We start from the raw sequence: 41,667 nt of genomic DNA on the forward strand, positions 1-41,667 counted from the left end.
GAGAGCACTTTCTTTCCCTCTTTATGATTGTTCGATACAAACTGCGGCCGATATACGTTACTTGAAACAACCGATCCGTCTATATATGCTGTTTCAAATCCTAAGCGCACTTCATCTAATTTACTCATCTGTTCTTACTCCGTTTTCTGTATGTGTTTAGATTATCTTATTTCATTATCGAAAGTCCGTTCAAGTATTATTAACAGGTAAATATCTAATATCATCTATTTCATAAGTTCGTCTCAGAAAAATATTTATTTCAGCTAAACATTGAGTCATTTTTATTGCTTCTATTCCTTCTTTAAAATAAAGCATTAATCCAAACTCTGTAATACCATATCCTTCAATACGGCTATTAAACATCTGTTTTTCCAAAATATTATTTAAACAACAACGATTCTTTACCTTTTCTACATCAAAGAACACTTGTATTATCATATTCTCATTAAGATTTATATCAGACATACAGTCTATTAAAAACAACTCTTTTTTTATATTTTCGATATCGTATTTCTTTTCTACTTTACTTCGAAGCATTACCCCGTATAGTAATACGGTTTCATTCATATATTCTGTACAATCTGTTAAATACCTATATGCAATATACTGGTATTCATCACCTGTCCAATCTCTTACATATTTATAATCACTCTCAAATTTCCAGTATTCATCACTTAATTTTTTTAGGATTTTTGCACATAACTCTATATTGAACGCATTGTTAAACATTTTCATTAAAAATGCATCCGGTGACTCTTTCAAAATTTTTTGAGCAGTAGAAATTTTTATCTGCGCTAGTCCAACTGAATAATCTTTTTTAGCAGCATATCTTGGCAAAAATTTACATACTAATTTTTCTGCTTTTCTTATAACCCATGCGCCCCTGTTCATCATTTCTAACTGAATTACTGTGGATAATAATTCCTCTGAAATATTATTTTCTCTACTAGCTTTTTGTATTTCATATTTGTAATATTTTATTATTCCGGAGTCCATCTCTAATTGCCTGTTCAAAACCAGTAGTTTTTCATTAAAACTATTTACATTTTCTTCTATCACTATAGCACTTCTTGAAAGGATATCCTCAATTCCTATCGGCATCAAATATCCCAAAAATGTTAATATGATACCATAAACCGGATTATTTAATACTTCATATACTTTTTGTTCAAACAACATTGGGCCTATGCATTGTATCGCAATTACTGAAAATAAAATTGAAAATCCAGTGTATAAAATGCATCCTATTAAGATTCTTATCCTTTCCTTATTTTTCCAGAATAATAACAAATGATATTGTACTATTACTGGCCAAAAAATCAGAAAGTATGATAAAAATAAGCCTATATAAATATTCTGTTCTTTAAATCCAACTATATGCCATAATACTATTGATACAAAACTAATATATATAATCCGTACAGACGTACTTAACAAGGTTTTACGTGAATCTCTATTATATCTGCTAATCAATACAGACATATACATTTGTGGAGTCAATAATCTATGTATTGATGTCAAAATAATAAAAAATATGCAAGAACACACTATCTCCCACAAGTCTTTACTTGATATTATCATACCTATATAGTTCCTTTCCAAAAAATCATTCCAATTTTTCTTTTAATTCCTGTATGTTTTCTTCTATCCGTTCCACATCCACAAACCACACACTCACGCTTGTCCCATCTCCACTGTCAAACTGTATCGGTTCATGCCCTCTCATTTCGTCATTTACCGGATACAGCAGCCATATCTCCGATGTATGATATTTCTTTGAATACGCATACATCTGATACATGTCAGCCTGTAAAATGCCATAATTGACTCTTTCATTATCCATCAGCCTTTTCCATTTTGTATCCATGATGACTATACGATTTTCTCTTTTCATCACTATATCTGGTCTTAACGCAAATTGTTTTCTTGGTTCTATAAAGAGATAATGTCCTTTGTCCTGCGTGGATACCTCCAAGCCCTCTGGCTCCATTATTTTTTCACTTGTTGTGCCACATAGCTCTCATATACGAATTCCATTGGGAAAAGCAGTGCTCTTGCTGTCGTAGTTCCTGAAAAAGTTGTAAAGCTCTTATTCATTAGAAATACTTTCGCCCATTGCAACAGCATTTCATATTCTTTATTATTTCTGTTGATCGCAATTTTGGAAAAGTCTTTTGCATAATTTACCGATGGCTCTACCAATTCAAATGATGTAAGCAGTTGTCTGATCTCTTTTGCATTTTCTGCACTGGCTGTGAGTTTTTGCAGTTTTATCAGTGTTGTTTTTACCAGTCTGTTCTCTGTGCTATTCGGATGAAATTCTTCATACGATACATAAAAACGTTCCTTATGAGCCGGATTATTTCTTACTTGTTGATTGATGAGAAGTTTCCCTTTGTAGTAATGCAAGTTTTCTTTTCTTTCTATGTAATTTGACTTTAGACCATGCTTTACCAAATATCGAACCTCCTGCAAATACATATTAATGAACAACTCATACAGATTCATCTGATCGACTTTCAAAGAAGCATCGTTAAATACTTTTCCCAGAAAATTTTTCATACTGCGAAGCATTTTCAAGAACACTTTCTTTGTCTTTACATTTCCTGCGTCTTCCGCTCCAAACGATATCTTGGGAAGTATCTGAATCTGAAAGCCATTTTTCATCTGAATCAGTCCAACATAATTTTTTATAGAAATTACCTCACCCACATTACGCCGATAACTTATTTTCATAAAATCCAGTGCATCTGCATGTTCTGTATCTCCTGCAAATTCATGAATAAACGTTACCAGATCATGAAATTCTTTCTGATCTAAATACTTGTATTTTTCATTTTCTCTATAGTCTACGTTGCATATGATCGAATCATATTCTTTTACTTCAAACATTTTACCCATGCCCGTACCATACTTTACAAAATTTCTTTATAGCTATTGATATTTCTGAAAGCATTTTTATTGATGACGTATCGCTTTTCTGGGAGATCCACCACATCCTCTACACTACCTTTGAAAATATTTTTTACAACAACTTTTTCATCCAATATGAATTTCAGATCATCGCTGCTTTTTGCATTATCTCCCAAGACAAGCTGTATTTTCTGATAGTCTTCATAAAAGTATTCCTGCAATAATGGAATGACAGACTTTTCAAATATAGACTGAAACTTTTTCAGTGACACATCGTCTTTCAAGCCAGTGAAAAAAGCATGTCCACTTGTGCGTTATGGTCAATTTCTATATTCTCCGGCATTGCCGCCACATCACAAAATCTTTTAAATACACCAGATTCTATCGTATAGGAAATATCGGATGCTTCCTCATCTACTACAGACTTAAGTCCTTCTATAAATTCTTCATATCCATAAGATTGATGAAATGTGGTAAATGCAATTCTGCCCTCTTCTTTTAGCTCATTATATCTTTTCATTACTGCATCATAGTCTGTGAGTTCTTCCACTGATTTTCCATCACAGATTGCCACTGCATAGGTAGCAGAATGATATGTTTTTCCTGTTCCGGGTGGCCCATATAAGATAAGATTTTATCAAATTCTTTTTTTATTTCTTTCATTGTTGGGAATTTCCCTTCTTCCTTTGTCCCATGAATAGCAACGCTCTCATTCGTATTCGTTTCTTTTTTTATAATAGCCGGGTACTGCTCTCTGATAAAATAGAACAACTCTTCCATTGTTATTCTTCTTCCATTCATCATAAGCTCATCCGTCATGTTCAAATTTTCAGGATATGTTTTATCTTGGAATTCATTTATCAGACTCAATCTTCGAAATGAATGATTTTCTTCAAAATCACCTCTGAGATAATTATTATAGGAATCCTCATGATCTGCACAGCACCATTGCGAGCAACGGGCATTTGACACACTTCCTTCTGCAAGCTCCTGCGCTTGTTTGATTATTATGTTTTGTTTGAAATACATATCGCTCTTATCACAGGTCGTATTGTTATCATATACTTCCGCTGCAAGCAATGCAGTTGTAATCCATACTGCCGTATTCACAGGATATTTCTTTGTTTCAGGCATTTCAAAACTCCCCATTTTTCAAAAATTAATACAAAATTATATAAAAAGTCAATTTTATTCTACCATATTTGTGCAAAATTTACATCAAAATTATATAAAATGAACCGGAACATTCCTGCTCCGGTCCATCACGCTATTAACCGTTTTCTGTTTCTATAATTCTTTTGATCTCCCCCAGGTTCTCCGCGAAATATATCCCCTCTTGTTTTTCTTCCGTTGACAGCCCCATCTTGATCATATGTACCAGCAGTTCTTTCAGGCTGTCATAATATCCATTGAGATTGTACAAGATACACGGCGCATCCAGATGTTTCAATGACAACTTTGACATGACCTCTGTGATTTCTTCCAGTGTGCCTGTTCCGCCTGGAAATGCGATGAATGCATCTCCCAGTTCAATCATTTTTGTTTTGCGTTCTGTCATGTCTTTGGTTACGATCAGCCTTGTAATTGCATCGTACTGGAATCCTGCATCAACGAAAAACTGCGGTTCTACGCCTGTGACTTCACCGCCAGCCTCTAATACGCTCTCTGCTAATTTTCCCATTAAGCCTGATTTCGAGCCGCCATATACCAGTGCATGGCCGTTTTCTCCGATCCATGTACCCAGTTCTCTGACTGCTTCTGTCAGTGTATGATCCTTTCCTTCCAATGCTCCAAGATATACTGTGATATTCATGCTATTCTCCTCCCGGAATGGCTGATTGCAAATCCCCCATTCCTCTGTACATTTTCATTCATATTTCTTTCACAACCACCTCTTCAAAAGCAGTCACTTAAAGTCCATTATTCACCATCCTGCATTCATAGCATAAAATAATGCCAGCACCTGCATGACCATCATCAGTGGCACTCCCACCGTGAAGTAATTCTTCTTTGTCTTATGTCGCAGTAGATAGATTCCAAGTAATGCTCCTACTGATCCACCGGCAAATGCCATTCCAAGTAAAGTTACAATCCGGATTCTGGATTTATTCTTAACAGCCCGGTACTTGTCAATAGCAAAAAATAGAAATGTAACGATATTGATGACTCCCAGATAAATTGTCAGTATTTTATGTGCGGTCAGGAAGGCATTCACATCCAGATTCCAGTTCTCTGCTTTCTGTCCCTTAAACAATAAAAGCAATATTACCTGTATCACCAGCATACAGATAATCCAGACTCTGTACATCATGTTTTCCTTTACAGCTTTCCGATCAAATAACAGGATCGCTGCCAGCATTCCTGCTGCCCCGCCTGCCAACGAAATCAGATAGATCAGAGCATTGATCTGTTTTCCTTTCGTATGAGTTCGCAGCATATAATTCAAAAAATATACCAGAAAGCCCAATACATTAACAATAATCAAATAATATACGAATGTTTCTGAGTTCATTTTCTACCTTCATCTAATACGTATTTGTTTTAGTTTACCATTCCTGCTATATATCGTCAAATGTAAACGCTCCATACTGAATTTACGAAAAAAAGCTAAGCCATAGGTTTTAACCCTTGGCTTAGCACCATATTTTACTGTTCAACTCTAAAAGTCGGTATGATATCACAGACAGCTACGTTTGTTACATAAAATTTTTCTTTCTGTTATTGTGTCCTTTTTTCGATACAATCTCCAGTTTATCTCTTCCGGCTTTATGTCTCTTATCTAAACATGTAAAATTAAAATTAGCCGAACTGATAAACCTCTTTTTTTGCAAGTAATGCCTCAATTTCCATCGGTTGTGGCATTACACGCAACGCACCTTTTCTTGTCGTGATGATGGACGCAGCCGCATTCGCATAGATCAGCATCTCTTTAAGGTTATTTTCTTCAAGCTGCATCAATCCATGTCCTAAAATATAATGCAAGATGCATGCACAGAAAGTATCTCCTGCACCGGTTGTCTCGATTGTGTTCTCTTGAATAAATGGCTTCACTTCCACAAACTTATCCTTATAATAAGCCCTGCTTCCATCTTTTCCCATTGACACAAGAACTAATGGAATGCGATATCTCTCATTAATCCAATGAACCCCTTCTGTAAAATCATTTTTTCCTGTAAGCCACTGTATCTCGTTATCTGAGATCTTCAGGATGTCGCACTGCTCCAACCCGTACATTACCTGTTCCTTCGCATCCTCCAGAGAATTCCAAAGAGGTTCCCGCAGATTGGGATCAAAAGAAATCAACTTGCCTGCTTCTTTTGCTATTCGGATTGCTTTTTTTGTTGCCTTACGCACGCCTTCATGTGTCATAGACAATGTTCCAAAATGAAAAATACGTGCTTCACGAATCAATGCTTCTGGAACTTCTTCCTCTGTCAACATCATATCTGCCCCCGGATTACGATAAAAAGAGAAATCTCTGTCTCCATCTAAAGAAGTATGAACCATCGCAAGTGTCGTATGTACTTCTTCGTCTTTCTGAAGCCCGGTTGCATCGATTCCCACTTCTGTGATTGCATCCTCCAGCTGCTTTCCAAAGAAATCCTTTCCCACTTTCCCGATAAAAGCTGTCTTATGCCCAAGTCTTGTCAGCATCGCAAGAACATTACATGGTGCACCTCCTGGATTTGCTTCAAATAGCGGATTTTCCTGATTACTGACTCCGTATTCTGTAAAATCAATCAGTAGTTCTCCCAGAGCTACTACATCCATTCTCGTTCCTCCTGCCTGTTGCGTTTATGATCATATATATTATTTCTTTACCGGAATGAAATCCAACAACTGATAATCATTATTACTTGCTACATATAGTTGTATGAGCCATCTCACATCTGATATCATATTTTTCAACATTAACCTGGATTTTACTGTCGCTGAAAAAATGAATTTCCTGTGCTTCTAATGGTGTACAGATGGCAGTGGTTGCCACTTGCTGACCATCGTTGATAAAAAGCTCGATTGACTGACGATCTAAAATAAATCGCATCTTCTTAAGTCCTGCCGGATCTGCAATCTTGATTTTTCGCACGCACACAATGTCTTTTGTTACACCACAGTATGTACGGTCAATCTCCAGCATCCTGTCAGTCTTATGATAAGTAAATTTTGTTTCATATTCCTTATTCGAAGCCAATTTCATGGAAAAAATCATAAAATCGTTATCTTTCAATTCAACCGTCAAATCAATCGTCCTGCCTTCGATGCCTGAAAGTGTTGTTTCTTTATCAATCTCTGCTTTCTCATATTTACACGGATTCTTACGATACTTTTCGATCTCTCGTACCGGCATTTGTCGGATCTTTCCATCCTCTAAACTCAGTTCACGCGGAAGAGTCATCATTCCCTGCCAATCCTGTGAATTTGGAATCACACATGCGTCCCAGGACTTCATCCATGCGATCATTATACGTCTGCCATCCGCAAGTTCGGTTGTCTGTGGTGCATAAAAATCCAGTCCATAGTCCAGTGCATGTGGCGCTTCTTTCTCAAATTTATGTGTTTCAGAATCATAATCACCAAGGAAATAGACACTGTTATGTCCGTTATGAAATTCATATTTCTGCGCCTTCATATCCTGTGGTGAACAAATCAGTACATGCTTATCTCCCAGTCTGAAGAAATCCGGACACTCCCACATCGTACCAATTTTTCCAGTTTCGTTTGCTGCAAGAACCGTCTCAAATTTCCAATCTTTTAAATCTTTGCTGGAACAAAGTACAACCTGACCTATCTGACGGTCATTTTTATTACCAACGATCAAATAGTACGTATCATCTTCCTTCCAAATCTTTGGATCACGGAAATCAATTCGACTACATCCTTCTGGAAGCATTTCTCCAGTTACAACCGGATTGTTCTCGTATTTTACATAATCTTTTCCGTCTCCGAATGCAATGCATTGATTCTGCCGCTCCTGCTCACTTCCATCGTCCAATTTGATCTTTGTGACACCGGTATAAACAAGCACATGCTTTCCTTCTGCTTCGATTGCACTTCCAGAAAAGCATCCGATCTTGTCATATTCCTGATCTGGTGCAAGTGCCACAGGAAGCTGCTCCCAACAGATCATATCTGTGGTCACACTATGTCCCCAGTGCATTGGTCCCCATACTTTGTCGTATGGATAATACTGATAGAACAAATGCACTTTTCCATCATATACTGAGAAACCATTTGGATCGTTGATCCAACCTGTCGGTGCAGAAATGTGAAATAATGGTTTTTTATCCAAATCCATATGAATTAATTTTTCGGTCTCGTAACTTCTTGCTTTTTCTAATAGATTACTCATTCATTTTCTCCTCTTTCTCTTCTGCTAATGACGCCTGATACTGGTCAAAATATTTTTGTTTGATTGCCAGATAATCCGCTAAACCATATTTCTCCATTTTATCTAAATAAGAATCCCATTCTTCTTCAATTCCACCGTTTAAGATCCAGTCGGCCTTCTTTTGTTCCCCATATTTCTTAATATCTGTATCGTACTGTGACACTTTGTTCGTATCGTCTATACTCATAAATACATTCGGATATACATATTTACTGTTCATGTCTTTCAAGTATGTTTCATGCATATGATCAAGACGCCATTTTGCATCCTCCGGCTGTGTTACATACACACCATAATACTCATTCAGTATGGCGAGCGGTCCATTGACTGACTGTGCCTCACGTACTTCTACCGGCGACTGTTCTCCAAGATCCATATGTTTTAACATTTGACCGCCGTCCTTATTCACTGACATCTCAAAAATATTGAAAGAATCTTCCTCTCCGTAGCTGCCCCAGTTATTCTGTGGAGACTGCAGCGGTGCATACATCTGATCAATCCATGCAGCTGCAAGTGCTGTATTTCTGCAGCTGGTTGTCAGTACACATCTGCCGCGGTCAAAACCACTCGTCTCACTGTTATTCTGTCTTGTAATATTTCTTACACCAGTCGGTCCTGTAAGTGCCGGAAGCATCACATAATCCACATTATTATCTATATTTGCAATATCCCATGTAAAACATAAACCATAGCGATGATTTTTTCCTTTTGCAACATAAGTTGACCACTCCTGTGTAAATGCCTCCGGATCAACAAGATCCTCTGTCACCAGCTTATGCAGCCACTCGATTCCTTCTTTGTATCCTTCCTGAACCATCGTATAAATCACTTCTCCATCATCCGTTACTGCGAAGTGATCACCTGTGTCCCCATATCCTTCACCAAATCCATTCATAAGAATTGCAGGATCCTGATCTCCATTGTTGATGATAAAGGACATTGGAATGATTTTTCCTTCAATATCAAATTCCTGTTGCAATTCGTCCGCATGGTCACGAAATGCTATCAGCACCTGCTCAAGCTCATCCGTGGTAGCAGGGATTTCGAGTCCAAGGTAATCCAACCATTTCTTATTGATGTATGCAATATCGCCAATAGCCTGTATCGCTTCTTTTCCGGATCCCAGCTGCTCGATCCATGGAAATGAGTAAATATGTCCGTCTGGTGCCGTACACATGGTACGGTATTCCGGATATTTCTCAAATACCGTCTGCAGATTTGGCATATATTTATCAATCAGATTTTCAAGTGGGATAATAATTCCCTGTTTTGCGTAACGGAGAAGATCATAGTCACTCATTCCTGCATTAAACAGCCCATCCGGAAGATTTCCAAACTGTGCTAATGCAAGATTTTTCTTATCGGAAAACTGATCAGCCACGAAACAAGTCCAGTCAATATGCACATTTGTCTGCTCCTCAAGTCTCTTGAAAATAATCCGTTCATTCGGCTCCTGTGTTGAAGTAGCCGGAGCACTCGTAATAAAGGATAATTCTGCCTTTTCTTTTAATGGAAACTGCACCTCGGAAATCGGTGTATCCGGATCAATCTCTGCCTGTAACGCTGCATCTCTGCCACAACCTGCTACACCGGTCATCACGGCAAACATTAATCCCAACATTACTATCTTTTTTATGCTTTTATTCCACATATCTATACTCATCCTTTCTGCTTAACCCTTCACAGATCCAATCATCATTCCCTTGTCAAAGTATTTCTGGAAGAAAGGATACATGATCACAAGCGGCAAGCTTGATACTACAATGGTTGCATATTTTAGCTGCTCTGCAACTTTGGCCATCTCTGCTGTACTCTGAATATCTGCAATCATACCTGGCTGTGGAGTGTTCTGTACAAGGATCGAACGTAATACAAGTTGAAGCGGTTGTAAGTTTGCATCATTTAAGTAAATCATAGCATCAAAATAGCTATTCCACATTCCTACGAAAGACCAGAGGGCCAGTACCGCAATAATTGGCTTACATACCGGAAGCATAATCTTAAAGAAATGCTGAATTTCATTTGCTCCATCGATGGAAGATGCCTCTCGCAATTCCTTGGGAACAGACTGATAATAGGTTCTTGCAAGAATCATGTTCCATACATTAAACGCACCTGGGATTAAAATTGCCCATATGGTGTTAACCATATGAAGTTGATTGATTAAGATAAAGGTAGGGATCATTCCACCACCAAAAAACATCGTAATCAGGAAAATAACATTAAAGAAATTTCTGCCGACAAATTCTTTCTTTGACATCGGATATGCTGCAAGCAATGTTACAAATACTGAAATTGCCGCAAACGCCAGCGAATAGAGAAAAGAATTAAAAAACCCTCTCCAGATCATTCCGTTTTCCAGTACACGACGATATGCATCCAAAGTCCAGTCTTTTACATTGAAACTCAATCCCTGATTGTTTAATACTGTTGGATCCATAAACGATGCTGCAATCACATATACCAACGGGATTACAATTGATAGAACAAACGCTCCGAGAAGTATATTTGCAACGCCCAGGATCAGACGGTCTCTTCTTGAATATTTTATTTTTCTTGATGCTTCCATCTCACGTTCCTCCTATAAACCTTCCCCATCATTTAATTTCTTTACGACCCAATTAACCAAAATAAGTAAAATGACATTAATAACCGAATTAAATAATCCGACTGCGGTAGAATATCCATAATCTCCATTTAAAAGACCAATTCGATACACATACGTTGATAAAATTTCGGAGGCTGGTAAGTTCATATCTGTCTGCAAAGCATAAGCCTTCTCAAATCCGATACTCATAATATTTCCAGCCTGTAAAATGAATTGAATCACAATGATATTTTTGATCGCCGGAAGTTCTACATACCAAATCTGCTGCAATAAATTTGCTCCATCCACAATGGCTGCCTCTTCCAATTCCTTGCTTGCATTAGATAAGGCTGCCGTATACATGATAGATGCCCAGCCTGCCCCCTGCCAGATTCCACTTGCAATATAAATTGTTCTAAATGCTGTCGGCATTGTCATCCAGTTACTACTGATTCCAAGAATACGATTCATTGGACCAACCGGTGATAAAAACATACGAACCATACCGCAAAGTACAATGACAGAAATAAAATTTGGCGCATAGATTAACAGCTGAATTTTCTTCTTGATTCCTTCCTTGCGAATTCTATTCAGAAGAAGTGCCAAAATGATTGGTATCGGGAATCCCCAAAGCAATCCGTAAATACTCAGCTTTAATGTGTTAAGCAAGTAATTCGTGAAGTCTGGTGATGATAAAAATCGCTTGAAATATTCCAGTCCTACCCATGGACTTCCGAATACACCCTTGATTACGTTATAGTCCTCGAATGCAATCAGCAACCCTCCCATAGGAAGATATTTAAAAATAATCGTCAACAATAACGCCGGCATTAGAAAAAAAACATACAACTGCCAGTTCCTTTTCACATAAGAAACTTTACTTGCAAATGTCCGCTTATCTGCAGACTTCATTTGTCTCTGCATCTTTTTCATGCATTTGTCCCTCCATTCTCTCTTCACGTCCATATGTAACCGGTAAAGTAACCGGTTACTTTATAATTGAATCTTACTACCATATTTTGCTTCTGTCAACACTTTTCTTTATTAAAGTTACCGATTACGTAACTGGTTATTTTTTGATTGCTATTTTTCCTTACGATTGTTATACTTATATTATTATATGGCAGAGGAGATTTACAGACATGGGTAAGAAACAGGTAACATTTGCAGATATTGCAGAATATACACATTTTTCCAAAACAACCATTTCGCGCTATTTTAATCACCCTGATTCACTGACACTTGAAAATCAGGAAAAAATTTCACAGGCACTTGAGGATCTGGGCTATAAGAAAAACAAACTTGCAAAGGTTCTGGCCAATGGCAAAAGCGAATTTATCGGAATCATTGTGCCAAATCTCTATCTGCACTATTATTCCGAGATGCTTACACAAATTCTCTCAAGTTATCGCGATTATCATTATAAATTTCTTGTCTTTGTCAGTGAATATGGACCAGAAGAGGAGCAGCAATACATTGATGAATTGATGGCTTATCAAATTGAAGGACTGATCGTATTAAGTCACACACTCTCATCCGAAAAACTTGCTTCTTATCAGATTCCTATAATCGCTATCGAACGCGAAGCAGATCACATCTGTAGTGTGACAACGGATAACTATATGGGTGCTTTACAGGCAACCTCGCTTTTGATTCGTGACAAATGCGATATTCTGATCCACATTAACGCTGATGTTCCAAAGGAAATTCCTGCTTACAATCGTATTTGTGCCTTCGAGGATACCTGCAAAGAACATGGTGTTCCATACGAACTGCACCTCGATGTCTCCGGTGATTCTTATCAGGATCTCTATGCACAGATGCGTAATATCTTTACCAATATTGATGAGCGCCATCCAAACAAAAAAAAGGGCGTCTTTCTTGCGAACGACACCTATGCGAATATGTTTCTTAATCTGATTTTTCAAAAATATGGCTGTCTGCCGGACACCTATGAATTAGTCGGATTTGATAATTCTCCTATTGCTAATGAAGCAATACTTCCGATCACAACCATCGGTCAGCAGATCAATGTCATAGCACATACAACAATGGATTTACTTGTACAGCAGATGGAAGAACGTAAAAAACGAAAACCTACTCCGTTAGCAAAGCCAATTCATAAACAGATTGCTCCTGTTCTGATTCGCAGGGAGACAACAAATTAATTTGTTGTCTCCCCGCGTTGCTGAATTGCCATACTGCCGGCTATGCGAATTTCTGTTTTCGTTATGTTATTGTATCTTTTTTCGATGCAGTCATTTCAAAGCTTAAAATCGATGTAACTGTTCAGAGCCAGGCAAAATAATAGTTATGATATTTTTACAAATACAGCGCTTTGTCCCTGTATGATGATCTTTTTGCCATCACTGGACAAACCTCTTCCAAACTGATAAAGCACCTCCCCAATCTGTCCATCATACGGGAATTCCACCGTTCTGGCTGCCGGATTGATAACCACCAGAATCTTCTCTTCTTCGCTGCTTCTTACATAAGCCAGCGGATAGGCGTTTTCTTCTGCATAGACATAAGCGATGTCTCCCTTACTCTGCAGTGCCGGATGTGCCATACGAATCTGAATCAGCTTCTGGATTTCATGATACAGAGAGTCTGGATCCTGTTTCTGTGCTTTTAAAGTCGGACGATCTGCTGCCGCATCCTGCTGAATGTAGAGGCATTCCTTCGGTGCATGGCTGAAGCCTGCATTCACGCTGTCATCCCACTGCATCGGAGAACGGGAGCCGGTACGTTCATAGCCGCCTTCTACCGAGGTCAGCCCTTCCACATAACGCATGCCAATCTCATCCCCATAATAGATAAACGGTGCTCCAGGCATAGATAGCAGGAATGCAAAAGCAATTTTCAGTTCATCTCCCTGCAATTTACGCGCCAGGCGAGCCATATCATGGTTACCTGACGGAATACAGATCAGGCCTTTGCGCTCTGATTTTTCATAATTTTTCTGATAGGTATGTACAAATTCTGCAATATTTCCTTTTCCTCTGGAAGAAAAGAATGGCTCTTCACAGCGGAACAGGTCCATATAGTGAGATGGACCAAACTGGAGTAAAAAGTCCATATGGAAACCACCCTGCAGGGATTTATCCGGCTCGCCCCATTCCGATACCATTGCCGCATCCGGGAATTCTTCATCCAGGAATGCACGTACATTCTGCCAGAGACGAATGGTACCTTTTCCTTCTTCATCATTCTTTACCAGGGAACCTGCCATGTCTACACGGAAACCGTCACATCCCATCTTCAGCCAGAAACGCATCACGTCTTTCATGGCTTCCAGTGTCGCCTGTGGTCCCGGATCATCAAAGGACTGCTGCCATGGCTTATCCGGCTTGTAGAAACCGTAGTTTAACGCTGGCTGATGGGAAAAGAAATTCACTGCACAGGAGCCGTCACGGTCCGAAATACCGCGGATACAGCCCATGCCATCCGGTGATTCCCACACACAGTCCGTCCATACATACCGATCGGTATACTCATTTTTCTCTGCTTTCATAGACTCCCGAAACCATCTGTGCGTCACTGCAGTATGTCCCGGAACCAAATCCAGGATCACATGCATATTCCGTCTGTGGGATTCTTCAAAAAGCCGTGCCATATCTTCGTTGGTTCCGTATCTTGGTGCTACCCGGCAGTAATCTTCCACATCATATCCGGCATCTCCGAATGGTGACTGAAAACATGGATTCAGCCAGATAGCTGTACATCCAAGTTCCTGAATATCATCCAGATGACGAATGATACCTTCGAGATCGCCAATACCGTCTGCATTGGTATCCTGAAAAGACTGCGGGTAAATCTCATAAAATACTGCATTGTCCAGCCACTTTGGCTGTCTTGTCCGTTCACTCATGTGTGGTTGTTCCCCCCATTTTTCGAATTTTCCCTGCTAAAACCTTCATGCAGCACCTGTGCCTTCCTGTCGGCAACTATTCAGGCTACCGGAATTCGGATCTCTGTGACAAACTTTTCCGGATCACTGGTCATACCATAATCAATCAGCGTGATCTCTCTGGAAAATCCGGTAATCTGCAGTCTGTGTGCATCAATATAATCCAGCAGTTTCTTATAGTATACACCAGCTTCCCTGTGACTTCCACAAAAACGTATGGTAACACATCTGGTTTCCGGTAATTCTTCTGTCTGACCCTCGTAGCAGTCTTCCTCATCCAGCACCAGAAATGTGAGCTGGTAATTCCCCACATCCCGTTTTTCCAGTTTCTCTTTTGGAATTCCCACACCGACTTTGCCAAGAAATACCATAGATTCCTTCTGATTCTCTTCCAGCTTACGGATAGCATACTCCAGATCCAGATAGGTATGCGGTGTCACCTCACCGATGCGAAATAACTTTTTTTCGTTCATTAGGAAATTACTACCAGCAGCATCTTGAATTTTTCCTGTCCGAATACTGCATGTGGGTGTTTTGCAGGCATAACGATGGATTCGCCTTCATTAAGAATGTATTCCACACCGTCAATGGTAACCTTTCCAACGCCGTCAAGACAGGTTACAAATGCATCTCCGCCGGACTTATGGGTGCTGATCTCTTCTCCTTTGTCAAAGGAAAACAATGTCACACTTACATGCTCGTTCTGCGCCAGTGTCTTGCTGACTACCTGTCCATCCTGGTATGCTACCTGTTCTTTTAATACCATTACTTCTGCTTTGTTGATGTTTTTCATTCCTGTCATGATTGTATCCTTCTTTCTGAGAATAGTTTCTCCATAATAATTCTATTTATAACTATTCACCGCAAAAATGAGAAACAGTTACGTTCGTCTTACCTTACTTCTTTTATTTTACCATCTGTGGTAATCACTGTCACCTGCATCTGGATATTTTTTTCACTGTTTTTTAACGCTGTAGCTGCTGCATATTCTAATCCGCCGCAGCAAGGCACTTCCATACGAAGCAAAGCTATTTCTCTGATCTCATTCTGTCTCAGTATCTGAGTCAGTTTTTCGCTGTAATCTACGCCGTCCAGCTTCGGGCAGCCAATAATCGTCACATGATCTTTCATAAATTCCTGGTGCATGCGGGCGTAGGCATAAGCTGTACAGTCAGCAGCAATCAGTAATTTTGCGCCGTGAAAATATGGTGCCTGTACCGGAACCAGTTTTATCTGACAAGGCCACTGGACAAGCTGAGATTCTGCACCATTTTCCGCTCCATTCCCGTTGCTGGCACTGACATATTCCGGCGCAGCATTCTGTTTTCCTGCTTCCCGCTTTTTCTTTGCTGCCAGCACAGCGGCTTCATCATAAGCTGCTGCCTCTCGCTCCACAAAAGTAATGGCTCCTGTCGGGCAGTTTGGCAGACAGTCTCCCAGTCCATCGCAGTAATCATCCCTCATCAGTTTTGCTTTCCCGTTCACCATAGCAATGGCTCCTTCGTGACAGGCTACTGCACAGGCTCCACATCCGTTGCAACGTGTTTCATCTATCTGAATAATTTTTCTGATCATTTTCAGGTTCCCCCTTTCTTTTCTGATGCAATCATACTATAATAAACCTATTCATTCTGTGGTTATAACCACAAAAAAGAGGTTTTTATGAGAAAAATTCAATCCATACTTTTTCAGGGGTTTACCGATGAAGATTGGGATCAGCTGTCAGAGCTGTCCGGTATTCACATTACTTCTTATGAAAAAAATGAACGGATCTTCCATATGGGTGACCGGATCCATGAAATCGGTGTGTTACTCTCCGGATGCATTCATATCGAAAGTCATGATCTGTGGGGCAATAAAAGTATATTAAGCCAGATTGATCCGGAAGAGATCTTTGCAGAAACCTATGCGCTCTGCCAGGAACCAATGATGGTAGATGTGACCGCTGTAGAAAATTGTCAGGTTCTTTTTCTAAACGTACAGTTACTGCAAAATCCATCTTACCAAAGTGCTTCCTGGCATGGCAGACTGCTGTCGAATCTGCTCCAGGTATCCATGCAGAAGAATCTCCTTCTTTCCAACCGGATCTTCTGTACCTCACCTAAGACAATCCGCAGCCGTCTGCTGACCTACTTTTCCAGATTGTCTGTAAAGTATGGCAGTTCCACCATTCAGATTCCCTTTAACCGCCAGCAGCTTGCCGATTATCTGAATCTGGACCGCAGTGCACTGTCCAAGGAACTGGGAAAAATGCAGCAGGACGGATTAATCGAATACCATAAGAATACCGTCATACTGAAGCACGATGAATTCTAATTTAACTATTTCAGATTCAAAAATGCCTGACATTGGACTGTTCAAAACTATCCAATATAAAATCTGATATATCTTACAAAGGACTACATACATGAATAAAAAGACATCTTCTATCCGTCTGCCATTTCAATTTGACCGCGCCATGCTGCCGGTGATTTTCTCTCTGGCCTGGCCGACTATGCTTGAACAGTTTATGCAGACGGCTGTTCAATATATTGATACCGCTATGGTTGGAACCCTTGGCACACAGGCTACGGCAGCAGTCGGTTCCACCGGTACCGTCAACTGGCTGATCGAAAGTACAATCTCCGCTATCGGGATCGGATTCTTATATTATATTTCCCAGTCTATTGGTGCAGGGAAGATCCTGCAGGCAAAAAAAGCAGCCGGACAGGCTGTTTTTTCTACGATTCTGGTTGGTATTTTCTTTACACTGCTGACCTGCTCCTGCAGCCATCTGGTTCCGGTATGGATGCGGGTGGATCCTTCCATTCGGGATATGGCCGCACGGTATTTCCTGATTTTATATTCTCCAATGCTGTTCCGTACCATGAATATCATTCTGGGGACAGTACTGCGCTCCGCAGGAGATGCCAAATCTCCTATGATTGCCGGCATCACCATGAATGTGATCAATATTGTGCTGAATTTCTTCCTGATCTACAATACCCGTTCCGTGCATCTTGGCAACTGGATTCTCACGGTTCCAGGTGCCGGCTGGGGTATTGAAGGTGCAGCCATAGCCAGCGCGATTGCATACACTTGTGGTGGCATCCTGATTGCGTGGAAACTATGGCATCACGATGTGGTCTCGCCAAAAGGGCAGTCCCTCCGACCGGATCCTCAGGTGTTAAAACCTTGCTTGCGTGTGGCATTTCCAAATATGCTGCAGCGCTTTGCCACTTCCCTTGGATACGTAGCTTTTGCTTCCATGATCAATTCACTGGGAGAACTGTCTACCGCAGCACATACCATCGCCAATACCGTAGAATCTGCTTTTTACATTCCTGGCTGGGGCATGCAGACCGCAGCCGCTACCCTCTCCGGCAATGCCAGAGGTGCTCAGGATGATGAACGTCTCCATCGGCTGTCCAGCACCATTATTCCGATGGAAATCAGCCTGATGCTGGTATCTGGAGGTATGCTTTTTGTGTTTGCACCTGTCCTGATGGGAATCTTCACACAAGATCCTCAGGTACTTTCTCTGGGATCTACTGTGCTTCGTATGGTTGCCGTGTCAGAACCATTTTACGGCGTACCAATCGTTCTTGAGGGTATGATGCAGGGACTTGGCAAAACCATGATCCCATTTGTCTTCAATATCATCGGTATGTGGGGTGTGCGCATCGTTGGCACTTTCATCTGCACCCAGATCCTTGGTTTTGGACTGATTGCCGCCTGGGGATGCATGATTGCACATAATCTGCTGCTGTTCATGCTGTATATCGTTTTATTCTCCTCTGGAAGGTGGAAATAATTTTCTAAAATAACACTATAATTGTAAGGCATCATGGAAATTCTCCAGATGCCTTTTATATTCCAGAATTTTTTATAAGTGTTTTTTGTAACTCGTTATATACCTCAATTTTCAATATTATTTAGAAAACACATATCTGACATTATATTAAAAATTAAGTTCTTCATATTTCCAATGATATCCACCCGTCGTTTTACTCTCCCCTTTGCAACATTTATATATTGTAGACGAACTCTTTAACCCAACGTATCTAGCTGCTTCCGTCCCATTTTCAAAAACCTGTCCCGTTTCTATACAAATAACAGATGGACTTCGTCTCTTTTTAAAACAAATAGGACATTGATCATTATCATTACATCTTTTATTAGGCGTAGATTTCCATTCATGACCACATCTTCCAAGCCACCATACATTTTTTCCACTCCCACACATTATATCTGTCGGTTTCAAATTTCCATTTTTTTCTGGATGCCACTCCGCTGCGATATCTGGACGTTTTGATTGTAAATCATTATAACCGACTAAAATTCTTCTACCACTGCAAAACGGACAGCCATATGGTTTTTTTATTGTTCCATCTTTTCTCACATATGTAGATGTACGATCAGATACAGACATTTGCCATTCATGTCCACATTTTCCAAGCCACCATGCTTTTTTATTTGTAGCCTTACTAATTTTATTTGGTGTCAATTTTCCATTTTTGGTCGGATGCCATTCTGCTGCAATATCTGGATACAAAAATGATACGCTATTTCCATATTTTTTTACAGCATATTGTTCCAATATCAAAGAAGTGTCACGCAAAACATCTACTTGTATCTTATTACCAGGGGATAAATAATCCAAAACCTCATGAATAACATCTGTTAATGACAGTTCTGTTGTTGAATCTTTTCGTATAAATACAACGCAATTATCCATTTCTTTAAGCCGTGGCTCACGAATACGAATAAGTTTTATTCCCTTTTCTAAGCATAATACATTTTTCTGATTATCAATTTCTATTTTATGTTTTGAACCATGCCATACTTCACCATCATATTCAATTGCCTTATTTATAGACGGGATGAATATATCTAATTCCATACCTATTGCAAGTTTATCACTATTAATTGCATCTGGAAAAAGTTGCTTTATATAATATAATACAGCTTGTTCACAGAATGAATTTACATTTTCTATATTACATTTAGGACACCCAGATCCATTCACTCTATTTCCAACTGTTGCTTGCCACGAATGACCACATTCACAACATTTCCACCATACTTTTCTTCCTGAAAAGCAAGATATTTCTTCCGGTAAAATTTCATTTTTAGTATAATCCCATTCTAATAACAACTCATGCCTCTGAGATGCTAAATCAGTTTGGCCTTTAATCACTAATCTTCCAGAACAATACGGGCATCCATGTTGTTTCTTTTTATTTGTTTGACTTGATACAACAGCCCTCCAACTTCTTCCACATTTTTCACATTTCCACCATATTTTTTTATTAGATGCCATTGTTATTGTTGCTAAATCAATATTCTGATTTTTTTCAAAATCATATTTCTTCATAACATTTTCATCGTCTTTCAGTAAACCACGAGTATTTTGTGAACATCCACATGACCTAGTAGCCCCTGTAACTAAACTACTCATATTTACAACACATTTTGTCCCGCAATCACATACACAATTGCATTGTGAAAGTCTATATCCAGATGGCGAATAATAATCTTTTGCCATCGAAATGACAGTAAGCTTACCAAATCGTTTACCAGATAAATCTGTACGACGCTCTAAATTAAGACATTTTCTACACTTTTTATTTTTTTTAGCTGCAGTCAACCTAGTATCAAAAATATTTCCGCAGGAACAATGGCATCTTACAATTCGCTGCTTGGATCCATTTGGCGTTACATGTGACGGCAATTCATCGACAACTGTTAAATCACCATATACCTTTCCGATAACATTTTCGGGCACTACAACTCTTGTTTTTCTTTCAAATTTTTTTATGGTTTTACATCCACAATGTGTTTTCCGTCCCGATGTCAAATCTTTTTGATAAATATCAATATTTTTTCCACATTCACAAATACACTGGTATTTTGTTGGCTTTATATTTTTAATTTTTGATATCACAAACAAACTACCAAATTGTTGACCTGTCAAGTCTTTAACTTGTTTATGGCTATGCATTATACAACCACAAGATTTACAACTCCCATTTTTTAAACTCATACCAAGTACATCTAATTCATTTCCACATTGACATTTGCAATGCCATTTCGACATATGAGTTCCTTTGGGCGAGACATAGTCATCAGCCATATGCATTACCGTCAAATATCCATAAATATTACCTGTTAGATCTTCTCGTCGTGAAACACAACCACATGAAAAAAGCCCTCTTTTCAATTGTGATGTTGTAACATCAATAATATTTCCGCACTCACATTCACATGCCCAACGCTTTAAATGTGCCCCTGCTGGAGAAATATAATCATTTCCTCGACCAATAACTCTAAGTTTACCATATACATTCCCAGTCAAATCTACTCTTTGCGCCATACATTTATCATACTCCATATTTATAAAAGTACAAAATAAGCAAACCATTTATTAAGTAAACAATTTACGTTCCTGTCTATATAGAATTATAGCTTGTGTAATTTTACTATTCAATAGTATTACGAAATACTGACTAACTACCGAATAGTAATTAAACAGAATTAGCAAAAATGGTCTTATAATTCTGCAAAATAAAACTGTTCATAATCAAATCATGGCATTGGGTATGGCTAAAAGGCAAGTGTATTTCTTGTAAATCATGAAATACATCATATTTTACAATGTATGATGTCTATGGTTCATGATAAGCAGATTTTTTGCAGTTTTGCGTTAACGAACCTTGAGAGAATGCCCGCCCACGAGCGTCCTGTTTGAGCGAAGCGAGTTTAAGCGACGGGCGGATATAAGCATTTGAAAGGTGAGTAGCAAAACAAATATAATCTGCGTTCATAACCATCGACATCATACAAAAAGAAAAAGGCAGCAATTCCATGATTACATGAAATTGCTGCCTTATGATCGTTTGTTATATAACAGCCCCGTTGTATTTTTACTGTTCGATATCTTTCATGCTGAAGCTGATTCTGCCCATCTTGTCTTTTCCAAGGCATACTACCTTCACTACATCACCCAGTGAAAGTACATCTTCTACCTTGTCGATTCTCTCTTTGGAGATCTTGGAGATGTGTACCATTCCTTCTTTTCCAGGAGCAAATTCCAGGAATGCACCGAATTCTTTGATGCTAATGACTTTTCCTGTGAATACCTGTCCGGCTTCGAAGTCTGTGGTGATGATACGGATCATATCCATAGCTTCTGCCATCTTTTCTTTATCCGTTCCGCAGATAGATACCGCACCGTCATCTGTAATATCGATCTTCACACCTGTCTGTTCAATGATTGCATTGATGGTCTTTCCTCTCTGACCAACTACATCACCAATCTTCTGTGGATCAATGTTGAGCTGGATGATCTTTGGTGCATATTCTCCTACGCTGCTTCGTGGTTCTGCAATGGCTTTTGCCATAACTTCATCCAGAATGTAGGTTCTAGCAATCTTTGTCTTGGCAATGGCTTCTTCAATGATCGGACGGGTCAGACCATGAATCTTAATATCCATCTGGATAGCTGTGATACCCTTATGAGTACCGGCTACCTTAAAGTCCATATCTCCGAAGAAGTCTTCCAGTCCCTGGATATCGGTCAGTACGATGTAATCATCATCTGTTTCACCGGTAACCAGACCACAGGAAATACCTGCTACAGCACTCTTAATCGGCACACCTGCTGCCATCAATGACATGGAAGATGCACAGATACTTGCCTGAGAAGTAGATCCGTTGGACTCGAAGGTCTCGGATACAGTTCTGATGGCATATGGGAATTCTGCTTCACTTGGAAGTACCGGTACCAGGGCACGTTCTGCCAGTGCTCCATGACCGATCTCACGACGTCCCGGTCCTCTGGATGGCTTTGTCTCACCTACAGAATAACTTGGGAAGTTGTAGTGATGCATATAACGTTTGCTTGTCTCAGCCACATCCAGACCATCGATCTTCTGTGCTTCTGACAGTGGAGCCAGTGTACAGATGTTGCAGATCTGTGTCTGTCCACGGGTAAACATAGCAGAGCCATGTACTCTAGGGATCAGATCTACTTCTGCTGCCAGAGGACGGATCTGATCGATCTGACGTCCATCCGGACGCTTATGGTCTTTTAAGATCATCTTACGAACAGTCTTCTTCTGATACTGGTAAACTGCTTCATCCAGTACAGCCAGCCATTCTTCATTCTCAGCGAACTCTTCGGTGAGTTTTTCCTTAATCTGACGAATATTCTCTTCTCTCTTCTGCTTTTCATCTGTGAATACAGCAACTTCCATCTCTTCCGGAGTAACGATCTTCTTCATTGCTTCGAAAAGTTCTTCTGGTACTGCACAGCTGGTGTAGCTATGTTTCGGTTTTCCGCATTCAGCTACGATGGTATCGATAAATGCGATGACTTTCTGGTTTACTTCATGTGCTGCAAAGATTGCTTCGATCATCTTATCTTCCGGTACTTCATTGGCACCTGCTTCGATCATGATGACTTTTTCTCTGGTAGATGCAACAGTCAGCTGCAGATCAGATACTGCCTTCTGTGCCGCATTTGGGTTAAATACGAATTCACCGTCGATCAGACCTACCTGTGTGGTAGCTGTCGGACCGTCGAATGGAATATCTGAAATTGCAGTTGCAATTGCAGAACCTAACATAGCAGTCAGCTCCGGTGCACAGTCCGGATCTACAGAAAGTACCAGGTTATTCAGGGTTACATCGTTTCTGTAATCCTTCGGGAACAGCGGTCTCATCGGTCTGTCAATAACACGGCTGGTCAGGATGGCATTCTCAGATGCTTTTCCTTCTCTCTTATTAAATCCTCCCGGGATCTTTCCTACTGCGTACATCTTCTCTTCATATTCTACACTCAGTGGGAAGAAATCGATCCCTTCTCTTGGCTTCTCGGAAGCAGTTGCTGTAGAAAGAACAGTGGTATCACCATAGTGCATCAGTGCTGCACCGTTTGCCTGCTTTGCTACACGATTTACATCGACTGTCAGTGTTCTGCCAGCCAGTTCCATGGAATAGCTCTTATACATGGTCATTCTCCTTTTCTTTTTGTTGTTACAGCGGCATAAGTCTTCCGAAACGACTGAAAAAAGCACTTACGCAAATGCGCTTTTCAGTGGTCTCGGCTCTCTGCCGTCTGTGTGAACGTTGCCCGCAATAAATTTTGCAGAAAACAACGGGGACGGTTACCCGTCCCCATGTAAATTATTTTCTGATTCCTAATTTTGCAATTAAAGCACGGTATCCTTCAATATCAGTTTTCTTTAAGTATGCCAGTAAACCACGTCTCTGACCTACCATTTTCAGAAGACCTCTTCTTGAATGATGATCCTTAGGATTACTCTGCAGATGAGCTGTAAGCTCCTGGATTCTTGCTGTTAATACTGCAATCTGTACTTCAGGTGATCCTGTATCTCCTTCTTTACGTCCATACTCAGCGATAATTGCCTGTTTCTTTTCTTTTGAAATCATATCTTATTCTCCTTTCGATTTTAAACGCCCTACACTAAGAAATGGTCGGAGTGTCCTATCTCTGAGTGTCGGCTCATTCCATACTTTCAAAGTATAACATGATCTTTCTGCTTCGTCAACCTCTTGTTGCAAATATCAGAAAGAATATCCCACCGATACAACAGCACAAAAATCCTGTATAATACATTATCTTCGCCAGTTCTGTCCGCTTATCTTCAGTATATAGTTCAAATTCTGCCGGTTTTCTTTCGTTATAGCGTATCTTTACCTTTTCATTCACACTGTACTGACTGGGATTGCTTCCTTTTGCATATTGTTCCCGGTGCAGAATTCCTTCTGCATAATAGGTAATCACCGGGTAAAAATAATCATGTATACCTGCCTGTCGTCCAAAAGTATCCGGTTCTCCCGCCACAATCTCTGCTACTACACCAGTTGTTTTTCCCTTGTATTTCTGTCTTCCTTCTATGGATAATAGCCAGAAATATCCTGCCAGAACCAGCAGACCTCCCAGCGTAATAAATACGATACTTGCTGTCAGCATGTTTTTTCACCACCTGTTTTTTTCTTTAGCTATCATATTTCAGCCATTAAGAAAAGTCAAGTACTGATGCAATTTGTATCGTACCGTTATGGGTCAGCATAATTTCTTTGATTCACTTTCCTCTGCCGTATATTCCTCCACGTCTGTTCTTGTCACTTGTTTTATATGTCGTTTTTTTAGACGACTATATACAAATTCACGGAAAATCGTATAAAATACTGATACCAGCGGAATGAAAATAAGCATACCGACAATTCCCAAAAGATTTCCACCGATTGTAACTGCCGCCAGTACCCATATCGATGGCAGCCCTACGGATCCGCCAACAACATGTGGATAGATCAGATTACCTTCTATCTGCTGCAAAACCAGAAAAACTATAATAAATAAAACTGCCTGCTTGGGATTTATCATAAAAATCAAAAGACTTCCCACTGCACAGCCGATAAAAGCCCCAAAAATAGGAACCAATGCGGTAAATGCAATCAAAATACCAATTAAAAGTGCATATGGCATTTTTAAAATACTTAACGCAATGACAAACATGGTTCCGAGAATCACAGCTTCCAGACACTGACCGGTAAGAAAGTGTGCAAAAGTTCGATAGGTCAGGGAACATATTTTAAGAATCGCATCTGCTTTTTGTTTTGGAATAAAAGCGAAAATCACTTTTCTTACCTGCAAATGCAATTTTTCCTTCTGAAAAAGAATATAACACGCAAAGGAAAAAGAAATAAAAAAGGTCGCTAATCCGCTGGCAATAGAACCTACTGCTGACATCGTCGTATTCATCATATTTCCGGCGCCGTTTCCAAGAAGACTTATCCCCCATTTAATTGCCTGATCAGGCTGAAACTGTAGCTGATCTACCAACTTCATAATTTCCTTATTGTTATGTGAAAATTCTCTAATCCAGTTTTGCATCTGTGGAATAAAATCTGAAATACTTGCCATCAGATTTCCCATTGTCTGTGTTAGCTGGGGGATCACACCAAACATTACCAATACAATTACACTAGCCACCAATATAATTGTAAGAAGCAGGCTTATCGGTCTCGCAGCTTTTTTGCCTATTTTATTTTCTTCTTTTATCTTTCTGAGAATTTTCTTTTCCAGGAAACTCATTGGTACATTAATCACAAAGGCAATTGCACCACCAAGCGCAAAAGGGAACACGATTTTCCATATTGTCTTTAAGACTTCAATCACTACATCAAATTTCCACAAAGCAACTACAAGAAATGCAGTAAACACAATCAGTTCCCGAATTTTCTTCATCGACATTTTGCTTAAATCCATTATTTTTCTCCACTTTTTCTTAATTTTTATGCAATAAAGATCTCTTTGATAAAAAAAGACCCTTATTGCATTATAAAAATGCAATAAAAGTCTCACCATTTCCTTATGATACCGGATGCTTCCATCGTACTGACGATACCACAAACGCGAAATTGTTAAGCGTAGGTTACTCCCCTTTATTGGCATCAATCATACACCCAATCCAAACTCTCTGTCAAGGTATGACATTGCCAACTCTGATCTTTTTTACTCTTTGCTGTCAAAATACTCTTTTCCAAAGCAGATATCTCTGTGCATCTGCGCTTTCAACTCATCCAGATCCGGGAATTTCTGTTCCGGTCTCTCAAAGGAATACAACTGCACTTCGATCTCTTTTCCGTACAAGTCTCCTTCAAAATCAAATAAATAGGTCTCTACCCCACGGAAAAGTTCTCCCACCGTAGGCTTGTACCCGATATTGGTTACTCCGTTGAACGTTCCATCCTCCATAACCGTCTTCGTTGCATAAACTCCGTTTGGTGGCAGGAGTTTTCCAACTGATGGAATCAGATTCGTGGTCGGCATTCCTAAAGTTCTTCCGATTCTACGTCCATGAAGCACTTCGCCTCTAACCGTATAAGGATAACCCAGAAGCTGTGTTACCACTTCCATATTGCCTGCTTCCAGTGCTTCTTTTACATAAGTGCTGCTGATTTCCCGTCCCTGATACATCTCTTTTGGAACGATCTCCAGTGTATATCCCAGTTCTTTCTGCATCTGCTCCAACAGATGACAGTCTCCTTTTCGCTGATAACCGAAACGAAAGTCTTCGCCTACTGCGATATATTTTGCCCGCAGACGTTTTACCAGAATATCACGGACAAAGTCTTCCGGACTCATATGGGAGATCTCCGGAAGAAACGGGCAGTCGATCCACCAGGAGACACCCATCTTCTTCAGAAACTCTTTTTTTTCACCTTTGGTCAGTAGTGCCGGATTCTTCGGATTCGGCCAGATGGTCACTACTACACTTTCAAGTCCTTCTTTTTCCCTTTCACAGATCCGTCGAATCAACTGCTGATGTCCAAGATGCAGTCCATCGAACTTTCCCAGTGTTACCGCACTGTCCCTGTCCATGGTATAATCGTCCATTAAGCCTTCTATATACTTCATGTTCTGTTCCTTTTTATCTATCATTTCGCCAGTCCAGAAACATCTTTACCGGCCGATAACATTTTTTCTGCATATCATACTGATAAACTCCACAGAAATGTCCCTGTGAGTCATATATCCTCACCCAGCCGGACACTTTTTTTTCTGCTGATGTTCCTGTGAACTGATTTGGAAATAACGAATTCCCGTTATACAAAAATCTGTCCATTCCTTCTTTCATCTCGAAAGCCGGATACTGCTTCAGCATCTGATCCACCGGAATAATATGCTCCAGAAGTTCCTGACTGACGCTTTCGCCTTCTGATTTTTTCTTCTGCAATTCTTCCACTTCTGAAAGCCGCAGAGCATCCTGAATCTCAAAGATCCCTACACGGGTACGGGTCAGTTCTTCCATACAGGCACAGATCCCAAGTTTCTCACCGATATCATGACACAGCGTACGAATATAAGTTCCCTTGGAACAGGTTACCGTCATGATAACTCTTGGCAGATTAATCTCTTCGATGGTCAGTTCCAGAATTCTTACCGGTCTGGCTGCCCGCTCAATGGTCTTTCCTTCTCTGGCAAGCTCGTACAATTTTTTTCCGTTCACTTTCAGTGCAGAATACATGGGCGGGATCTGTTCGTAATCCCCGATAAAACTCTCTGCTGCTGCTTTTACCTGTTCTTCTGTCACCGTCACAGACATTTCTTTCAGAACGGTTCCCGAAATATCCTGGGTATCTGTCTCTTTCCCCAAAAGCATCACTGCCCGGTAAGTCTTGTCCTTATCCGTCAGCATATCACACAGTCTCGTACCTCCGCCAAGGCATACCGGAAGTACACCTTCCGCATCCGGATCCAGCGTACCGGTATGTCCGATCTTTTTCTGCCTCAGGATTCCCCGCAGCTTCGCCACTACATCATGAGAGGTATAACCTTTTTCTTTGTAAATATTAATGACGCCATGAATCATTCTCTTTCATTCGTCTCCTGTATTTTTATCTGTTATTTCATCTGCTTTTCGATATGAAGAGTCAGATTGTTGATTACGTCATGCATAGATCCCTGCATGGTACATCCGGCTGCACGCACATGTCCGCCGCCGCCAAAATACTGTGCCACTTTGCTGACGTCCACATAGGACTTGGAACGAAGGCTGACCTTGTATTCCTGCAGATTGGTTTCATACAGGAAGATCGCTACTTCCACCCCTCTGGTGAGTCGCATCTGGCTGACAATTCCATCCAGATCAGACGGTCCAACACCATAAAACTTCATATCTTTTTTCTTGATGGCACTGATAATGCATCTACTGTCCAGCACCATTATGCTTTCCAGAAGCGCTCTTCCCAGGATCTGATTCTGCACATAAGATTTTTCCATATAGGTTGTATCAATGATATAACTGCAGTTAATTCCTTTGCGCATCAGATCTGCTGCTACTTCCATCGTATGAGGGGATGTACAGGAATACTGGAAAATGCCGGTATCATGGGCAATGCCCATATACAGTGCTTCTGCGATCTCTTTTGTAATCTTATCAGAGTCCATCACGTGATAGATCAGTTCAGAAGTAGAACTGATTGCAGGATCCACATAATCAGTATCAGCAAATCCGTTATTGCTGATATGATGATCATAACAAAGTGTCTTCTTTGCACTCTGGAAATACTTTGCCGCATCTCCCAGTCGTCCCAGATCTCCACAGTCCAGCGCGATAAACAGATCATAACTGTCATCACTGTCACAATTATGACAAATCTGGTCTGTTCCACTGATAATATGATAACTCTCCGGGATCTCCTGGAGATATACCGTGATCTTTTCTAACCGTGGAAAATTATTTTTCAGATACAAATACAATCCCATACAGGAACCGACACAGTCGCCATCCGGCCGAATATGACCGGATATGGCAACTGTCTTTACGTCTTCCAGTTCTTCACTGATTCTATTCGTCTCTATCATCCTCATCATCCTCCCGAGATTCTTCCACATGATTCTCATTAATCAGTTTCGACATATGAACACCATATTCAATAGACTGATCCATTATGAATCGAATTTCCGGTGTATTTCTCAGATTCAGATTCTTCGCTAGCTGGCGTCTGATATATCCGACAGCACTGTTTAATCCTTCTAATGTCTTTCCCTGTGCTTCCTGATCTCCCAGGACACTGATGTATGCCTTACAGGTCTTCAGATCAGGTGCCACTTCCACGGTCACCACTGAGGTGAGTGGATGAATACGCGGATCTTTGATTTCTCCGCGGATAATGTTCGCCAGTTCACGCTGTACTTCGCTGTTAATCCGCGTATTCTTTATGCTGTTTTTTCTCATAATTGCTCCATTTCTCCAGGTCTTATGGGGAAAGCTGACGCATTCCTTTTTGCCTATCTAGGTACTTCTACCATAGTGTATGCTTCTACCTGGTCAAACTCTTTGATGTCATTGAATTTTTCAAATACAAGACCACATTCGTAACCTGTTTTTACTTCTTTCACATCATCCTTAAATCTCTTCAGAGATGCCAGTGCACCGTCAAAGATCTGTTCACCGTCTCTGGTGATACGGCAGGAACAGCCTCTCTGGAATACCCCATCCAGTACGTAGGCACCTGCAATGGTACCAACACCGGATGCCTTGAACGTCTGGCGTACTTCTGCGTGGCCGATGACTTTTTCTTCGAATACAGGATCTAACATACCCTTCATAGCCGCTTCTACGTCATTGATTGCATCGTAGATGACACGGTAGAGTCTTACGTCTACGTTTTCACGTTCTGCGGTTGCTTTTGCACCGGAATCGATACGTGTGTTAAATCCGATAATAATTGCGTTGGATGCTGCTGCCAGGCTGACATCAGATTCGTTGATGGCACCTGCTGCCGCATGGATGACTTTTACTGCTACTTCTTCATTGCTGAGTTTTACAAGGCTCTGTTTTACGGCTTCCACAGATCCCTGTACGTCAGCTTTAACAATCAGATTCAGTTCTTTTAAGTTACCAGCCTGAATCTGTGTAAACAGATCATCCAGAGACATCTTTGACTTGGTCTCTTCCAGAAGTTTTTCCTTGCTCTGACTGATGAAGGTCTCTGAGAAACTTCTGGCTGCTTTTTCATTTTCGCATACCACGAATACTTCACCTGCATTTGGTACATCAGAAAGACCAAGGATCTCTACAGGAGTAGATGGTGTTGCTTCTTTGACACGTTTTCCTCTGTCATCCATCATGGCACGTACTTTTCCATAGCTTGCACCTGCTGCCACAATATCTCCTACATGAAGAGTTCCCTTCTGCACCAGTACGGTAGCAACCGGGCCTTTCCCTTTATCCAGTTCGGCTTCGATGACAAGACCTCTTGCTTTTCTCTTTGGATTTGCTTTCAGTTCTGCCACTTCTGCAGTCAGCAGTACCATTTCAAGAAGGGTATCCAGACCTTCGTGTGTATGAGCAGATACCGGTACACATACGATATTTCCACCCCAGTCTTCCGGAACCAGTTCATGTTCTGCCAGTTCCTGTTTTACTCTGTCAATGTTGGCTGCCGGTTTGTCAATCTTGTTGATGGCAACGATCACTTCAACACCTGCTGCCTTTGCATGGCTGATTGCTTCGATGGTCTGTGGCATTACACCATCATCAGCTGCTACAACCAGGATTGCAATATCAGTTGCATTAGCTCCACGCATACGCATAGCGGTGAATGCTTCGTGTCCAGGAGTATCCAGGAATGTAATCTTCTGTCCGTTTACTTCTACCATATAAGCACCAATGTGCTGTGTGATACCGCCGGCCTCTCTTGAAATTACATGGGTATGACGGATAGCATCCAGAATAGATGTTTTACCATGGTCAACGTGACCCATTACACAGACAACAGGTGGTCTGCTTACCAGTGTATCTTCCGGATCGTCCTCTTCTTTTAAGAGTTCTTCAATTACATCTACTTTTACTTCATGTTCTGCAATGCAATTGTATTCCAGTGCGATCTCTTCTGCTGTATCGTAGTCGATCTCATGGTTTACAGTTACCATGGTTCCCTGCAGGAACAGCTTCTTAACGATAGCCGCTGCCTGAATCTTCAGGATATCTGCAAGTTCACGAATAGTCATTCTGTCTGGCAGTGTTACGGTTCTGATTTCATCTTCCTTCTTTTCTACTGGCTTTTCTACAGGTTTTACAGGCTTGATGAATCTTCCTGCCTTCTTCTCATTCTTCTGTGCATTGTTCTTCTGTCCGGAACGTCCTTGTCCCTTCTCTTCTCTGTCGAATTTGTCATGCTTATTGTATTTTTCTTTTTCTGCACGGATACGGGACTCTTTGGTTACTGGTTTGCTTGCGATCTCTGGCTGAGCCATACCACGTCCGCCGCCATTTCTTCCCTGGCTGCGGTTCTGTCCCCTGTTATCTCTGTTATCTCTGCTGTCTCTTCCATCTTTATCTCCGAAAGATCTTCCCTGACCGCCACGGTTATTGTCTCTGTCTCCAAAGCTTCTTCCCTGACCGCCACGGTTATTGTCTCTGTCTCCAAAAGATCTTCCCTGACCGCCACGGTTATTGTCTCTGTCTCCAAAAGATCTTCCCTGACCGCCACGATTGTTATCTCTGTCTCCGAAGTTTCTTCCCTGACCGCCACGGTTATTGTCTCTGTCTCCAAAAGATCTTCCCTGACCGCCACGATTATTATCTCTGTCTCCGAAGTTTCTTCCCTGACCGCCACGGTTATTGTCTCTGTCTCCAAAGTTTCTTCCCTGACCGCCACGATTATTATCTCTGTCTCCGAAATTTCGATTATTTCCACTGTTATTGCGGTTATTCTGACGTTCGTTTCTAGTATTTTCTTCGTTTCTGCTAGTCTCAGCTTTTACAGGTTCTGCTGTCTTTTCCTGTCCTTCCGGTTTTGCAGCCGGCTTTGTCTCTGGCGCTGCAACTGGTTTTGCTGTTTCTGGCTGTGCCTGTGCTGCCTTTACTTCCTGTGCTGCCGGCTTTGTCTCTGGCTTAGCAGTTGCTGCAGCCGTTCTTCCCTGCATGGCAGCTGCCGGGTGCTGCCCCTGTGGTCTGCCACCTGCCGGACGCTGTCCCTGCTGGCGCATTCCTGCCGGACGCTGAATACCGGTACGACTGTTCTGGGAATGGAACACTCTGGAAATATTCTTTTTCTTCGGTGCTTCTCCGGTCTTTGCTTCCCCGGCTGCCGGTGCACTCTCTGCCGGTTTTCTTACGATTTCTCTTGCAGGTACCTGACGACGTACAGTCTGTACCTGATCATCTTCCAGCACACTCATGTGGCTTTTGACTTCCACACCGTTTGCTGTCAGACAGTTAATGATATCTTTATTATCTCTACCTAATTCTTTTGCTAATTCATATACTCTCATTTTTGACATACTCACTACCTCCGTTAGCCAATGTTAACTGCTTCATGATTGCATCGGAAAGACCCTGATCGGTCACTGCCATGGACGCTCTGAATTCTTTTCCCATGGCTGCTCCAAGTTCTAATTTTGTACCATAAAAATAAACCGGTACCTGATAAAAGCTGCACATATTCTGAAATTTTTTCTTCGTGTTACCGGAGGCTTCCTCTGAAACAATCACAAGGTATGCAGTTCCCGTCTTCACAGCCTTCTCTGTGGAGAATTCACCGCTTACGGTTTTTCCTGCCTTTGTTGCCAAACCTACGAGAGAGAGAATTCTATTCTGCTTCAATCTGCTCGATCTCCTTCTTCAAACTTTCATATATCTCTGCCGGGATATTCATTTTCAAAGAACGCTCCAGGCCCTTATTTTTACATGCCATTTCAAAACAGGCGGACTGTCTGCACAGATATGCACCACGTCCATTCTTACGTCCTGTTGTGTCAATCACAAGTTCCTCCTCAGGTGTCCGGATGACGCGCAGCATTTCTTTTTTACTTTTCATTTCCTGACATCCGATGCATTTGCGCATAGGGATTTTTCTTGCCTGACTCATATACTCACTCCTGCCTTACTTTTCTGAAACCGGAGCATCTTCTCCTGCCGGCTCTTCCTCATAATTCTGGTCATATGCACCATCTTCATAGTATTCATCATATCCGTCTTCGTAATACTCTTCTTCGTCATATGCCTCAAAATCACCGGCTTCGATTGCCTGTGTCTCACTCTTGATATCGATCTTGAATCCTGTCAGTCTTGCTGCCAGTCTCGCATTCTGTCCTTCTTTACCGATGGCAAGAGATAACTGATAATCCGGAACTACTACTTTTGCTGTCTTCTCATCGTTATCTGCTGCAACATAGATTACCTTTGCAGGACTTAATGCATTTTCAATCAGGATTGCCGGATTCTCATCCCAGTTGATGATATCAATTTTTTCCCCTTTCAGTTCGTCAACAATGGCATTGACTCTGGCACCATTCACACCGACACAGGCTCCTACCGGATCTACATCAGGATCATTGGACCATACTGCCATCTTGGTTCTGTTACCGGCTTCTCTGGAGATACATTTGATCTCTACTATACCATCTCTTACTTCGGTTACTTCGTTCTCGAATAATCGTTTTACCAGTTCCGGATGTGTTCTGGATACCAGAATCTTCGGTCCCTTCGGTGTATCCTTTACTTCCAGTACATATACCTTTACTCTCTCGTTTGGTTTGAAGGTTTCGCCCTTTACCATCTCATTTTCATTTAAGATTGCATCTACTTTACCAAGATTGATGCTGACATTTCTTCCCAGATATCTCTGTACAATACCGGTAACTACTTCTCTTTCCTTGCTGTAGTATTCGTTATACAGTACCTTTCTTTCCTCTTCGCGGATCTTCTGCAGAATAACATTCTTCGCATTCTGTGTGGCAATACGTCCAAATTCTTTGGACTTGATCTCTACATTCACGATATCTCCGATGTCATATTTGGAGTTCTTCATCTTGGCATCTGCCAGGCTGATCTCAGTTACCGGATCCTCTACTTCTTCTACTACAGTCTTGGCAGCCATAACGGTGAAATCACCGGTTTCAGGATTGATGGTTACCTTTACATTGTCTGCCTTACCAAAATGATTCTTACATGCCTGCAGAAGAGACTGTTCAATTGCTTCCAGCAGTGTGCTTTTGCTGATATTTTTTTCTTTCTCAAGAATATCCAGTGCTTCAATTAATTCGCTGTTCATTTTCCTCATTCCTCCTTAAAAATCAAATGCAAGCCTGATCAGTGCAATGTCAGACCGGCTGATCTGCATTATCTCTCCATCTTCAAGCTCAATTGTTACAGCTTCTTTATCATAGGCATTCAGAATGCCGACGAATTCCTTCTGTCTGTTAATCGGGCGGAAAGTACGAATCTCTACTTCCTCTCCGATACTTCTTGCAAAATCTTTTTCTTTCTTCAGCGGTCTTCCAAGTCCCGGAGAGCTCACCTCGAACACATAGGAATCTTCAACAAAATCCTTCTCATCCAGAATATCATTGGCTGCCCTGCTCACCAGTTCGCAGTCATCTACTGTAATTCCACCCGGTTTATCAATATATGCACGCAGGTACCAGGTACCTCCTTCTTTCACATATTCCACATCAACCAGTTCGAATCCATTGGCATCTACAATCGGCTGCAGAATCTCTTCCGTTTTCTGTTCATATTCTTCCCGTTTCGTCATTCGACTCGTCTCTCCTCCTTTTGATCTGTCATGGTATGGCGTCCGCAAGATTGTTCCATACACAAAAGAATGAGTGAACCTAAGTCCACTCATTCACGCCAGTTACATATATATCATCGTTATGATAGCACGCTTTTTTCAAAAAAACAAGTGTTTTCAGCTTTTTTGTACCTTTATTTTCTCAGAAAGTTCTGTAAGATACTCCCAACGCTCCATTTTCTGCTCCAGAAGTGCCTCTTTTTCATCCTTTTCATTCGTCAGTTCTGAAAGCTTTCCGTAACTGCTGGCATTTGCCATCATCTCTGCCTCCAGATCTGCAATTCTGTTTTCCAGTTCTTCGATGTCACTTTCAATGGTCTCAAATTCCCGCTGTTCTTTATAGGAGAATTTTAGTTTTGTCTGTTGCTTTCTTCCTGCATTTTTCTGTTCTTTCACAGACGGGCTTTCTGTTTTACAGGAAGCTGTGGTATTCTCCTCGCTTCCAGGTTCCTGTCCGTGACGGAGTTCATATGCAATCAGGTAGTCACTATAACCTCCCTCATACTGCTGAATATGCCCATTTTCTTCAAAGGCAAAGATACGTCTTACAATACGGTCCAGAAAGTAACGGTCATGGGATACAGTAATCACAATACCGTCAAAATGATCCAGATAATCTTCCAGAATGGTCAGGGTCTGAATATCCAGGTCGTTGGTCGGTTCATCCAGAATCAATACATTCGGTGCACTCATCAAGACACGCAGCAGCTGCAGTCTTCTGCGTTCCCCGCCGGAGAGCTTGCCAATCAGGCTGTACTGCATATTGCCGTCAAAAAGGAAACGTTCCAGCATCATGGCTGCAGTGATCTTTCCCTCTGTGGTGGTTATGTATTCTCCCACTTCTTTAACATAATCAATCACCCTCATATTCTCATCCATCTTACGGCTGTCCTGCGAAAAATATCCGATCTGAATGGTATCTCCGATCGTTACTGTTCCTTCTTTTGGGGTTTCTTCCCCTACAATAATTTTCAGTAATGTGCTCTTGCCACAGCCATTCTCCCCGATAATACCGATGCGGTCATTTTTCAGAAAAATATAATTATAATCCCGGAACAGCACACGTTCACCATAGACCATAGTCAAATGCTCCAGTTCAATGGTCTTTCTTCCCATTCTGGTGCTGACAGAACTCATCTCAATGACCGAATCCTCCACAGGGCCTTTCTGCGCCTGCATCTCTTCTATGCGCTGAATGTGGGCTTTCTGCTTGGTGGATCTTGCTCTTGCTCCTCTGTTCAGCCATTCCAGTTCAGTGCGCAACATACTCTGGCGTTTCCGTTCCGATGCGATCTCGATATTCTGTCTCGCCTCTTTCAGACGGATAAATTCAGAATAATTGCCTGGATAATTATAAATCTTTCCCTTATCCAGTTCCACAATACGATTCGATACACGATCCAGGAAATAACGGTCATGAGTTACCATCACTACTGCGCTTCTGGACTTCAGCAGATATTCTTCCAGCCACTCGGACATCGTATTATCCAGGTGGTTGGTCGGCTCGTCCAGAATCAATATATCTGCTTCTGATAACAATACCTGAGCCAGTGCCACGCGCTTTTTCTGTCCACCGGACAGTTCGCTCATCGGCTGGTCAAATTTCGGAACCTTTAGTTGATTCAGCATGTTTTTTGCATCGCTTTCCAAAGTCCATGCATTCCATTCATTCTGATTGCCATCCATGACTGCTTCCAGTGCGGTCATATTTTCCGGAAAAGTTTGCTGCTGGGTCAGAAAGCGAATCTGAACCTTGCTTCCCTTCGTCACTTTTCCTGCATCCGGTTCCTCCTGTCCTGCCAGAATCTTCAGCAGGGTAGATTTTCCGGTTCCGTTAATGCCAATGATTCCGATCTTATCTCCTTCCTGAATACTGAAATCTGTATCATCAAACAATTTCCGTTCTGTATATGCCCTTGTCAGATGTTCTATGGTCAGTAAATTCATACTCGGATCCTCGTTCCTTTCGTATCTCGTCCTGCGATCTTTAATTTATCCAGATGTACTTCTTTTTCCTTATAGTAAATCACTTTATCTTTTTCGCTGTCCGGATAATAAACTTCTTCGATCCTGTCTTCTCCGTCCAGCTTCATGCCCCGCACACCAATGGCAGCTTTCTTCTTCTGTGGAATCTCGCTGATGGCAATGCGCAGGCACATGCCCTGATGTGTTCTGAAAACACAGGTCTGTGCTTCACCCAGTGCTGCAATAGACACCACTTTATCTCCGTCCAGTAATTTGGTGGCTGCAATGGTTCGTTTTGCTACATCAAACTCTGTACCTTCTACCTGTTTGATCATACCTTTTTCTGTTACGAAAATAAAAACAGACATACGGACTTTCTGCAGGGTATCCACATAAATAACCCTCTCCGTTTTCCCATCATAATTGCAGATATTGTCAATCGGTTTACCCTTTTCACGGAATTTTCCATACGGTACATCCATTACCTTCAGAAGGTGCTGGCTTCCGGTATCTGTCATAACGCAGATTTTGTCGGTATTCATGCAAGACAGGATATACCTGCTTTCTGCATCCGCCGCTTCTTTGTTTCGTTCATAAACAGCTGGATCTATGGTTCTGGCATAGCCAAAACGGTCCATCAGGAAGATCACTTCCATGGCTTCCACTTTCTTTTCTTCGTAAACAGCTTCTTCCCCGTTTTCTACTACAGTACGGCGCTCTCTTCCATATTCTTTCTTGATCGCTTTTAATTCTCTTACAATCAGATTCGCCATGGAATCATAATTATTCAGTAAATCCTGATAGGTGTCAATATGCTGCAATGTAGTCTCATATTCCTTCTGCAGGGCTTCAATCTCCAGTCCTATCAGCTTATACAGACGCATCTCCAGAATTGCCACAGCCTGAGCTTCGGTGAACTTTAACTGCTCCGCCTGCTTCCTGGAAGTTCTGGACTTGAATTTAATGCCATCCGTCACTCCAAGAACCAGACAGTCTTTTACCTGCTGCTGGCTCTTGCTGCCACGGAGAATCTCTATGATCAGGTCAATAACATCACATGCCTTAATCAAGCCTTCCTGAATTTCTTTCTTATGAAGTTCTTTTTCTAATAAAGTCTGATATTTTCTGGTGTTAACCTCAAACTGAAAGTCAATATGATGTTCAATGATACGCTTCAGGCTTAAGGTCTCCGGTCTTCCTTCTGCAACCGCCAGCATATTCACACCGAAGGTATCCTCCAGTCTGGTCTTCTTATACAACATATTAACCAGATTCTTCACATCTGCATTCTTGCGAAGTTCCAGCACAATGCGGATACCATCTTTGGATGACTGGTTGGAAATATCCATAATATCTGTAGTCTTTTTAGTCTCCACCAGATTCGCAATATCATTTAAAAACTTACCGATATTCGCTCCCATCATGGTATATGGAATCTCAGTAATCACCAGATTCTCTTTGCCGCCTTTCGTCTGTTCCACTTCCACTTTTCCACGAAGTCGAATCTTACCGGTTCCTGTCTCATAGATCTCCAGCAGATCATCTTTATTTACCACCAGTCCACCGGTTGGAAAATCCGGGCCCTGGATATACTTCATTAATTCTTTTGTAGTAATATCCCCATTTTTGATGGTTGCAATGACCGCATCAACTACTTCCCCCAGATTATGCGGCGGAATGCTGGTTACCATACCAACTGCAATACCGTCTGATCCATTTACCAGAAGGTTTGGCAGACGCACCGGAAGCACTTCCGGCTCTTTTTCTGTCTCATCAAAGTTCGGCAGAAAATTCACCACATTTTTATCCAAATCACCTAAAAACGCTTCCTGGGTGATCTTCTGCAGCCTTGCCTCGGTATATCGCATAGCCGCTGCGCCATCCCCTTCAATAGAGCCAAAGTTACCATGGCCATCTACCAGTGGAAGGCCTTTTTTAAATTCCTGCGCCATCACGACCAATGCATCATAAATAGAACTGTCTCCGTGAGGATGATATTTACCCATGGTATCCCCCACGATACGGGCACTTTTTCGATAAGGCCGGTCGTAACGGATTCCCAGTTCATACATATCATACAGGGTTCTTCTCTGTACTGGTTTTAAACCGTCACGGACATCCGGAAGTGCTCTGGATATGATAACACTCATGGCATAGTCAATATAGGACTTCTGCATCACTTCCGAATATTCAGTTCGAATAATCTGTTCTCCTGTTCTCTCCATATATTCACACTACCTCTTTCTTTGCAAATTCATGTAATCTCCCGATCTATACTGGTTCCGCCTGTATTTCAATGCTGCCGTTACCGGCATCCAGTCTGCTAAATATCCAGTTCTGCGTCCTGGGCATGTTCATAGATAAAAGCACGTCTTGGCGGAACTTCGGATCCCATAAGCATTTCTGTCACACTGGATGCCATGCGTGCATCTTCGATCTCTACCCGCTTCAAAATTCTTGTCTCCGGATTTAATGTAGTTTCCCAGAGCTGTTCTGCATCCATTTCCCCCAGCCCTTTGTATCGCTGAAGAGTAAAATTCTTATGTGTTTTTCTGTATTTTTCCAGTGCCTTGTCATCATAGAGATATTCTTCTTTTCCTCTTGCCGGCATGGCTTTGTAAAGAGGCGGCATAGCAATATACACATGTCCCTCAAAAATCAGTTCCGGCATAAAACGATAGAACAGCGTCAACAGCAGGGTACTGATATGGGCACCATCCACATCCGCATCGGCCATAATAATAATCTTATCATAGCGAAGCTTAGTAATATCAAAATCATTACCGTATCCTTCCGAAAATCCGCATCCAAAAGCATTGATCATAGTCTTGATCTCTGCATTTGCCAGTACCTTGTCAATACTGGCTTTCTCTACATTCAGGATCTTTCCGCGAATCGGCATAATTGCCTGATAGTTTCGGTTTCTTGCCATCTTCGCGGAACCGCCCGCAGAATCTCCCTCTACGATAAAGATCTCACACAGCTCCGGCTTTCTGCTTTCACAATTTGCCAGCTTCCCATTGGAATCAAAAGAATACTTCTGCTTCGTCAGCATATTGGTCTTGGCTTTTTCTTCTGTCTTACGGATCTTGGCCGCACGTTCTGCACAGCTAAGTACCTGCTTCAACACTTCCAGATTACGGTCAAAGTACAACACTGCTTCATCACTGACCACTTTGGCTACTGCCTTGGATGCATCCTGATTATCCAGCTTGGTCTTGGTCTGTCCTTCAAAACGTGGTGCCGGATGCTTGATGGATACTACGGCTGTCATACCGTTTCGAATATCTGCACCGGTAAAGTTCACATCTTTTTCTTTCAGGATACCAAGCTCTCTGGCATAGGTATTCATGATACCTGTAAACGCAGTTTTAAATCCGGTCAGATGGGTACCACCTTCAGCATTGTAAATGTTATTACAGAATCCCAGTACATTCTCATGGAACTCATTCACATACTGAATAGCGCATTCAACGGTAATACCATCACTCTCGCCCTTGAAGTACACTGGTTCTTTGTTAATTAACTCTTTATTCTTATTCAGATCTTTCACAAATCCCAGAATGCCGTCTGGTTCATAGAATTCCTCATGATCCAATTCTGCCTGTCTTCTGTCTTCAAAGATAATCGTCAGGGCCGGATTCAGATAAGCGGTCTCATGAAGACGACTCTTGATCTCATCTGCAGAAAAATAAGTTTTTTCAAATATTTCCGGATCCGGAAGGAAAGTAATGCTGGTTCCAGTCTCTTTTGTCTTGCCCAGAGTCGGGAGCAGTCCATTCACCAGATCAATGGTCGGAACCCCCCGTTCAAACCGGTCATGATGAATGTAGCCTTCCCGGCTAATCTTCACATCCAGATAGGTAGACAGTGCATTTACTACAGAAGAACCCACACCATGCAAACCGCCACTGGTCTTATAGTTGCTGTTATCGAATTTACCTCCCGCATGGAGTGTCGTAAATACCAGACGCTCTGCCGGCATGCCCTTTTCATGCATTCCTACCGGAATACCACGGCCATTATCGATAACTGTAGCGGAACCATCCTTTTCCAGATAAACCCGAATCTGGTCACACTCTCCAGCCAGATGTTCATCCACCGCATTATCCACGATCTCATACACCAGATGGTTCAGACCTTTTCGTGAAACACTTCCGATGTACATACCGGGTCTCTTCCGAACTGCCTCCAGTCCTTCCAATACAGATATACTTGCTGCATCATAGGTTTTCTTTTTTGCCATACTGCCACTCCATTCATCACATTATGAAAGGAACCAGATCCAGTCTTCATATGCTTTTTATGAAGTGTTCCTATTTTTGGGCAAAAAAAAAGTGCCTTTAAACTTAAAAAGACCCTCACAATCGCCTTTATGCAATTTAGAAGATCTGTTCTCTGGTACCTATTCAACTTTATGTTTACTTATCTTAATAACTATCTAACAGTTATTAAAGCAGTTCGTAGGGGAATCGAACCCCTGTTTCCGCCGTGAGAGGGCGGCGTCTTAACCGCTTGACCAACGAACCGTACTCACATATATTACAACGGTGTCTCACAAATGTCAACACTTTTTTCAAAAAAATTTTAAATGTTTTTGAAAGTGTTTTTGAAAGCCAAACAGTAAATCATAATTTCATTTTACCGAATATACAAAAGCTCCCGTTTTTACGAGAGCTTTTGTATATCAGATGTGAGATGACTCCCACCTCTTTAGGGACGCCACTGAAAAAGTGGTAAGTTTAGTACCACAGGGCGTCAAATATGTGCAAAAATGTTCCTTGATAATAAAATATTGCTAAA

The 41,667-nt window shown here is 41.3% G+C and carries 38 protein-coding genes, 1 tRNA gene and 2 pseudogenes (1 of these 41 only partly in view); 3 read left to right on the forward strand and 38 right to left on the reverse strand.

The genetic code is table 11. The features are described 5' to 3' along the window. The 14 genes from H8716_RS05235 to H8716_RS05295 form a co-directional block, all read right to left on the reverse strand. On the reverse strand, window positions 1–128 hold the 5' end (the start) of the coding sequence (locus H8716_RS05235) for a DUF3427 domain-containing protein (protein ID WP_249307493.1). 2,857 nt of this gene lie to the left of the window's left edge; only the first 128 of its 2,985 coding nucleotides appear in the window; the start codon lies at window positions 126–128; its stop codon lies beyond the left edge, outside the window. 61 nt (window positions 129–189) lie between these two features. Beyond that, on the reverse strand, window positions 190–1,290 hold the full coding sequence (locus H8716_RS05240) for a hypothetical protein (RefSeq protein WP_249307495.1): 1,101 nt from the start codon (window positions 1,288–1,290) through the stop codon (window positions 190–192). A 316-nt stretch (window positions 1,291–1,606) separates the two neighbouring features. Continuing rightward, complete coding sequence (locus H8716_RS17575; RefSeq protein WP_283242969.1) at window positions 1,607–1,990, reverse strand: 5-methylcytosine restriction system specificity protein McrC; 384 nt, start codon at window positions 1,988–1,990, stop codon at window positions 1,607–1,609. Then, window positions 1,990–2,892 carry an McrC family protein gene (locus H8716_RS17580; RefSeq protein WP_283242970.1) on the reverse strand — a complete coding sequence of 301 codons (903 nt, stop codon included), beginning with the start codon at window positions 2,890–2,892 and terminating at the stop codon, window positions 1,990–1,992. The genes H8716_RS17575 and H8716_RS17580 overlap by 1 nt, the downstream gene beginning before the upstream one ends. Before the next feature lie 23 nt (window positions 2,893–2,915). Then, window positions 2,916–3,185 carry a hypothetical protein gene (locus H8716_RS05250; RefSeq protein WP_249307497.1) on the reverse strand — a complete coding sequence of 90 codons (270 nt, stop codon included), beginning with the start codon at window positions 3,183–3,185 and terminating at the stop codon, window positions 2,916–2,918. A gap of 8 nt (window positions 3,186–3,193) precedes the next feature. Further along, window positions 3,194–3,433: a hypothetical protein gene (locus tag H8716_RS05255; protein WP_249307499.1), complete on the reverse strand. Its 240-nt coding sequence runs from the start codon at window positions 3,431–3,433 to the stop codon at window positions 3,194–3,196. Next, window positions 3,433–4,047: a hypothetical protein gene (locus tag H8716_RS05260; RefSeq protein WP_249307501.1), complete on the reverse strand. Its 615-nt coding sequence runs from the start codon at window positions 4,045–4,047 to the stop codon at window positions 3,433–3,435. Before H8716_RS05260 ends, H8716_RS05255 begins: the two co-directional genes overlap by 1 nt. A gap of 136 nt (window positions 4,048–4,183) precedes the next feature. Further along, window positions 4,184–4,726: an LOG family protein gene (locus H8716_RS05265; RefSeq protein ID WP_249307502.1), complete on the reverse strand. Its 543-nt coding sequence runs from the start codon at window positions 4,724–4,726 to the stop codon at window positions 4,184–4,186. 111 nt (window positions 4,727–4,837) lie between these two features. After that, entirely contained in the window at window positions 4,838–5,425 is a 588-nt protein-coding gene (locus tag H8716_RS05270; protein ID WP_249307503.1) for a DUF1294 domain-containing protein, read from the reverse strand. Window positions 5,426–5,712: 287 nt separating this feature from the next. Continuing rightward, window positions 5,713–6,684: a carbohydrate kinase family protein gene (locus tag H8716_RS05275; protein ID WP_249307504.1), complete on the reverse strand. Its 972-nt coding sequence runs from the start codon at window positions 6,682–6,684 to the stop codon at window positions 5,713–5,715. Between the two features lie 82 nt (window positions 6,685–6,766). Next, window positions 6,767–8,263, reverse strand: a complete 1,497-nt coding sequence (locus tag H8716_RS05280) for a glycoside hydrolase family 32 protein (RefSeq protein ID WP_249307505.1) — start codon at window positions 8,261–8,263, stop codon at window positions 6,767–6,769. Then, window positions 8,256–9,911 (reverse strand): type 2 periplasmic-binding domain-containing protein, encoded by a 1,656-nt coding sequence (locus H8716_RS05285; RefSeq protein ID WP_408610882.1) that lies wholly within the window; start codon window positions 9,909–9,911, stop codon window positions 8,256–8,258. Before H8716_RS05285 ends, H8716_RS05280 begins: the two co-directional genes overlap by 8 nt. A 63-nt stretch (window positions 9,912–9,974) precedes the next feature. Then, window positions 9,975–10,871, reverse strand: coding sequence for a carbohydrate ABC transporter permease (locus H8716_RS05290; RefSeq protein ID WP_249307506.1), 897 nt, complete (start codon window positions 10,869–10,871; stop codon window positions 9,975–9,977). A gap of 12 nt (window positions 10,872–10,883) precedes the next feature. Then, window positions 10,884–11,822 carry an ABC transporter permease gene (locus tag H8716_RS05295; protein WP_249307507.1) on the reverse strand — a complete coding sequence of 313 codons (939 nt, stop codon included), beginning with the start codon at window positions 11,820–11,822 and terminating at the stop codon, window positions 10,884–10,886. A gap of 209 nt (window positions 11,823–12,031) precedes the next feature. Here H8716_RS05295 and H8716_RS05300 point away from each other — a divergent pair, with 209 nt between their 5' ends. Next, complete coding sequence (locus tag H8716_RS05300) at window positions 12,032–13,057, forward strand: LacI family DNA-binding transcriptional regulator (protein ID WP_249307508.1); 1,026 nt, start codon at window positions 12,032–12,034, stop codon at window positions 13,055–13,057. Window positions 13,058–13,200: 143 nt separating this feature from the next. Here the strand turns inward: H8716_RS05300 and H8716_RS05305 are convergent, their stop codons facing one another. The 4 genes from H8716_RS05305 to H8716_RS05320 all read right to left on the reverse strand — a co-directional run bounded on the left by H8716_RS05305 (window position 13,201) and on the right by H8716_RS05320 (window position 16,374). After that, window positions 13,201–14,760, reverse strand: coding sequence for an alpha-amylase family glycosyl hydrolase (locus H8716_RS05305; protein ID WP_249307510.1), 1,560 nt, complete (start codon window positions 14,758–14,760; stop codon window positions 13,201–13,203). An 80-nt stretch (window positions 14,761–14,840) separates the two neighbouring features. After that, window positions 14,841–15,272, reverse strand: coding sequence for a GyrI-like domain-containing protein (locus tag H8716_RS05310; protein ID WP_249307511.1), 432 nt, complete (start codon window positions 15,270–15,272; stop codon window positions 14,841–14,843). Beyond that, the gene (locus tag H8716_RS05315) at window positions 15,272–15,601 is read right to left on the reverse strand and encodes a cupin domain-containing protein (protein ID WP_249307513.1); all 330 of its coding nucleotides are present in this window, start codon (window positions 15,599–15,601) and stop codon (window positions 15,272–15,274) included. The genes H8716_RS05310 and H8716_RS05315 overlap by 1 nt, the downstream gene beginning before the upstream one ends. 89 nt (window positions 15,602–15,690) lie before the next feature. Beyond that, the gene (locus H8716_RS05320; protein WP_249307514.1) at window positions 15,691–16,374 is read right to left on the reverse strand and encodes an ATP-binding protein; all 684 of its coding nucleotides are present in this window, start codon (window positions 16,372–16,374) and stop codon (window positions 15,691–15,693) included. Between the two features lie 87 nt (window positions 16,375–16,461). Here H8716_RS05320 and H8716_RS05325 point away from each other — a divergent pair, with 87 nt between their 5' ends. Together H8716_RS05325 and H8716_RS05330 are read left to right on the forward strand one after the other, a co-directional pair. Then, window positions 16,462–17,115 (forward strand): Crp/Fnr family transcriptional regulator, encoded by a 654-nt coding sequence (locus tag H8716_RS05325; protein WP_249307515.1) that lies wholly within the window; start codon window positions 16,462–16,464, stop codon window positions 17,113–17,115. 91 nt (window positions 17,116–17,206) lie between these two features. Continuing rightward, complete coding sequence (locus tag H8716_RS05330) at window positions 17,207–18,592, forward strand: MATE family efflux transporter (protein ID WP_249307517.1); 1,386 nt, start codon at window positions 17,207–17,209, stop codon at window positions 18,590–18,592. Between the two features lie 147 nt (window positions 18,593–18,739). Here H8716_RS05330 and H8716_RS05335 read toward each other — a convergent pair whose 3' ends face one another. The 20 genes and pseudogenes from H8716_RS05335 to H8716_RS05420 all read right to left on the reverse strand — a co-directional run bounded on the left by H8716_RS05335 (window position 18,740) and on the right by H8716_RS05420 (window position 41,393). After that, a complete protein-coding gene (locus H8716_RS05335; RefSeq protein ID WP_249307518.1) occupies window positions 18,740–21,154 on the reverse strand; it encodes a zinc-ribbon domain-containing protein in 2,415 nt (804 codons plus the stop codon). 550 nt (window positions 21,155–21,704) lie between these two features. Then, complete coding sequence (locus tag H8716_RS05340; RefSeq protein ID WP_249307519.1) at window positions 21,705–23,792, reverse strand: polyribonucleotide nucleotidyltransferase; 2,088 nt, start codon at window positions 23,790–23,792, stop codon at window positions 21,705–21,707. A 175-nt stretch (window positions 23,793–23,967) separates the two neighbouring features. Then, window positions 23,968–24,234 carry a 30S ribosomal protein S15 gene (gene rpsO, locus H8716_RS05345; protein WP_117449918.1) on the reverse strand — a complete coding sequence of 89 codons (267 nt, stop codon included), beginning with the start codon at window positions 24,232–24,234 and terminating at the stop codon, window positions 23,968–23,970. A 115-nt stretch (window positions 24,235–24,349) separates the two neighbouring features. Beyond that, the gene (locus H8716_RS05350; RefSeq protein WP_249307520.1) at window positions 24,350–24,778 is read right to left on the reverse strand and encodes a DUF3592 domain-containing protein; all 429 of its coding nucleotides are present in this window, start codon (window positions 24,776–24,778) and stop codon (window positions 24,350–24,352) included. Between the two features lie 93 nt (window positions 24,779–24,871). Next, window positions 24,872–26,077, reverse strand: a complete 1,206-nt coding sequence (locus H8716_RS05355) for an AI-2E family transporter (RefSeq protein ID WP_249307521.1) — start codon at window positions 26,075–26,077, stop codon at window positions 24,872–24,874. Window positions 26,078–26,323: 246 nt separating this feature from the next. Continuing rightward, window positions 26,324–27,229, reverse strand: coding sequence for a bifunctional riboflavin kinase/FAD synthetase (locus H8716_RS05360; protein ID WP_249307523.1), 906 nt, complete (start codon window positions 27,227–27,229; stop codon window positions 26,324–26,326). Between the two features lie 13 nt (window positions 27,230–27,242). Continuing rightward, entirely contained in the window at window positions 27,243–28,184 is a 942-nt protein-coding gene (gene truB / locus H8716_RS05365; protein ID WP_249307524.1) for a tRNA pseudouridine(55) synthase TruB, read from the reverse strand. 32 nt (window positions 28,185–28,216) lie between these two features. Beyond that, window positions 28,217–29,179, reverse strand: coding sequence for a DHH family phosphoesterase (locus H8716_RS05370; protein ID WP_330606468.1), 963 nt, complete (start codon window positions 29,177–29,179; stop codon window positions 28,217–28,219). Further along, complete coding sequence (gene rbfA / locus H8716_RS05375) at window positions 29,163–29,552, reverse strand: 30S ribosome-binding factor RbfA (protein ID WP_249307525.1); 390 nt, start codon at window positions 29,550–29,552, stop codon at window positions 29,163–29,165. Before rbfA ends, H8716_RS05370 begins: the two co-directional genes overlap by 17 nt. 53 nt (window positions 29,553–29,605) lie before the next feature. Continuing rightward, the gene (gene infB / locus H8716_RS05380) at window positions 29,606–32,596 is read right to left on the reverse strand and encodes a translation initiation factor IF-2 (protein WP_249307547.1); all 2,991 of its coding nucleotides are present in this window, start codon (window positions 32,594–32,596) and stop codon (window positions 29,606–29,608) included. Then, window positions 32,583–32,927 (reverse strand): L7Ae/L30e/S12e/Gadd45 family ribosomal protein, encoded by a 345-nt coding sequence (locus H8716_RS05385; RefSeq protein ID WP_249307527.1) that lies wholly within the window; start codon window positions 32,925–32,927, stop codon window positions 32,583–32,585. The genes infB and H8716_RS05385 overlap by 14 nt, the downstream gene beginning before the upstream one ends. Further along, window positions 32,914–33,192, reverse strand: coding sequence for an RNase P modulator RnpM (gene rnpM / locus H8716_RS05390; protein WP_249307529.1), 279 nt, complete (start codon window positions 33,190–33,192; stop codon window positions 32,914–32,916). Before rnpM ends, H8716_RS05385 begins: the two co-directional genes overlap by 14 nt. Before the next feature lie 15 nt (window positions 33,193–33,207). Next, a complete protein-coding gene (nusA, locus tag H8716_RS05395) occupies window positions 33,208–34,377 on the reverse strand; it encodes a transcription termination factor NusA (protein ID WP_249307530.1) in 1,170 nt (389 codons plus the stop codon). 15 nt (window positions 34,378–34,392) lie between these two features. Beyond that, window positions 34,393–34,860 carry a ribosome maturation factor RimP gene (locus H8716_RS05400; RefSeq protein ID WP_249307532.1) on the reverse strand — a complete coding sequence of 156 codons (468 nt, stop codon included), beginning with the start codon at window positions 34,858–34,860 and terminating at the stop codon, window positions 34,393–34,395. Between the two features lie 156 nt (window positions 34,861–35,016). Beyond that, window positions 35,017–35,490, reverse strand: coding sequence for an ATP-binding cassette domain-containing protein (locus H8716_RS18030; protein WP_408610883.1), 474 nt, complete (start codon window positions 35,488–35,490; stop codon window positions 35,017–35,019). A 72-nt stretch (window positions 35,491–35,562) separates the two neighbouring features. Continuing rightward, a pseudogene (locus H8716_RS18035) lies at window positions 35,563–35,925 on the reverse strand (ATP-binding cassette domain-containing protein); the annotation flags it as partial. A gap of 135 nt (window positions 35,926–36,060) precedes the next feature. Then, a pseudogene (locus H8716_RS18040) lies at window positions 36,061–36,846 on the reverse strand (ATP-binding cassette domain-containing protein); the annotation flags it as partial. After that, window positions 36,843–39,089: a DNA gyrase/topoisomerase IV subunit A gene (locus H8716_RS05410; protein WP_249307535.1), complete on the reverse strand. Its 2,247-nt coding sequence runs from the start codon at window positions 39,087–39,089 to the stop codon at window positions 36,843–36,845. The gene H8716_RS05410 and the pseudogene H8716_RS18040, both read right to left, overlap by 4 nt. 98 nt (window positions 39,090–39,187) lie before the next feature. Then, window positions 39,188–41,110, reverse strand: a complete 1,923-nt coding sequence (locus tag H8716_RS05415) for a DNA gyrase/topoisomerase IV subunit B (protein WP_249307537.1) — start codon at window positions 41,108–41,110, stop codon at window positions 39,188–39,190. 211 nt (window positions 41,111–41,321) lie between these two features. Then, window positions 41,322–41,393 (reverse strand) — tRNA-Glu (locus H8716_RS05420). Between the last annotated feature and the right edge of the window lie 274 nt (window positions 41,394–41,667).

It is taken from the genome of Jingyaoa shaoxingensis (assembly GCF_014385005.1).
Classification (GTDB): domain Bacteria; phylum Bacillota; class Clostridia; order Lachnospirales; family Lachnospiraceae; genus Marvinbryantia; species Marvinbryantia shaoxingensis.

Bases quoted from the DNA above. Each gene is read 5' to 3' on its own strand.
- rbfA (WP_249307525.1), bottom strand. From the start codon at position 29,552: ATGAGAAAAAACAGCATAAAGAATACGCGGATTAACAGCGAAGTACAG.
- H8716_RS05290 (WP_249307506.1), bottom strand. From the start codon at position 10,871: ATGGAAGCATCAAGAAAAATAAAATATTCAAGAAGAGACCGTCTGATC.
- H8716_RS05275 (WP_249307504.1), bottom strand. From the start codon at position 6,684: ATGGATGTAGTAGCTCTGGGAGAACTACTGATTGATTTTACAGAATAC.
- rpsO (WP_117449918.1), bottom strand. From the start codon at position 24,234: ATGATTTCAAAAGAAAAGAAACAGGCAATTATCGCTGAGTATGGACGT.
- H8716_RS05355 (WP_249307521.1), bottom strand. From the start codon at position 26,077: ATGGATTTAAGCAAAATGTCGATGAAGAAAATTCGGGAACTGATTGTG.
- nusA (WP_249307530.1), bottom strand. From the start codon at position 34,377: ATGAACAGCGAATTAATTGAAGCACTGGATATTCTTGAGAAAGAAAAA.
- H8716_RS05305 (WP_249307510.1), bottom strand. From the start codon at position 14,760: ATGAGTGAACGGACAAGACAGCCAAAGTGGCTGGACAATGCAGTATTT.
- H8716_RS05285 (WP_408610882.1), bottom strand. From the start codon at position 9,911: ATGTTTGCCGTGATGACCGGTGTAGCAGGTTGTGGCAGAGATGCAGCG.
- H8716_RS17575 (WP_283242969.1), bottom strand. From the start codon at position 1,990: ATGGAGCCAGAGGGCTTGGAGGTATCCACGCAGGACAAAGGACATTAT.
- H8716_RS05280 (WP_249307505.1), bottom strand. From the start codon at position 8,263: ATGAGTAATCTATTAGAAAAAGCAAGAAGTTACGAGACCGAAAAATTA.
- H8716_RS05340 (WP_249307519.1), bottom strand. From the start codon at position 23,792: ATGTATAAGAGCTATTCCATGGAACTGGCTGGCAGAACACTGACAGTC.
- H8716_RS17580 (WP_283242970.1), bottom strand. From the start codon at position 2,892: ATGTTTGAAGTAAAAGAATATGATTCGATCATATGCAACGTAGACTAT.
- H8716_RS05260 (WP_249307501.1), bottom strand. From the start codon at position 4,047: ATGCCTGAAACAAAGAAATATCCTGTGAATACGGCAGTATGGATTACA.
- H8716_RS05270 (WP_249307503.1), bottom strand. From the start codon at position 5,425: ATGAACTCAGAAACATTCGTATATTATTTGATTATTGTTAATGTATTG.
- H8716_RS05300 (WP_249307508.1), top strand. From the start codon at position 12,032: ATGGGTAAGAAACAGGTAACATTTGCAGATATTGCAGAATATACACAT.
- H8716_RS05310 (WP_249307511.1), bottom strand. From the start codon at position 15,272: ATGAACGAAAAAAAGTTATTTCGCATCGGTGAGGTGACACCGCATACC.
- H8716_RS05360 (WP_249307523.1), bottom strand. From the start codon at position 27,229: ATGAAGTATATAGAAGGCTTAATGGACGATTATACCATGGACAGGGAC.
- H8716_RS05330 (WP_249307517.1), top strand. From the start codon at position 17,207: ATGAATAAAAAGACATCTTCTATCCGTCTGCCATTTCAATTTGACCGC.
- H8716_RS05400 (WP_249307532.1), bottom strand. From the start codon at position 34,860: ATGACGAAACGGGAAGAATATGAACAGAAAACGGAAGAGATTCTGCAG.
- H8716_RS05315 (WP_249307513.1), bottom strand. From the start codon at position 15,601: ATGACAGGAATGAAAAACATCAACAAAGCAGAAGTAATGGTATTAAAA.
- H8716_RS05350 (WP_249307520.1), bottom strand. From the start codon at position 24,778: ATGCTGACAGCAAGTATCGTATTTATTACGCTGGGAGGTCTGCTGGTT.
- H8716_RS05295 (WP_249307507.1), bottom strand. From the start codon at position 11,822: ATGAAAAAGATGCAGAGACAAATGAAGTCTGCAGATAAGCGGACATTT.
- H8716_RS05410 (WP_249307535.1), bottom strand. From the start codon at position 39,089: ATGGAGAGAACAGGAGAACAGATTATTCGAACTGAATATTCGGAAGTG.
- H8716_RS05320 (WP_249307514.1), bottom strand. From the start codon at position 16,374: ATGATCAGAAAAATTATTCAGATAGATGAAACACGTTGCAACGGATGT.
- truB (WP_249307524.1), bottom strand. From the start codon at position 28,184: ATGATTCATGGCGTCATTAATATTTACAAAGAAAAAGGTTATACCTCT.
- H8716_RS05265 (WP_249307502.1), bottom strand. From the start codon at position 4,726: ATGAATATCACAGTATATCTTGGAGCATTGGAAGGAAAGGATCATACA.
- H8716_RS05415 (WP_249307537.1), bottom strand. From the start codon at position 41,110: ATGGCAAAAAAGAAAACCTATGATGCAGCAAGTATATCTGTATTGGAA.
- H8716_RS05370 (WP_330606468.1), bottom strand. From the start codon at position 29,179: ATGATAGAGACGAATAGAATCAGTGAAGAACTGGAAGACGTAAAGACA.
- H8716_RS05255 (WP_249307499.1), bottom strand. From the start codon at position 3,433: ATGAAAAGATATAATGAGCTAAAAGAAGAGGGCAGAATTGCATTTACC.
- H8716_RS05335 (WP_249307518.1), bottom strand. From the start codon at position 21,154: ATGGCGCAAAGAGTAGATTTGACTGGGAATGTATATGGTAAACTTAGA.
- infB (WP_249307547.1), bottom strand. From the start codon at position 32,596: ATGAGAGTATATGAATTAGCAAAAGAATTAGGTAGAGATAATAAAGAT.
- H8716_RS05325 (WP_249307515.1), top strand. From the start codon at position 16,462: ATGAGAAAAATTCAATCCATACTTTTTCAGGGGTTTACCGATGAAGAT.
- rnpM (WP_249307529.1), bottom strand. From the start codon at position 33,192: ATGAGTCAGGCAAGAAAAATCCCTATGCGCAAATGCATCGGATGTCAG.